Annotated in this window: 46 protein-coding genes and 1 pseudogene (1 of these 47 cut by a window edge); 19 read left to right on the top strand and 28 right to left on the bottom strand. The window is 58.5% G+C overall.

All coding sequences use genetic code 11. From position 1 onward, the window contains the following. Both MOV76_RS07075 and MOV76_RS07080 read right to left on the bottom strand, forming a co-directional pair. Positions 1-846, bottom strand: partial view of a LysR family transcriptional regulator gene (locus MOV76_RS07075; RefSeq protein ID WP_247264180.1) — the 5' portion only. Its footprint begins 6 nt before the window's first position; the window shows 846 of its 852 coding nt (coding positions 1-846); it begins with the start codon at positions 844-846; its stop codon lies off the left edge, out of view. Between the two features lie 626 nt (positions 847-1,472). Further along, positions 1,473-3,059 (bottom strand): hypothetical protein, encoded by a 1,587-nt coding sequence (locus MOV76_RS07080; RefSeq protein WP_247264181.1) that lies wholly within the window; start codon positions 3,057-3,059, stop codon positions 1,473-1,475. Between the two features lie 755 nt (positions 3,060-3,814). Here MOV76_RS07080 and MOV76_RS07085 point away from each other — a divergent pair. Beyond that, positions 3,815-4,711, top strand: a complete 897-nt coding sequence (locus MOV76_RS07085; protein WP_247264182.1) for a universal stress protein — start codon at positions 3,815-3,817, stop codon at positions 4,709-4,711. A gap of 153 nt (positions 4,712-4,864) precedes the next feature. Here the strand turns inward: MOV76_RS07085 and mnhG are convergent, their stop codons facing one another. The 6 genes from mnhG to MOV76_RS07115 are packed head-to-tail and all read right to left on the bottom strand — an operon-like array spanning position 4,865 to position 10,858. Beyond that, entirely contained in the window at positions 4,865-5,227 is a 363-nt protein-coding gene (gene mnhG, locus MOV76_RS07090; RefSeq protein ID WP_247264183.1) for a monovalent cation/H(+) antiporter subunit G, read from the bottom strand. Continuing rightward, positions 5,224-5,505, bottom strand: a complete 282-nt coding sequence (locus MOV76_RS07095) for a K+/H+ antiporter subunit F (RefSeq protein WP_247264184.1) — start codon at positions 5,503-5,505, stop codon at positions 5,224-5,226. Before MOV76_RS07095 ends, mnhG begins: the two co-directional genes overlap by 4 nt. Beyond that, entirely contained in the window at positions 5,502-5,978 is a 477-nt protein-coding gene (locus MOV76_RS07100; protein ID WP_247264185.1) for a Na+/H+ antiporter subunit E, read from the bottom strand. The genes MOV76_RS07095 and MOV76_RS07100 overlap by 4 nt, the downstream gene beginning before the upstream one ends. A gap of 1 nt (position 5,979) precedes the next feature. Further along, positions 5,980-7,599: a monovalent cation/H+ antiporter subunit D gene (locus tag MOV76_RS07105; RefSeq protein WP_247264186.1), complete on the bottom strand. Its 1,620-nt coding sequence runs from the start codon at positions 7,597-7,599 to the stop codon at positions 5,980-5,982. Further along, positions 7,596-7,937, bottom strand: a complete 342-nt coding sequence (locus tag MOV76_RS07110; RefSeq protein ID WP_247264187.1) for a Na+/H+ antiporter subunit C — start codon at positions 7,935-7,937, stop codon at positions 7,596-7,598. The genes MOV76_RS07105 and MOV76_RS07110 overlap by 4 nt, the downstream gene beginning before the upstream one ends. Further along, entirely contained in the window at positions 7,934-10,858 is a 2,925-nt protein-coding gene (locus MOV76_RS07115; RefSeq protein WP_247264207.1) for a monovalent cation/H+ antiporter subunit A, read from the bottom strand. The genes MOV76_RS07110 and MOV76_RS07115 overlap by 4 nt, the downstream gene beginning before the upstream one ends. Before the next feature lie 94 nt (positions 10,859-10,952). On the opposite strand from MOV76_RS07115, the gene MOV76_RS07120 reads away from it, so the two are divergent. Then, positions 10,953-11,219, top strand: a complete 267-nt coding sequence (locus MOV76_RS07120; protein ID WP_247264188.1) for a helix-turn-helix domain-containing protein — start codon at positions 10,953-10,955, stop codon at positions 11,217-11,219. A 206-nt stretch (positions 11,220-11,425) separates the two neighbouring features. Here the strand turns inward: MOV76_RS07120 and rnk are convergent, their stop codons facing one another. Both rnk and MOV76_RS07130 read right to left on the bottom strand, forming a co-directional pair. Beyond that, complete coding sequence (gene rnk / locus MOV76_RS07125) at positions 11,426-11,839, bottom strand: nucleoside diphosphate kinase regulator (RefSeq protein WP_130729746.1); 414 nt, start codon at positions 11,837-11,839, stop codon at positions 11,426-11,428. Positions 11,840-12,163: 324 nt separating this feature from the next. After that, positions 12,164-12,418, bottom strand: a complete 255-nt coding sequence (locus tag MOV76_RS07130; RefSeq protein WP_247264189.1) for a hypothetical protein — start codon at positions 12,416-12,418, stop codon at positions 12,164-12,166. A 54-nt stretch (positions 12,419-12,472) separates the two neighbouring features. On the opposite strand from MOV76_RS07130, the gene MOV76_RS07135 reads away from it, so the two are divergent. The 5 genes from MOV76_RS07135 to MOV76_RS07155 all read left to right on the top strand — a co-directional run bounded on the left by MOV76_RS07135 (position 12,473) and on the right by MOV76_RS07155 (position 18,121). Beyond that, the gene (locus tag MOV76_RS07135) at positions 12,473-12,910 is read left to right on the top strand and encodes a GreA/GreB family elongation factor (protein ID WP_247264190.1); all 438 of its coding nucleotides are present in this window, start codon (positions 12,473-12,475) and stop codon (positions 12,908-12,910) included. Positions 12,911-13,717: 807 nt separating this feature from the next. Continuing rightward, positions 13,718-14,236 (top strand): transcription elongation factor GreAB, encoded by a 519-nt coding sequence (locus MOV76_RS07140; protein WP_247264191.1) that lies wholly within the window; start codon positions 13,718-13,720, stop codon positions 14,234-14,236. 874 nt (positions 14,237-15,110) lie between these two features. Then, entirely contained in the window at positions 15,111-15,401 is a 291-nt protein-coding gene (locus MOV76_RS07145; protein WP_130729750.1) for a hypothetical protein, read from the top strand. A 190-nt stretch (positions 15,402-15,591) separates the two neighbouring features. Further along, on the top strand, positions 15,592-16,080 hold the full coding sequence (locus MOV76_RS07150; RefSeq protein WP_247264192.1) for a hypothetical protein: 489 nt from the start codon (positions 15,592-15,594) through the stop codon (positions 16,078-16,080). A gap of 814 nt (positions 16,081-16,894) precedes the next feature. Further along, the gene (locus MOV76_RS07155; RefSeq protein WP_247264193.1) at positions 16,895-18,121 is read left to right on the top strand and encodes an NAD(P)-binding domain-containing protein; all 1,227 of its coding nucleotides are present in this window, start codon (positions 16,895-16,897) and stop codon (positions 18,119-18,121) included. Between the two features lie 470 nt (positions 18,122-18,591). Here the strand turns inward: MOV76_RS07155 and MOV76_RS07160 are convergent, their stop codons facing one another. Together MOV76_RS07160 and MOV76_RS07165 are read right to left on the bottom strand one after the other, a co-directional pair. Next, complete coding sequence (locus MOV76_RS07160) at positions 18,592-18,969, bottom strand: pentapeptide repeat-containing protein (RefSeq protein ID WP_247264194.1); 378 nt, start codon at positions 18,967-18,969, stop codon at positions 18,592-18,594. Between the two features lie 349 nt (positions 18,970-19,318). Beyond that, positions 19,319-19,807 carry a hypothetical protein gene (locus tag MOV76_RS07165; protein ID WP_247264195.1) on the bottom strand — a complete coding sequence of 163 codons (489 nt, stop codon included), beginning with the start codon at positions 19,805-19,807 and terminating at the stop codon, positions 19,319-19,321. A gap of 74 nt (positions 19,808-19,881) precedes the next feature. On the opposite strand from MOV76_RS07165, the gene MOV76_RS07170 reads away from it, so the two are divergent. Next, positions 19,882-20,400 (top strand): SOS response-associated peptidase family protein, encoded by a 519-nt coding sequence (locus MOV76_RS07170; protein WP_247264196.1) that lies wholly within the window; start codon positions 19,882-19,884, stop codon positions 20,398-20,400. A gap of 86 nt (positions 20,401-20,486) precedes the next feature. Here MOV76_RS07170 and MOV76_RS07175 read toward each other — a convergent pair whose 3' ends face one another. Then, positions 20,487-20,789, bottom strand: a complete 303-nt coding sequence (locus MOV76_RS07175) for a DUF982 domain-containing protein (RefSeq protein WP_247264197.1) — start codon at positions 20,787-20,789, stop codon at positions 20,487-20,489. Positions 20,790-21,030: 241 nt separating this feature from the next. Between MOV76_RS07175 and MOV76_RS07180 the strand changes: the two genes are divergently transcribed. Then, a complete protein-coding gene (locus MOV76_RS07180) occupies positions 21,031-21,765 on the top strand; it encodes a phosphotransferase enzyme family protein (protein ID WP_247264198.1) in 735 nt (244 codons plus the stop codon). 156 nt (positions 21,766-21,921) lie between these two features. On the opposite strand, the gene MOV76_RS07185 is transcribed toward MOV76_RS07180, so the two are convergent. The 3 genes from MOV76_RS07185 to MOV76_RS07195 all read right to left on the bottom strand — a co-directional run bounded on the left by MOV76_RS07185 (position 21,922) and on the right by MOV76_RS07195 (position 24,307). Beyond that, positions 21,922-22,830 carry a hypothetical protein gene (locus tag MOV76_RS07185; protein ID WP_247264199.1) on the bottom strand — a complete coding sequence of 303 codons (909 nt, stop codon included), beginning with the start codon at positions 22,828-22,830 and terminating at the stop codon, positions 21,922-21,924. Positions 22,831-22,971: 141 nt separating this feature from the next. Continuing rightward, the gene (locus tag MOV76_RS07190) at positions 22,972-23,250 is read right to left on the bottom strand and encodes a DUF982 domain-containing protein (RefSeq protein ID WP_165403399.1); all 279 of its coding nucleotides are present in this window, start codon (positions 23,248-23,250) and stop codon (positions 22,972-22,974) included. A 49-nt stretch (positions 23,251-23,299) separates the two neighbouring features. Continuing rightward, complete coding sequence (locus MOV76_RS07195) at positions 23,300-24,307, bottom strand: hypothetical protein (RefSeq protein ID WP_245484589.1); 1,008 nt, start codon at positions 24,305-24,307, stop codon at positions 23,300-23,302. A 459-nt stretch (positions 24,308-24,766) separates the two neighbouring features. On the opposite strand from MOV76_RS07195, the gene MOV76_RS07200 reads away from it, so the two are divergent. After that, the gene (locus MOV76_RS07200) at positions 24,767-25,042 is read left to right on the top strand and encodes a hypothetical protein (RefSeq protein ID WP_130729755.1); all 276 of its coding nucleotides are present in this window, start codon (positions 24,767-24,769) and stop codon (positions 25,040-25,042) included. 58 nt (positions 25,043-25,100) lie between these two features. On the opposite strand, the gene MOV76_RS07205 is transcribed toward MOV76_RS07200, so the two are convergent. From MOV76_RS07205 to MOV76_RS07220, 4 genes and pseudogenes are all read right to left on the bottom strand, one after another. Further along, the gene (locus MOV76_RS07205) at positions 25,101-28,502 is read right to left on the bottom strand and encodes a TM0106 family RecB-like putative nuclease (RefSeq protein ID WP_130729756.1); all 3,402 of its coding nucleotides are present in this window, start codon (positions 28,500-28,502) and stop codon (positions 25,101-25,103) included. Positions 28,503-28,647: 145 nt separating this feature from the next. After that, a pseudogene (locus MOV76_RS07210) lies at positions 28,648-29,589 on the bottom strand (IS3 family transposase); the annotation flags it as partial. Between the two features lie 116 nt (positions 29,590-29,705). Then, positions 29,706-29,933 carry a hypothetical protein gene (locus MOV76_RS07215; protein ID WP_130729757.1) on the bottom strand — a complete coding sequence of 76 codons (228 nt, stop codon included), beginning with the start codon at positions 29,931-29,933 and terminating at the stop codon, positions 29,706-29,708. A 248-nt stretch (positions 29,934-30,181) separates the two neighbouring features. Then, positions 30,182-31,042, bottom strand: coding sequence for a hypothetical protein (locus MOV76_RS07220; protein ID WP_247264200.1), 861 nt, complete (start codon positions 31,040-31,042; stop codon positions 30,182-30,184). 157 nt (positions 31,043-31,199) lie between these two features. On the opposite strand from MOV76_RS07220, the gene MOV76_RS07225 reads away from it, so the two are divergent. The 8 genes from MOV76_RS07225 (at position 31,200) to pepT (ending at position 39,483) form a co-directional block, all read left to right on the top strand. Then, positions 31,200-31,922: a FadR/GntR family transcriptional regulator gene (locus MOV76_RS07225; protein WP_026231008.1), complete on the top strand. Its 723-nt coding sequence runs from the start codon at positions 31,200-31,202 to the stop codon at positions 31,920-31,922. Continuing rightward, positions 31,919-33,091 carry a PLP-dependent transferase gene (locus MOV76_RS07230; protein WP_166472051.1) on the top strand — a complete coding sequence of 391 codons (1,173 nt, stop codon included), beginning with the start codon at positions 31,919-31,921 and terminating at the stop codon, positions 33,089-33,091. Before MOV76_RS07225 ends, MOV76_RS07230 begins: the two co-directional genes overlap by 4 nt. A gap of 35 nt (positions 33,092-33,126) precedes the next feature. After that, positions 33,127-34,386: a sugar ABC transporter substrate-binding protein gene (locus MOV76_RS07235; protein ID WP_018246492.1), complete on the top strand. Its 1,260-nt coding sequence runs from the start codon at positions 33,127-33,129 to the stop codon at positions 34,384-34,386. A gap of 100 nt (positions 34,387-34,486) precedes the next feature. Next, the gene (locus MOV76_RS07240) at positions 34,487-35,422 is read left to right on the top strand and encodes a carbohydrate ABC transporter permease (RefSeq protein ID WP_011655107.1); all 936 of its coding nucleotides are present in this window, start codon (positions 34,487-34,489) and stop codon (positions 35,420-35,422) included. A 4-nt stretch (positions 35,423-35,426) separates the two neighbouring features. Then, positions 35,427-36,257 carry a carbohydrate ABC transporter permease gene (locus tag MOV76_RS07245; RefSeq protein WP_047617846.1) on the top strand — a complete coding sequence of 277 codons (831 nt, stop codon included), beginning with the start codon at positions 35,427-35,429 and terminating at the stop codon, positions 36,255-36,257. Between the two features lie 4 nt (positions 36,258-36,261). After that, the gene (locus MOV76_RS07250) at positions 36,262-37,320 is read left to right on the top strand and encodes an ABC transporter ATP-binding protein (RefSeq protein WP_247264201.1); all 1,059 of its coding nucleotides are present in this window, start codon (positions 36,262-36,264) and stop codon (positions 37,318-37,320) included. Between the two features lie 70 nt (positions 37,321-37,390). After that, positions 37,391-38,143, top strand: a complete 753-nt coding sequence (locus MOV76_RS07255) for a metallophosphoesterase (protein ID WP_018246495.1) — start codon at positions 37,391-37,393, stop codon at positions 38,141-38,143. 107 nt (positions 38,144-38,250) lie between these two features. Continuing rightward, positions 38,251-39,483, top strand: coding sequence for a peptidase T (gene pepT, locus MOV76_RS07260; RefSeq protein ID WP_247264202.1), 1,233 nt, complete (start codon positions 38,251-38,253; stop codon positions 39,481-39,483). A gap of 36 nt (positions 39,484-39,519) precedes the next feature. Here the strand turns inward: pepT and MOV76_RS07265 are convergent, their stop codons facing one another. From MOV76_RS07265 to MOV76_RS07285, 5 genes are all read right to left on the bottom strand, one after another. Further along, a complete protein-coding gene (locus MOV76_RS07265; protein WP_247264203.1) occupies positions 39,520-40,356 on the bottom strand; it encodes a cell wall hydrolase in 837 nt (278 codons plus the stop codon). 264 nt (positions 40,357-40,620) lie between these two features. Further along, positions 40,621-41,661 (bottom strand): sulfate/molybdate ABC transporter ATP-binding protein, encoded by a 1,041-nt coding sequence (locus tag MOV76_RS07270; RefSeq protein ID WP_018246498.1) that lies wholly within the window; start codon positions 41,659-41,661, stop codon positions 40,621-40,623. Between the two features lie 10 nt (positions 41,662-41,671). Further along, positions 41,672-42,544, bottom strand: a complete 873-nt coding sequence (gene cysW / locus MOV76_RS07275; RefSeq protein WP_018246499.1) for a sulfate ABC transporter permease subunit CysW — start codon at positions 42,542-42,544, stop codon at positions 41,672-41,674. After that, positions 42,534-43,391: a sulfate ABC transporter permease subunit CysT gene (gene cysT, locus MOV76_RS07280; RefSeq protein WP_018246500.1), complete on the bottom strand. Its 858-nt coding sequence runs from the start codon at positions 43,389-43,391 to the stop codon at positions 42,534-42,536. Before cysT ends, cysW begins: the two co-directional genes overlap by 11 nt. A gap of 8 nt (positions 43,392-43,399) precedes the next feature. Next, on the bottom strand, positions 43,400-44,425 hold the full coding sequence (locus MOV76_RS07285; RefSeq protein WP_018246501.1) for a sulfate ABC transporter substrate-binding protein: 1,026 nt from the start codon (positions 44,423-44,425) through the stop codon (positions 43,400-43,402). A gap of 364 nt (positions 44,426-44,789) precedes the next feature. Between MOV76_RS07285 and MOV76_RS07290 the strand changes: the two genes are divergently transcribed. Beyond that, a complete protein-coding gene (locus MOV76_RS07290; protein ID WP_026188774.1) occupies positions 44,790-45,806 on the top strand; it encodes a porin in 1,017 nt (338 codons plus the stop codon). Between the two features lie 68 nt (positions 45,807-45,874). Here MOV76_RS07290 and MOV76_RS07295 read toward each other — a convergent pair whose 3' ends face one another. The 3 genes from MOV76_RS07295 to MOV76_RS07305 form a co-directional block, all read right to left on the bottom strand. Continuing rightward, entirely contained in the window at positions 45,875-46,330 is a 456-nt protein-coding gene (locus tag MOV76_RS07295; RefSeq protein WP_247264204.1) for a PTS sugar transporter subunit IIA, read from the bottom strand. Between the two features lie 41 nt (positions 46,331-46,371). Then, the gene (locus tag MOV76_RS07300) at positions 46,372-47,064 is read right to left on the bottom strand and encodes a response regulator transcription factor (RefSeq protein WP_047617855.1); all 693 of its coding nucleotides are present in this window, start codon (positions 47,062-47,064) and stop codon (positions 46,372-46,374) included. Beyond that, positions 47,061-47,963 (bottom strand): sensor histidine kinase KdpD (locus MOV76_RS07305; protein WP_247264205.1); only part of this gene is annotated, 903 nt, incomplete at its 5' end. The genes MOV76_RS07305 and MOV76_RS07300, both read right to left, overlap by 4 nt.

Genomic DNA, 47,963 nt, shown 5'->3' on the forward strand with positions numbered 1-47,963 from the left:
CTGTATGTTGCCTCTAGAGATAGCGTGTAATCCCGTCAATGCAGCGCCTACGACACTCTCGTCGGCATTCGCAGACCTGACCGCGTAAACTGGATACGAATATTGCGGCATTTCGGGTACCAGGTGGAGCTGCCCCGCTGCTATATATGGCTCCGCCGCGCTCATTCTGAAATACCCCGAGCCGCCACTGGCGATTACATAGCTTAGAGCCAGAGTGCCGAGATCGAAGGAGACATCTGGTATGACATCCGGGAAATTCATGTCGTGGTGCAGCACAAAATCCGGCCCCCAGTCCATATAGACATAGTTTGCCTCCTCGAGGCGCTCCGCTTCGGGATCAGTTGTCAAGAGCACGAGTTTTTCTTCCACCAGCAGATCGATTTTCAGGCCTGGCCGATGCTGCGGCGCATACATGATCGCCACGTCCACTATCCCTGAAGCGACCTGATTAATCAGGTCCTGGGGTACGTCGACGTGCACGCGAAGCGCAATATCAGGAAGAGACTGACGAAGCCACCTAACCCAGTTCAGCAGGAGTGGTTGGGCAAGCGTCACTTCGCTGCCGACCGTTAACACCGCCCGGCGGCCTGGGGGGACAGCGACCTGTTGACGAGTGCGCTGCCACAGCTGGACGAATGCCGGCGCGTGGCGCAAGAACTGCTCCCCGGCCGGCGTGAGCGACGCTCCGGCTTTATTTCGAACGAAGAGCGGCCGACCAAGCAATTGTTCTAAATTGCGAATTCTAGCGCTGACCGTCGTTTGGGCGACATTCAAGCGTTCTGCGGCGCGAACAAAGCTACCCGTTGAAACGATTTCCAGAAATGTACGGGCAAGCTCAATATCCATCGACGCATAGCATAAAACTTGCGTTCAAATGTCAATCAATTTCGTTTGTCAACACCGGGACGAGGTGTGAGTTTGGTGAACCTATCCTCGGTGCAACCATGCCGCTCCACTGTTGGTCACACATGGCACTCGACCGCAAGCGGTAGCGGGAGAGGGGGCGGAATAAGCCGGCGTGGCCGGCGCGTCGGCGCTGGTCCTTCGACCGACAACGTCGGGCAGCATCATCCTGGTCACGCAGCATCTCCACCGTCATAGGGATCATCGGGCCTCCGGTCTCGGCCATTCCGGCCAAAGCTGTAGCGACCATAAGGGAGATGCTCGAAGCGTCTGGTGTGCTGCCTGTTGCGCGAGCCGACCTTCCGGCCACTCCGAGTTGACGGGTAGCGAATAGGAGCGGGGATGTCAGGCGGATTGAGCCTCCGGCGGCCTCGTCACCGCAAGAGGTCAAGGAACCGTTAACCGCTGTTGTGCATTACTCGTATTGCTGATAGACGCCGCGTTTCCGCCATGAATATTTGTATTGTGGGTTTGGACAAGGCGATTTAACATCAACATGCTGGATTGTTTAGGATTCGGCAAAGAGGAGTGATCACTATGAAGTTTCCATTTGGTTGGGGCGAGCTCGTCTAAGCACCTATCTCCGCTGTTTCGAGCTCGAAAAGCTTGATTCTGCCGTGGTGCTCATGGAGCTCATGAAGTAATTGAGGAAGCGTCCCAAGACTTGCGGGGCGCTTCTTTTTTTGCAGATCCAGCAGCCTGAGCGCTTCCCTAACCTGCGGTGAGGAGACCGCGGTTTGGATCATTACGAAGATCGCGTTGTCGATCGAATGGTGTAGGCGCTCGGCGTTACCGTCATCCTTGACGCGTTCTATTATTTCTTCAATGGGCTCGTCCGGTTTGCTAATCAGGCCAAGGTCGACAAGACATTTCATGCTCTGGTCGAGGTACTCTCCGGCGCGTTTAGCTGCCTTCCGTTTCCGACCTTCGTCGCTGCCAATAAGTTCTGCGTGGTAGTATGCCAACGAACTGACGAACGAATTCTTTCGCCGTTGATTGGCCTCGACAACTTTGGCGTCTGTCGCTTTCGCGATCAGGTCGTCTGCAACGTGAATTGCTTCCTCTGCTATATCGATAGCGGCCGGCGTATCCGAGACACAATAGTACGCGAGATGTGAGAACAGCATTGCTTTCATTCGCTTATCCAAGTCGTCTGCCGCTGCTTCCCACATGCTGATCCTCTCCAGCGCAATGGATTTCACTACCGCATCCTCTGTTACGGCCGCAAAAGCACTGAGAATAAGGCAGCAACATTCAGGCGACTTGTCGAAAAATTTTATTGCAAGCTCGGTAATGTCTTGCCGCTCGGCATTCCCGATGTTGTTGATTTTCCCGGATTTGTGGATATTTTCGATTCGTTCGGAGAGCTCCAACGCAGTAATGCTGGAGCCGTCTACAGCGCCAATCGGCTTCGCCATTAACTTCGCTGTCGAAAGAATCGTTTCCAACTGTACGGAGCGAAGCTTGGCTTTTCTTGCTATCTGGGCCTTTGATATCGAACTTCTAAGAACATCACTCTGTGTGTCGAGCTTGGCAAGAACATCGCCCAGTATGTTGAACTGCGCCAGCACCAGCTCGTCGATCGAAGACTCATTTTTGTAGGTCAGATCGTGGGTCTTTAGGCCCCATGCATCGTGGAGGACTGTCTTGACCTGGATCTCGACAATTGGTTCGGAATCGGCATTTCGCTTTTTGAGACGATAGTGACAGGCGTGATAACCCTTTTCTTGCATCACAGTTCCGTATGCGGTCCGGATTTCACCAGCGGGCGAAGGCGACGAATTGATCGGGACGTATTTCCCCGACTTGCAGAGTCCATCGATGTAAGAATTGACGACATTGATGTCCGAGGGGTAGAGGACAGCGACGGTGATTCCCACGATGTCAGGCATCTGATAGATGTTGTATTTGGTTATCCCATGTTCGCTGCAATAGTCGTGAATTTTCAGCCGGATTTTGCGCGTGCTTTTGTATTCATGTCCGTGCTGTTTGTCAGAGCGGGAATATATACTGTAGATACAGGAAAGAGCCGGTAACTCTTTGCGCGCTTCGTTTAGATTGCCTTTGATTTCATTGAGCGCCGCTTGGTATCGAGCGCCAAATTTCTCAAGAAATTTGGCGATATCGGCCAGACTTACCGGTACTGTGAATTCCATTTGCTCCCCCAATATTTAAGGTTGTTGGCGTGGAAATAGCATGCCAGTAGTTATTCATTTGAAAACGAAATGCTAGTCCCGCTTGCATCGGGTGAGGCTGAAAAGGCGACTATTGGTGGGAGTCGGCCGCCGCCTTCGACGCCCCGCTGTCTGGAGCTTCCCCAAACATATTCTCTGACGCCTTTCGCAGTGCCTGGCAACTTTGAGGCGTCCTTTTCGGTCGATTGGCCTGAAAGCGATAAGTCGCCGACCAAAACTACGTTACTTGGCGTCGCTTCCGTATGTCGCTGCGGAACTCGGCTGCGGGAGCGGGGCAGAACTCGCGCTTAAATATGCCGCATGCCACCGGCGGTGACCTGCGTAGATCGACTAGGCCGCCCCTGCCTCACGGCCCAGGGCGTCGGCCGGACCATGTGTCGGAAAGCGATCCGGTTGGCATCGACTTGACTCGGTGATGCTCGCGGGCGAAGATGCCGGCATGAAGACCAGCGACATATACTCCTGCTCTTGCATCCGGATCTGCTCTATCGCAGAGCACTAGACCCGGACCGGGTTCTGTCGCCCCCGCGTCTTGGGTTCAATCTACATAGCTCCTGCTTTTGTACGCGACGAGTTTGCGAGACCGCAACTTGTGCTGGAACATCCAGTCGGGTCTGCGGTCGCGAAGAACGTAGCCATGCGGTCGGCAAAGCCTGCCGCTGACGTGCCGGACCCGCATCAAGCGACCGACGCGTCTCAGATCATGGGATAGAAACATGTTCAATCCTTCACTGGATTTGTCGGGCGATGCAGTCGTCAACCAGGTACCAAGTCATATTGTTTTCGCCACCGACTTCACGGCGCGATGTGATCGCGCGCAGGATCGCGCGGTGCAGCTTGCCATCGAATGGAATGCCAGTCTCACAGCTGTTCATGCAATCGACGATGCCGGCATAGCTGCCAACGCCGCGGTCCGCCATGCTCACCAGGTCGCTGCGCGCCGAAACGCCAAGCGCCTGCGCGAAGATCTGGCAGGGATCGAGGGTCTTCGCTCGTCCGTTCACGTCGAAAGCGGAAGACCTGCAACAGTGGTTCAGGCACTGGCGACGAGAGAGCGGGCTGATCTGATCGTCACCGGCCTGGCCGGAAGCATGATACTGGGCGTGCTGCCGATGGGCAGCACTGTTATGGCTCTGGCGCGGTCATCACGTGTTCCGGTGCTCGTGGTGAAGAAGAAGCTCCTGGACACAAGGTCACGTACGTTGGTGGCCACCGACCTGACTGCGTCGTCTAGCGCCGCTCTACAGGTTGCCCTGAATTGGTTCCCCAATGGCCGGCATGGACTTTTTCACGTAATCGATCCGCCTTATCGGATGTGGGCGGAGGACAAGGCGGCTTACACTCGCCAAGTTGAACAGTTCGCCATCGGTGAATGCGCGAGGTTCGCCGTCGAGGCCGCTGGCGCGGCCGCGTGGAACAGGTTCGATATCACTGTGAGAGACGGTGACGTGGTGGACGCCTTGCGCCCCCTAGTAGACGAGGGGGACCTCGACCTTGTCATTGTTGGGACCCATGGCCGCACAGACGTGATGAATTTTCTCCTGGGCAGCGTGGCATCTCGAATTGTGAATGAGATCGAGAGTGATGTGCTGGTGGTTCCTCCCAGTTTTTAGTGAGCTCCGCCATGCCGACATTAGGCTGAGCTGAAACGATGAGTTTGCTGAGCCCGTACTGGAGACGCGCCGGACCGAGACACGCGTGTGGGGCAACGTCTGTTGGCCATGGTCCCCTGCATGCGCCCCACGTGCCACCGCAGAAGTGCCGCGTTAGGGTTCGACCTGGCCGCTCCGCCGCGGCACATCGGGATTCTTTTCAAACCTGTCCCGATATAGCGCCGCCCTCGCAAGTAGCATCAGGGTTACCGGAGTAGTCACAGTGATGAAAACTCCGATCAACACTTCGTGCACTATTAGGCGACCTCCGGCCACGCTGAAGAACAGGATGGAAGCGGTCATAATGCCGCCGGTTCCCCAACTCGTTGAGAGGGTAGGAGCGTGAATGCGCTCATAGAAGGTAGGCAGTCTCGCAAAGCCGATGGCCCCGATCAAGGCCAACACCGCCCCAACGAGAATGAAGAAGGCGATGAAAAGAGCCAACCAAACCGGGATGTCGGCAGCGGAATACGTCATTCGATCACTTCCCCGCGCATCAGGAACTTGGCCATGGAAACGCTCCCAACGAAGCCAAGCAGCGCGATCACCAGGGAGGCTTCGAAGTACACGGTCTTTTCGGTGCCAATACCGAAGACTGACAGCAGCAGCATTGAGTTGACGTAGAGCGCGTCGAGCCCGAGGATGCGATCCTGCGCGCGCGGCCCGTAGAACATTCGCACAGACAATATGGCAATGGCGATCGTCAGCATCAGTTGGGCAAGGCTGACGGCGCTGAGTATGATGATCATGCTCATGAGAAAATCTCCAGCAGCAGCGTTTCGTAGCGGTTTTTGAGAAGATCCCGCCATTCATCCTCGTCAACGAGATCCAGGACATGAAGCAGAACTGAGCTGTTGCGCGAGTCGTATTCGAGCCAGGCGGAGCCCGGAGTGCCTGTAACGATGATGGCAAGGACCGCGAGAGCGGTAGGATCTTTCAGCTCAAGTGGGACATTGATGAACGCAGACCGATGCCCCCTTGTTCGTCCTCGTAGAATGACGACGCTCGCGCTGATGTTCGAGCGGATAATGTCGAGCATCACGAGGCCGAAAAGCTTTGGAAGGAGATACCATTTGCGCAACTTCGGCTTTTCGGGTCGCAACGCGGCCAATGCCCAGGTCGAGCACACTGCGACGATGCTGCCAAGCAGCACCTGCCCGATCGTGACGCCATTGAGCAGGACCCACATCCCCAGTAAGGAAATCGTCAGTAGCGGGTACGGAAACATGTCATTCCCCTGGAGCCGGTGTGCGATCGCGCCAGGATTGTCGAGGAACCACGCGTTTGACAGCCTCGATGTAAACCTGAGGATCGGCGATCGTGCGCACGGTCGCATCCGTATAGGCAAGCGCCGGTCCGGCTTTGACGGCCAAGGTAGCTGTGATCGCCAGGATCAGCATTATCGGGACAATTTCCAGGACGAGCACTCGCGGCACCGTCCCCTCAATCGAGCTCCAGAATGTGCGGATCCCAGCGCGCGTGAACGCAATGAGCGTTGCAAGGCCGCCGAGGATGATAAGGAAGACGAATAGCATGGCGGTCGCGGTAGGGGCTCCTACAGACCCGAGGCCGACCAAGGCAGAGAGCATAATGAATTTGGCGACAAAGCCTGACAGGGGAGGTAGGCCAGACAGAAGAACGGCGCAGGCGGCAAAGCAGATACCCAGTATCGCTAGTGTGGCCGGCATGGTCGCTCCTTGGCCCTCCTCGGGTACCTCGTTGTCGGCATCGCCGTAGAGTTCCATCGTCACTGCCAAAACAGAAGCCCCCGCGTCCTGGCCCCTCTCGACAAGTTCTACCAGCATGAAAAACGCTCCGAGCGTCAGGGTGGAACTGACGAGGTATAGAAGCGCTCCCGAAGATGCCGCCCCATTATTCAACCCAATGACGGCTAAAAGGGTACCGGAAGAGACGAGAACAGAATATGCGCCCATCCGTCCCAGCGCCTGCGATGCCAGAACCCCAATCGTGCCAAACGCCAAGGTAGCCAACCCCCCATAAAGCAGTACATCTGAGCCGAGGCCGGCGGACGGTCCTTCGGAAAACATGAGCATCGTAAGACGCAGAATGATGTAGATACCCACCTTGCTCATCAGAGTGAGAATTGCGGCGACCGGAGCTGCGGCAACACTGTAGGCGCTGGGGAGCCAGAAGCAGAGCGGCCACATGCCGGCCTTGATGAGAAATGCAACACCGAGAATGGCTGCTCCCGCTTCCAGCAGCATGCGGCGATCCGGCTCGATCGTTGGCAGCCGTTCTGCAAGATCGGCCATGTTCAGCGTTCCCGCGGTGCCGTAAACAAGACTGACACCGATCAGGAAGAGGAGGGCAGCAGCAAGGTTTATGGCAATGTAGTGCATTCCGGCCTTGACCCGAAGCGTCCCCGAGCCGTGCAGGATCAGCCCGTAGGATGCTGCCAGCATCACCTCGAAAAACACGAAGAGGTTGAACAGATCCCCTGTCAGGAAAGCGCCGTTCAGGCCCATTAGTAAGAACTGGAACAGGCTGTGGAAGTGCGCTCCGGCGGAGTGCCAACGAGCCAGCGAAAAGGTTAGCACAGGCACGGCGAGGATTGCCGTTAAACCCACCATGAGGGCAGACAGGCGATCGATCACGAGGACGATGCCGAATGGAGCCGCCCAATTGCCTATCAAATAGACGCCCTCAAAAGTGCTTTCCCCCGCATTCGCGATCAAAAGAAGGGCGGCACCGGCCAGTGCCACGGTCCCCGCCAGACTGACGAGCGCCTTGGTTGATCGCTGGCGATCTGGAATGAATAGAAGGCCCGCACCGAAGATGAGAGGGATCAGGATAGGTAGAATTATCAGATGCTGCGACCAAGCGATCATCGCGGATCGCTCCTTCCATCGACGTGGTCGCTGCCTGTCAGCCCACGCGATGCGAGCAGGACTACCAAGAATAGGGCAGTGGTGGCGAAACCTATGACAATTGCTGTGAGGACAAGAGCCTGCGGAACGGGATCGGCCAGCGTTGCAACCGAGACGCTGTCAGCTAGGATCGGTGGCTTGTCCGACTTTACGCCTCCTACTCCGAAGATGAACAAGTTTACGGCATATGACAGCAGCGAGAGGCCGACGATCACCTGATAGGTTCGCGGACGCAGTATGAGCCAGACACCGCAGGCGGTTATGAAACCTATTGCAGCAGCAAGGACAAGCTCCGTCATTCTGCTCGCTCCCGGGGTTCTTCCGACGCTCGGATCCGATTGATCCTGATCGATTGATGCGCGAGCGCGACGAGAATGAGCACAGTTGAGCCCACCACCAAAAGGAAAACGCCGAGGTCGAAGATCATCGCGGTCGCCGCGGGCACCGTCCCGATCAGCGGGAGTTCCAAGTAGCGTGAATGTGAGGTCAAAAAGGGATAGCCGAACAACCAGGCACCAATGCCTGCCCCTCCCGCGATGATCAGTCCGGATCCCATCCAGCGCAGTGGCAAAACACGGAGTCGCTCCTCGGCCCAGCGTGTGCCCCCGGAGAGATATTGCAGCAGGAATGCGATCGACATTGTCAGACCTGCGGAGAATCCGCCACCTGGCAGGTCGTGGCCGCGGATGAAGACATAGAGCGCCAATGTGATGATGACCGGAAATAGCCATTGCATGATGACTGAGGGCACGAGCAGATAATCGCGCACTGTGTCCCCTGAGTGACGGTCCGGCTGCTTTGCGTCAAACAGAGATTGGACTTGCTGCTGTTCGGGCGGAGCGAGGCTATCCGGCGCGGGCCGGAAGCGGCGAAGGAGGGCGTAGACGGTAAGGGCAACAATTCCTAGAACGGTGATTTCCCCGAGCGTGTCGAAGCCCCGAAAGTCAACGAGGATCACATTGACAACATTGCGGCCGCCCCCCTGGATATAGGCATTGTCCAGGAAGAAGGTGGAAATTGCCTCTGGCACCGTCATTGTCATCACGGCGTAGGAGATGAAAGCCATCCCAACACCGCAGACTGCGGCAAGCAGGAAGTCTCGGAACCGTCGGAACCGGGAGCTGAAAGTCATCTCTTCTTTGAGAGCCGCTACCCGCTTCGGCAACCATCGCAATCCGAGAAGAATGAGAACGGTGGTCACGATCTCAACGAGTAACTGGGTAAGGGCAAGATCCGGTGCCGAGAGCCAGAGAAATGTGATGCACACGATCAATCCAACCCCACCCAGCATCACCAGAGCTGCCAGTCGATGGTACTTTGCAAGGTAAGCCGTTCCAAGCGAAAGGCAGCAGCCGATCATCCAGAGCCCGAGGAAAGGTACGTTAAGGTCGGATGTAGATATCGCTCGCGACTGAAAACCGGCGAGGTAGAGCGGGAGAAGAGCGGCCAGGAAGCCGAGAAACGTAATCCATCTGAGCTGTGGTTGCAGCCTCCTTGTCCCAAGCCAGATCTCCAGACTTCTTGCCCAGCGCCATGATACGGTCACGAGGACCCGCTCGAATATTCGTTGACCGGCAAAGTGCCGGAACACTGGGGGGCCGTCGCAGCGCGCGAAGTATTTCCGGAAGCCTACAAAGATCGCGCACCCGGCCGACAGCGCAACGAGGCTCATCAGGAACGGAATGTTCAATCCGTGCCAGACCGAAAGGCTGTATTGCGGCGTGGACTGGCCAAGAACACTAACAGCCGCGGCATGTAGAAAAGGGCCGATCGTCAGGTTTGGAACGATGCCAACAACGAGACAGGCAATGACCAGGAATTCGATGGGGAAGCGCATCCAACGCGGTGGTTCGTGTGGGTGTTGGTTGGGGAGGTCGGTTGAAGGCGGTCCAAAGAAAACCGAATAGATGAGCCTGATTGAATAGGCGACGCTGAAGGCGCTGGCTAAAACGGCCAAGTATGGTGTCGCGGTATCCAGCCACGAGTGGGCATGTGTCTCTACCGCCTCGGCGAAGAACATTTCCTTGGAGAGGAAGCCGTTAAGGAGTGGGACCCCCGCCATGGCTGCGCTGGCGACCATGGCGAGCCGACCGGTTATGGGCAGATGGCGCAACAGACCGCTGAGACGGCGCATGTCGCGTGTGCCGGTTTCGTGGTCGATAATGCCGGCTGCCATGAACAGCGATGCCTTGAAGGTGGCATGATTTACCATATGAAAGATCGCGGCAACCGTGGCAAGCGGGCTTCCCAGGCTGAGGAGAGTGGTGATCAGTCCTAGATGGCTAATCGTCGAATAGGCCAGCAGCCCTTTGAGATCCTGCTGGAACATCGCAAAATAAGCGCCGAGCAGAAGCGTCAAAATGCCTGCGAGACCGACGAGCATGAACCAATCGTAGGTTCCCGAAAGCGCCGGCGAAAGGCGCGCCAGCAGGAAAACGCCCGCCTTAACCATCGTCGCGGAGTGAAGATAGGCCGATACGGGCGTGGGCGCAGCCATGGCGTTCGGCAGCCAGAAATGGAACGGGAATTGTGCGCTCTTTGTGAAAGCGCCAAGGAGGATTAAGACCAGGCACGTCAGGTAAAGCGGATGAGCTTTGATCACGTCCGCCGAGGAGAGGATGACGTCGAGGTCATAACTTCCGGCGATGTTTCCGAGGATCACCAACCCGACCAGCAGGCAGAAGCCACCGGTCGCAGTCACGGTCAACGCCATTCGCGCACCATCGCGTGCCGCAGGGTTCTGGTTCCAGTAGCTGATTAGGAGGAACGAAGTGAGGCTCGTAAGTTCCCAGAACACGGAGAGCAGGATGACGTTGCCGGAAAGGATAATTCCCAGCATCGATCCCATAAACGCCAGGAGAAAGGAGAAAAACCGAGGTACCGGATCCTCTTCAGACATATAGTAACGGGCATAAAGGACGACCAGGACCCCGATGATCGAGACCATCATCGCGAACAACCATGCGAATGCATCCAGCCGCAGAGTGAAGTTAACGCCTATCTGAGGTAGCCACTCGATCTCGAACCTAAACACGCCTCCGTTCGAAACGAGCGGATAGAGAGCGGCCGTCAAAAACACGACAGTTGCGGTCACGACCCCGGCGATGGAAGCGGGCAGGGTTCTCGAACTTGTTCGGAGTAAAAATGCCGTCAGCAAGCTTCCTGCGAAAGGCAGGATGACGATCAGCACGAGAACTGTCGATGCTGCATTTACCCCAATTGGATTCTCTCCTGACGTAGAAGTGGCGGCCGCAAAATTGGCCGCCCTGAAACACTAACTTTAAACTTTACCCTCATTGGGCTATATCTGTCATATGGGTCGCGCCACAGTAGAAGTCAGCCTCACCCCGGCATTAAGTCGCGCCGCACGCGGTTTCCTTGGTTGGACCCAGGAGGAATTGGCCGCCCGCTCAACAGTCTCCCGCAGTACAATCCGCGACTTCGAGGGAGATCGACATGGGCTGCATCGCTCGACGGAAGCGCAGTTGCTCAGCGCTCTCAAAGAGGGAGGCGTCATGTTCGTTGACATTCTCGGCTGCGGTACGGCGATCTGTGGCACGACCAATGGCTCCAAGGAATGAGCAAGCGGGGTATTTCGCCAATAGTAGCGGTCGTTAATTCGGGAAGAAGGTGTCGAGCGATGTAATGCGTGTACCATTTTGCTTCCGAACTTTGCCGAAAATGGGCCTCGGCCAAGCCGCCGAAATTGCGCTTTAGCGCCCTCAGGCAGGCTGCAGCCCAATCCCGACAGACGAAATCCTCTTCGACCATTCCGCCACCCTGCCTCTCAACGAGAGGGTTTGATGTTTTTGACCGATGTTACAGTCAGCCTATGAACGTGCCCGTCTCGACCGCTCCAGTTGATCGACTGTCCGGACGAGAGCCCAAGGAGGGCTACTCCTACAGGGGTCATCACGCTCACCATCGATCGCTCGATGTCGGCCCGGCCCGGATAGCAGAGAGTGACCGTCCGCGCTTGCCCACGTTCTGTCTCGTAAGAGACAGTAGAGCCCAGGCCCACCACTTCGGGTGGAAAACTGTCGTCGATCACCACTGAAGCCCGCTCGAGTTCGGCGAGGAGCTCATCAGCCACGTCGAGGTCCCGACCAGGTGCCGCCAGCGCCAGCGAGGTGAGGCGGGAGTGGTCGGTTTGGCGCACGATGATCGATGGCTTGACGCCAGTAGATAAGTTGGTTTCCATTTTTCATGAATCCTCACGCAGCCGTTCAGGCCGCATTGATAGAGTAGAGTCTTGTGAGTGTAGGTCGCGCGGAACCGGCAAATGACGAAGACGATCCCAGGGTTCAAGCGCGCGACAGCTGCGAAGAACCCTGGGCTAGAGTCCTTCGATAAGACGCACTCCGCGGAGGCGACGGCTACGAAATTGAGAGTTCTTCGTCATGGCCTGAGATGATGCCGTTCCCGAGGGGGAAGTCAAGGCACTCGCTCAATCCAAGGCCGAGCTGTCCCGATGTTGCCAATCTGCGACCGCATCTACAAATTATGTGTGGCGTTTTCCGAAGGCTCAGGAAAGAAGCCCAGCTGAATTGGATGCGGCAGCGCGCCACATGCCGGACGCGAGGCGGGATGGCTTGACTTCTTGGCTCCCAATGACGATCTTAATGGCCATGTTGAACAACCGCGACATATTCCCGATCGAAGCCTTCAGGGTCTGCCCGATCGCAGGATCGTAACCCGGATCCGGCCCATCGTCGACCGCCGGATCATGGGTAAAAGCGGTCAGCACCAAAGTTTGCTGATAGCCCGACAATTCTTCCAAAACAGTATCGCACGCATGGCAACCGTCATGCTTGCACCGGAGGTATCGCGAGCAATGTCAAACAGTATTTCCTCTTCAATGCATCAGGTGTCCATTCTCGGAGCGACAGACTACTTGTCGCTCATACGCCTTGCCGACGCTGCCTCGGCGAAGGACCGCCACGCCTCCGCCGAACTGGTCGATAAACTCGAGAAAAGCGTCGTGGTGCCGGATGGGCAGTCACCAGACGATACAGTCGGGATCGGTTCAACCGTTACTTTCGATGTCAAAGGCGCATCCCGCCGCACCATCACTCTCGTAGATCCGGATGATCTCGATGCCGAGGCTTCAAGGATATCCGTGCTTGCTCCAATCGGGGTGGCACTTCTGGGCCTTCGGCAAGGGCAGAGCAGCCAGTGGCTCTCTCAAGACGGTCAGCTCAACGACCTGACTGTGGTGCACGTTGCCGAAAGACCAATCACCGGATTCCCGCACTATCGCTCCTCTACGTGAGCACACCCCGAGGAACATCAATGCTCTTGCGCGACAGCAAATACCGAAAACACCGGGGAGGTTGCCTCACCGCAGGACCGTAGCCCTGTGCTGCCATCGTGGTCGGCACAGGGCGTTCCTGTTGAACCAGCGTTGGCACATCCATAGGAGACCTACGATGACTACGGTCCATTCGTCCCTTATATTTTCTGATCGGGATACTACTATCCTGCGGCGTCTGCTTGACGACGCCACTCCGCTTGATCGTGCGAAGGCGTTGAAACGAGAGAAACTCGGTCGCATGCGCGGCCTAGTCGGCCGTTCCATTCCCCGTCTCCAGGAACCTGAACTTGCAGAGATGGAGCTCTGTGCACACGCGACCAATGGGCTCACGCGAAGGGTCCACCGGCTCCAGTGCGGTCTAGAGATGATTTCCGGATCGGCAGATTTGACGGCACGGCACCGGGAGCAGGCACAAAGCCGGCTCGGCCCTTCGCAAAGTGAGGCGGCGCGATGACCTATCATTCCGTCACCAATAATCCGTCTGGGGACGCTATCGACGTTCAGCTCCACTACGACCGCCTGAGCGGGACCGCTTACGCCTGCTCGACTGTATTCGATGGGGTGTTGCCGTCGCGCTATCCAAGTCCTGAGGCTGCAGCGGAGGGGGCTCGCGTGGTGATCGGGACGGCCATTTCGCATAGAGAGCCGAAGTTCCCGCCGCGACAGATACGAGTTTGGTTGCGTTGAGATCCTCATCGAGATGCTGCGGTATTCCCGACCATCGACGATGCAGGCAAGCGACAACACTTGCTGGAGAAATGAGCCATGTCCAGAGAAGCATTCTATCAATTGACCGCCGAGGATGCCAATGTCTTGATGTCCATGCTCGAACGGCAGGGGGACCGCCCGGGTCCGTTCGCGGCCGTGCTTCGAGAGAAGTTCAATCGTTCGAGCGTGTTCTCTCGCCAGGACATTCCCGCCAATGTGGTCACGATCGACACCGAACTCGTCTACACCATCAACGGCGTGAGGGTCGGACCGCATGTTCTTGTCCATAAACCGGCAGGCGGACTGCCCAGACTCGCCCTCTCTGTTTGTTCGATGCGGGGCCTGGCGCTCTTGGGGCTGGCGGTTGGGGCGAAGACCGAAATTCCGGGAAACGACGGAGAGTTTGAGGTTCTAACGGTCGAGAGCGTGCTGTTTCAGCCTGAGGCGGAGACCCGCCTGAAAGAGAAGGACCGGGGAGCCGCAGAACTGATTGATCCGAAAGTCGTCGATTTTCGGCCACGGCCCAAGAAAGCAGTGATCTCCGACGACGATGATCCTGGTCCTAGTGCCGCATGATCGGGAACAATTGGAATAGGGTGCCGGGATGCAGTATCTCGGTATTACAGCCGTGGGTACTTACTAGGGATTCTGCATCTTGCGATCAAAATCGATTCCAGTAAGTCAGAATGCGGCCGACGCGAGTTCCGCTATCTTCACGTAAAACTGGAAGGTTGAAACCGAAATCGTCATCATTGGCCGCTTGCCGAAGCTTGAGCCACAAAGTTCGCCGCCCTGATCCTTTTGCGGCGACCATATCCGAGTCAGCGCTTCAAAAAACCTGCGCACTAGAGTTCAGGGCCGTTGCCTTAGCAGGTTCGAATGATGTTCGCCAAAATGTCAAATTCCGCGGTGCTGCACCGCGCTCGTCTGGCTGATGAGAGCTTACGAGACCGTAGATCACGCCCCCGCGGTTACCTGAGGCTATGAATGTGCCGGGGCTACGTGAGTAACGCGGCAGTTGAATTCGCGGTCGACATTTTTCTGCGCCGTCTACGCCAATCGTTAGGCGTCCACAATCATGCGTCCTTGAGCATGTGACCTGCCTCTGCAGATCCAACAAAGAAGTTGCGTTGAACCGACATCCGAATTCGTTTGTCAAACAAGAGGAAAACAATATCCTCGTGGGCATCCGGGTTGGACAATCACCTGGTGCAGACGCCAATTCGTAGCACGGATGAGGGTCGCCTTCCTGACTTCTCTCACAGCTCTGCCTCCATGCGGGCGGTTCGTCAAATCGACATCTTGCCTGTCATCTTGTCGGAGAGCGTGCGGCAAACCGTTTTTCCGCATAGCGGAATTCGACAACTGCACTTGCAGACGAGAGCGAATCGAAAAGAGCGCTCGTTGCGCCCTTTCACAGTCGGAGAGGTTTGGAGGCAAGGAGAACGTTATGCTGTCTACTGAGCGGGATTTTAAGCGTGGCGGTGAGCGTATGGCGATCCCCACCCAAGGTGAAGTTGAAGGAAAATTGCTGGTTTTCGAAGTCGTTGCCGTTGCTTGTTTGGAAGAACTTCTGCGACACGAGCATGCACCCGCAGTTTCAAAAGTTCGACGGCGGATACTGCATAATCTTAAAGAAAGATGTCGGTCGCTCAAATTGTGTGCCGAGGACGAGAAGGCGACTGTCGACTATGCATTGGGCGTGCTCGAGGCAGCGGTTGAGGAGGCGGGGTCTTGGTAACATTTGGGTTACGGGAGGCCGCTCATGATCCTCGGAAAGTGAGCTCCTGCAGAGTCCTGCACCAACGCCAATCCGCCGACTTCCCGTAGTTTCTGCATGAGACGGCACCCAAGGTCCATCCGGCTGCCACGCAACCGGGGGCTGGCGATCCTGCACAATTGCAGAGTTTTGCGCTCCAAGGAGTAATACCATGATAACGCCGCTTGCGTGCTACCTAACGGCTAACGACCACGCGACCCTGCAAGAAATTCTTAATCAGGACCCTCGCGACAACGCCTACACCCGATTGCTTAAAAGCAAGCTGCTAGAGGCCTCAGTCTGCCCCCCCAGAAATATGCCCGATGATGCCGTGACGATAGGCAGTCGCGTGACGTTCTGTGTCAATGAAGGCGCTGCAAGGACGGCCTTGATGGTTCGGAATGAGAGCCGCGACTTTCCTGTTTACACTGTCTCGGTGAAATCCATTCTGGGATTGGGGATACTCGGCTTGAGAGAGGGAGCGACGACAAACATAGATACCGACATCGGTAGCCCACAAAAAATATATGTGATGCGGCTCGATTTCCAAGCTCCTGCACCTCGTCTCCAGCTCGTCAATGCGGCCATTTCAGGGTTTCCGCGAGGGACCCATCCTTCTGCAGCCACGCGATTAAGCTGGCCCAAGCGGCGCATGGAGTAGGTTGGACGAGCCAAATCAACAACTGCGCAAGCTACCGGCTGAAAAATTTGCGGTGAATACACCGATCTTGATTGCAATCAGCCCGGCAGCATTTTTCATATCGGCATCGATAACATGCGGCCTTTCTCTAGCCGCTTCTACGCCATTACCAAACTGCCGCCATCCCACTAAAGCTTCAAAAGATCCGCCTTGCGAGACCTGAACACGAAGATGGCCCTGTGAACCGGTCCTTGTGCAACTCGTTCTTGATAGCTCGTCGCAGCCATCAAGCGGGCCGCGTTCGGCCGCACCCGAGAAGGCCGATCCCGAACAGGTTGATCTCGCACTGGAAGACCTGGAAGGGGCAATCGCGGCCTGCATGCCGAAGACGAAGCGGCTATCCCAGTCCGCGCTTGACCAACTTCATCATCGGGGTTTAGCAGCAATATCTGGCACTTGCCTGATCCAACATGAGGAGCATCTCATCAAGCTCTGCAAGCCATTCAGAGGATAGAAGGCGGGTTGCTTGCTCTCGGGTCCATCCTGTTCCAAACAGCGCTCCGAGGCTGTTGATTTGCACTGAGAGCTGACCCGGGACTGCGGGAAAATATCACTGAGAATTGACCCATGACCGCTTTCGGGCCGGAAGGCGACGTCGAGTGATGTTCACAAAGCGCCAATACCGGTCATTATCACAAAATTGGCACAACGCATTCGGCCGGTCTCCGCCGTACTTGCCGGCATTGCGCTGACCACGACCTGTTAACGTCGGCGTTGTCCTTCCAGGTCGGCTTTGTTAGGCTCCTGCAGCTCTAGCCGGCCTGGAGACGCAGGAGTGCAGAACCTACACGACACTGTAGTTATTGGCGGCGGCCAAAGTGGCATGGCCATGAGCTACCATTTGCGCAAATGCAACCGAGAACATGTTGTTCTTGAACGCAAGCGCGTCGCGGAGCGTTGGTTGGGCGAGCGATGGGACTCCCTCCGCTTCCAATTCCCGAACTGGTCGTTGAGGCTGCCCGGATTCGAATACACTGGCGATAGCCCGGACGCATTCGCGCATCATCGCGACGTTGGCAAGTTTGTCGAGGACTACGCAAAGTTCATAGATGCGCCGGTTCGCTGTGGCACGGAAGTCTCCTTGCTGCGTCGCGATCGCCACTCCGACCGCTTTCTCATTAAGACGAATGACAGTCTGTTCGGCGCATCGCGGGTCGTCGTCGCGACGGGCCCGTTTCAACGACCGTCACTGCCGGCATGGTCGCGGGACCTGCCGCCGCATGTCTATCAAGTGCATGCAAGCGATTACCGAAACCCAGAGCAGCTCCCACCGGGCGCGGTCCTCGTGGTCGGTAGCGGTGCTTCTGGTTGTCAGATTGCTGATGAACTCAATGTCGATGGCCGTGTAGTCTATTTTAGCGTGAGCGCCCATCGCCGTGTGCCGCGCCGATACCGTGGTCGCGACAACTTCTGGTGGTTCATGTCCATGGGCCGTTTTGACGTACCGATCAATAGCTTCCCAGGGCGCAAATATCCGACCACTACGGTGATCACAGGGGTCAACGGTGGGTATGACGTTGACGTGCGTCGCTTCATTCTAAAGGGGGGCGTCGTTCTCGGGCGGCTCGATGGCGTCGCGGGCGGCAAACTCTACTTCAATGATGATGCCGAGTATGTTTTGACGGAGGCAGACCGAGCCTATAGCGACTTCAAGCATGCTGCAGATGAGTGCGCGAAGGCGAAATCACTCGACCTGCCCGTTGAAGATGCGAAGGACACGCCGGGACGGCCTGTTCCAGTTCTGCCCATTCCAAACCTGGATTTGAAGACTGCAAACATCGGTTCCGTCGTCTGGTGCACCGGATACACTTTCGATTTTGGTTGGCTGGACATTCCGGTGTTCGACGAAGGCGGAGCACCTATTCAGGAACGCGGCGTCACCAACTGCCCGAATTTGTATTTCCTTGGGCTGCATTGGATGTACACATTCAAGTCCGGCCTGCTCTTTGGCGTTGGTGAAGACGCTGCGTACATTGCGGATCACATGGCCGAAGCCGGGTAATTCAACGAGGACCGCGCCGGGATGTGCGCAGCAGTGTGAAATAATCCGCGTTTCCAGGAGAGAAAGGGCGACTCGGCTGTTTGTGGACGGGTCCGCTTTGGGCGTTAAGTCGGTTTGGCTCCGACCAGATCATTTACTCTATCCGCCGGTGACCGCTTGGGCCCAAGAGCGGTCTTCCAACTCGACAAAAAATCGCCAATCGCGCTTGCAGTTACCAGAAAACCTGAACGGCGAGGACGGCGAGAAAGGCAACCACCACTGCAGAAGCCATCCGTAAGACGGTTCGATTCGCCTGTGCGAGTACCTGTGGCCTGGGTTCTCGCTTGGGATTGAATTTGTGGCGACGTTTCGGTGACGCTCCCGCTTGCGACGATTTGTTTCCTGCTGCCATGGCCGTTTTGCTCAAGGTGGTGAATTTCAGGACGCCAATCTACGCTGTTTCTCGATGTGCACAAAGTCATCCACGGCCATCAGGTTTTCGCGTTTTCATAGGCCAGGAATAGATCGGTTACGAGAACGCCATTGATGCGCATCCCAGTCAAATCGGCGTCTTTGATGTCTGAATCTGCCAACGTGACGCCGCTTATGGTCAACCGCGATAGGTTTGCATTCGTGATGGCGGCTCCAGACAGATTGACGTTGTTAAAGCGCGCATCCGCAAGGCTGATATCGTCAAAAAACGCTTCGCTTAAATTGGTGTCGGTGAATTTTGCCTTGGTCAACACAGCGTAAAACCGCGCATCTGCAAGGTTTACGCCGTCGAAATTCGCACCTGACATATCAGCCCGCTCGTAATGAACTCCCTGCATCTGAGGGCCATCAAACTGGTTGTGTTCTTGATCGCTCATTGTCTTTTCCTCCGGTCCACGAGATTAAGACAAAAGAATACCAGAATGCACAATCTTTCGTCGCAAAAACTAACGTTTCGCGACTGGATGTCTACAGCGAGCCAGTATTGATCAGCTCACCCCTTTTATTCAAAAACCGTCCTGAGATCAGGCCTGAAAGCATACCTCGAAGGCGCATACCGCAAAACCCGAGCGACTGGCTGGGAAGGATCATGGGACAACGGAACCCTGAATCCGATATTCCGAAGATCGATAAGAGCGGTTGGACCGTCTATGCTGATCGAAAACGGATTGCTCCAATAGCTCCTGTCGTCCTCTATGAAATCTGACCTGCGCCCGCCAGTAAGCATCATCTGGCAGGTGAGTGGCACTCACTCAGGAACGTGTTCGGGTGGAAGAACTGGTTGCGTGAAAGCAGTCCCGCCTGAGACAACGCGACTTGATAACCAAACTGCCTCACGAGCGCGAGGTAGCCTGCGCAATATAACGATACTTGATGTCGCGAATCGATGCGTTTCGTCTGGAAATCCGCATTTAGAAGCTCACGCAGGTAAGGGTCGTAATATTTTCCTTTCCAGCTGTTGCAGCCATTGCCCGGAACGCGTTTGCCTTTGATGATCAGCGGCTTCGCGCACAACAACGTCAAACCGCTACGCTCATTTTGCGGGATGGCTTCGCGAACTTCCGGTGGGTCGCACGCCAGAGCTTGTTTAGGGACGATGTGTTCAACGGAGGAGTCGTCGTAGCCGATTGGACGACAACACGTTGGACAGAGAACAGTTCGTTGTCGGCAAACCACGGGACCAGCGATGTCAAATCGCTTCTCATGCGGTGCCAAAGAAATTCTTTCTGTGCAGGCAAATCAATGAGCTTCATGACAACTAACCGATTCGAACAGGTCTTCGAGACCTAATGCGTTTAGCAGTTGAAGTTCCGTCGATGACCTGGGGGTTCCCGCTCCGGCTCAAGGGGATGAAGCCTGATGCAAAGCCCAAGCCGGTCAACAACATCGCCGATTTGACGAAGCCAATGTGGGTCGGACTCGCCCGCAAGGAAGAGTGGCGATGCCTGATCCCAATGACGGGTTTCGCGGAAGCAGAAGGTATCAAAGGAAGCATGACCAGAACCTGGTTCAGCGTACAAGGAGAACCGGTCTTCGCGTGGGGCGACTTGTGGCGAGTCAGTGACGAATGGGGTCCGGTTTATTCAGGCGCTATGACGGATGCCAACGAGGCAGTTGCCCCCGTTGATAATCGCATGCCCGTTCTGCTGCACCCTAACGAATATGAACTTTGGATGCACGGAAGCCTTGGTGATCTCTTCGCGTTACAGCAGCGTAAATATCCGGCTCAATCGATCCTTATGGAGAGGACCAACGATCTGTGGGTAGCCAAGCGGCAAGCGGTGTCGGAAGAGCCGACCTTGCTGTAGTCCGGCCGACCTTTTGGCCGGCGAGCTGACACGTCTGTCATGTCGCTCGAGCGAGCGGTCACATATGTTTTAGACAGCACCAGCCGCTAACCGCTCAAGCAGCCACCCGGTTTTTCGCTATTGTCTCGGTAGACGATAGTCAACGCTGCGATGCCCGCTTCATCGGCCGCACGCAGGAACGCGTCCCGAAATTGCTCCGGAGCGATCTGACCGCTGATCGCATCGACGCAAGCCTTCACCGCAGTGACATATTCTTCGCCGTCATCTGAAGGCCAGTCCTTGAGCAGCATATATGCCGCGTCGCCGAGGGTGCGGACGATCCTGTGAGCTGGTTGGCCGCGCAGAGCCAGCCCGACGGGTGTGAATGCAGAGGTTGCGTCCCAGTCCATGTTCTCGACCGCTCAAAGCAGGGATCGCAATCCCCAAAGAGCACCATACGCGTATATTCCGAATCCGTAATTGACGATTGGTTACCTGACGTGACCGGTTGTGAAGGTATGCGGTAGGAGAGGAGCGGGCGCTCTACGATTTGATATCGGAGCGCCCTACGCTACATCGGCCTTTTTTGGGATGCTGGCGAACCTTCCGCTATTTCTTTCGTTATGATCGTGGCCGCCAGGGATATCGTCAATGGGATGGGAAGCACTGGGGCAATGGGGTGAAGGTGCGGCTCGCATCGAACCACTTGCCGGTGGAGTCGCCAACGACGTGTGGAGCGTTCGCATCCACGGGCAGATCGCGGTTGGTCGTTTCGGCTCCAGGACCGACGCTGACCTCGCCTGGGAAACCGAGCTGCTCCAACATCTCGACCGTGAAGGGATGAACGTTCCAGTGCCGATCCCCACGACTGACGGCCGGCTGTTCGCGAACGGTCTGGTGGTCATGAAGTACATGGAGGGCGGACCGCCCGAGACGGAGTCCGACTGGCGTCGCGTGGCCGAAACGCTCCGCAAACTGCATCGGTTGACGCAGGGCTGGCCGCAGCGCCCAGGCTGGCGATCGTCGAGCGACCTCCTGCATGCCGAAACCGGAACGAGGATCAACCTTGCCGCGATGCCGCCGGAGGGCGTTTTTCGATGTCGAGCAGCATGGGCGCGGCTAGTCGGACGCCAGACATGCGTTGTCCATGGCAACCCCAGCAACCCCGGCAACGTCCGCATGACCGCGGATCGGGTCGCGTTGATCGATTGGGACGAGGCACATGTCGACGTCCCCGACCTTGACCTGGTGCTGCCCGGCAACGCTGCCGACCTCGACGACGGCACGCATGACATCGCCGCGCAAGCATCAGCTGCATGGGAAGCCGCCGTCTGCTGGCGGGACGAGTATGCAGTCAAGCGGCTTGCCGAAGTTCGCCCGGTCTGAGCAGTACCGACGCAAGCGCCCTTTCCCTGGCACGTTCACCTCCCGCGTTGTGCCGTTTCGACGATCACCGCTGTGACAGGCAAGTGGCCTTTCTCCAGCTTTAGGCGGAGTGTCAATAACTGCTCGACCTGTTTACACGCTCGCCGATGGAGGCTGCTACCGCGCAAGCGCCTGAGCAAGCGTTCCTTCGTGTACCAGATGCGGCCCGCGCCCTTGATCGCGCAGTTCCATCGCACGAATGATCTTGAGGCCCTCGTGGCTGTGCTTCCAATCCCTCGAAGCCTCGGTAGCCACGCAAAGATAATGGGTATCGCGGCACACCGTGCCTTTGAACTGTCCGCCTCGCTCGGCAATCATGCTTTGTACGGCCTTGCGCGGCCCGAGGTGAAACTTCCCCGTCAGCACGAACATGCGCTGGTTGAACACTACGTCGGCGTGGTTCTCGAGCGCGCCCTCGATCACGCCGACGTTGCCGAACGTCGACAGGCCGGTGTCGGTCGCGCTGTCGCCGACGAGGTGGGTGATCCAGGTGCAGATGTCGTCCGATTCCTCGTCTGTGATCTGCCCATCGGCGATCGATCTGACCGCTGCGTTCTTGAGGTTCAGCACGCGACGGTCCTCCTTGACCCGGGGGTGAGCATCTATCCGCGCAAGCAACGTCTCGACCTCCCGCGGTGTGATCCGGTTGTCGCAGGCGATACCGGCGCAGAAACCGTACAGTTCGTTGATCTCGTCGGCGTCGTTTTCGACGATGAAATCCCGCGACCGGAAAGTGACGATGTCCTCGACAATCTGGAACACCTCCTTGGGATCGCTCTCCCAGATGCGAAGGTCGTCAATCAATTCGCTGGCATCAGGGTCATGCAGCAACGCGAGGAAGTTCTGCGCCTCGACCTTCAACGGCGCGTACTCCGTTGTCTCGATCTTGCCGCTCGCCAGAACGCCCTTCAGGAAACCCACCCAGTAGGCCGTCGCCTTACGACTGTTCGATTTCGCGTGGATGCGCCCCAGCGCTTCGCCCCCGACTTCCAGCGAACCATTTCGAGCCTGTGCTACATCGACCATTGTTGCTCCCCTCGTAGCGATCAATGATCGCACCCTAACAATACTTTGGTGCGACGGCGAGTGCAGGCCAAGCATCTCTCTCAGAAATTGTTGTCTAGAGTAACCTCTGCAGCCGAGCATTACGCGGCTATGATCCGGAGGTCACCCTGCACCGTCCTGTGCTGGTTCTCCTCGTTCTATATCGGTCGAGTATGGGATTTCGGCTTCCTTTAACGCCAATAAAAACGACTGCCGAGCGCTTTCGTCTGAAACATGTCCGTCGTCGACGCCTTCACAGGCTTCAAGGGCCGCGATGTAAGCCACATCGCCCAGGGCGGGATTATGCGAGTGAACCGCGCCGCTCGCCTTGCGCCAGCCACCGATCCCGGAAAAGAGTATTGCGCGTGGGCCTGCAACGTCGTTTCCTGCAGTGTCTGCCATCCTACATATCTGCCGCTTCTCAGAGATTTTGCGGAACACACGTTGTGTTTCACAACGGTTGGTACGCGACCTCGATAACCCGTTGTGCTTGCTCAACCAAGGAACTAACGAGACTTTCGCCGTCGGCATTGAGCGGAACATCGAGATGTACCCAGACGTGGCCACCGCACTCAGTTAATTGCTGCGACAAGCCAGACGCGACAAGACGGTCGCGGATAACCGAGAACTTGGGCGTAAGACGGTGGAACCGCAGCCAAATAGGCGTCGTGTACCCCGCAAATGGATCGCGGACCCCCACGCTGAAGCAGGGCTGCTTAGTGCCAAGCGGTAGGCAGACATATCGACGCTGGTAGTCGTCGCGATCCTTGCCCATCGGGAGGACTCGGCTCTGCTGCGCCAAGCGGCGGGTAACTCGATCTACGAGATTGACGAATACCTCTTTCCGCTCGCGCCAAGCGAGCAGTTCGGAGCCACTTCTCAGTGGCTCTATGTCGTGGCCCGAAAGGACCCTGTACATGGCCTCAAATTGGGCGAGGTCACCGCGGAACGGGTCCGAGCGAACGTCTCTCAGAGTTACCAGAACCCCCTCCCAATCGATCACCGCAACGGACAAGTCGGAAGTTGTATCGTGCTGCCGAGGACCATGCCCGGTAAGAGGGGACGCGTTCGGCACCGATGCTTTCATCGCAGCAACGCGGTATTGAGGTACCAGCACCAGCAACATTCCACGATCAGACCTTTCTTGAAGGTCGCCAAGGTACGAACTGCGTTGGCCCTCACCAAACGCCGCGCCCAATTTCGCCTCGATCTTGACCACGAGCTTTCCGTCAGCCGTGCAGCCCTCCAAGTCGGGGCGGGCACCGTCTTTCTGTCGAGCCTCCGCTCGCCAAGTCAAGTCGGCGTCGATAGTTCGGCCCACCGCCTTGGAGATATGGTCCCCAAAGCTCTTGCGTGCATCCGGATTCTGGAGAAGGTAGGCAAGCCCCTGCGTGCACAGCAACTCTCCCTGTTTGGAGAGCGAGCTGAATTGGGCGAGGTGGGTCATGAGCAGTCGCATGATTAGCCTCTTGAAATTCAGGACCAGAGACGAGACCCAATGGATTGCATTGATGACTTCAAGAAGTTCATCGGTACGCGCCACTGGCGTTACGCGAAAACCATGCCGCAGTGGCCGCACGAATACTCGGTACGGCAATTCGATGATCCGCCGCAGGACCAGGCCCTGTTTGAGGAAGCCGTCTCATTTATCCGGACCCAGGGCGAACGAAGGTGGTTTGAGCCTACAAATAGAAGCGCTGTCTACCTTGACATCGACGGCCGACAGTATTGGACTATGGGCGCTCCGGTTAAGGAAACAACTATCATAAACCGCGCGTGGCTGGATTGGAGAGAGCGCCTTATTCGGCGCGAGCCAGGTTTGTGATCCTCCCGATTCGACTTTTACGAGATAGCAGCAGCCTCGAGACCCGACACTCGGCTATTGCAATGATCACATACTAAATCAGGGATATCATTCATGGAACACTCGGAGTTTCAGATCGGTCTGGAGTTCTGGTGCGGGAAGAGGCGGTGGAGGTGTACCGACGTCGGCACGCGCACAGTTGTCGCGATTGGCATCCACCCGGTTGAGATGACGACCGTCGAGGCTGATGGCACGAAAGAGCACGAAACGCTTACTTATGAGCAGGCAGTTGCAATGGGCTGGTTTGATGGCCCCCCGTATCGAGTGGCCGAGATAGTTTTCGACGAAGACGATCTCGAAGTCTGCACGCTTGAGAGGAAGGACCTATGAACCAGGCTCAGTGTCGGATCGATAGATTGCTGATGTGGATTTGTGAGGCCTGCGGTTGTTAAAGCTCCACGACTTCAGCCATCTCGAGATACCTGCAGAACGCATTTGCGAGCTGCATTTGGCGAGGGGTCTTGCATTCCGCCTCGAAGAGCTCCGGCGAAGCGACCATGATGGCCATGCATTTCGCGCGGCTCATAGCGACGTTTAATCGGTTCGAACTGTAGAGAAACTCCATCCCGCGCGGTGCGTCAGCGTAGCTGGATGTGGCCGTCGAGTAGATCGCGATCGGGGCTTCTTGACCTTGAAACTTGTCGACCGTCCCAACGTGTGCCCTCGGGATGCGCTTCTGAATCTCGAACACGTGAGCGTTGTAGGGTGCGATGATGATGATGTCTTCCAGCGCCAGAGGTCTGGTTACGCCCTTGCGATCGGTCCAGTGCATTTGTGAATCCAGCAGTGTTGCGACGATCCGACCAACGGCGTCTGCTTCTTCGATGGAACGCGACTGGTTGCCGGAATGGCGAACTGGGACGTAGCGGAGGCCAGTGCCCTTGAACGGTCCTGCCGAAGCCATCCCCTGGACGCCGCAGGTCTTCTCGGAGTCGAGTTTGCCTTCATAGAACAGTTCGGAGTTGAAGGCGGTGATGTCGGGGTGAAGCCGCCACGTCTTCTCGAGGAAAAGACCCTGCTCAGACGAGATGGTCTTCTGTCCCCGCAGAAGATGGTCAAGCGCCGATACTCCTGTCCCGTCGGGATGAGAGCCTTGCGTCGGTTGCTCCAGCTGTTGCGGATCGCCGAGTAGGACGAGTGTCGGCCCCGCCTGCGAGACCGCCAGCACGTTGGCGAGCGACATTTGTGCGGCTTCGTCCACGAACAGCACGTCAACGCTGCTCGCGGCGTCCTCGCGGGCCCAGAAGAAGGAAGTTCCGCCCATCAACTGCACATCGCCGGACGCGATCGCCATTACCGCCTTCCCATTGTCCATGTAGAACTGGATGTCGTCAGTATCCTCCGCCTTCGAAGCGAGCTTCTGGCCCGCGTGGACATTGGTGCCTTTTTCCTTGGCGACCTCGATCGTTTTGTCGATCAGGTTGCGGATCACCTTGTGGCTGTTGGCGGTGATGCCGACCCGCTTCCCCTGTTTGACCAGCGCGCAGATCATATGCGCCGCCGTGAAGGACTTCCCGGTCCCCGGTGGCCCCTGAATTGGAAGCACGCCACCATTGACCAGCGGCGCAATTCGGACTGCGCAAGCCAGAGTGTCCTCCCCATCCTTTTGCAGCGGTCCTTCGACCCGGGGTGGCCGGCGTAGGAGGAGATCGCGGGCAGCTTGATAGGAGCCGCTCCCCTCTATGCCGTGGTCGGCAACATACTCACCGAGCCTCATCAGGGAGTTTTCTTGTTCGGGGGTGCGGATGAGCGTGTGGGCAAAGACCCCCTCTTGATGGAGACCGGCCGACTTCTTGCTCTTCCTGACATCAATTGTCCGGGCATCCTGCGAGATCGCCACGACTTTGCCAAAGGGTTCTCCGCCCATGGCCCGAAGCTCGTCGTCGTCACGGATGTCCGTATCCTGCAGATCGAACTCATAGCGGTCGGTTGGGATGCCGCCCTTTGTCTGCTCGACCGTGCCGACGAACCGCAGCCCACCCAATGCCGCCTTCTCGTCCAGCAGTTCCTCCGCGGTCAGGTCGCAAAGCCGGAAGTACTCCCACCAGCCTGCCTTCGCTTCCCGCCGGTGCCAGCCGAGGCTGTGAGCGAGAATCCACCTGCCGTGCTCGGCAGGCGTCCTTTCGGCGGCGTCGACCGGCACGTCCCGTGTCAGCCGCTCGATGAGTTCCGCGACGCGGGCCTCGCGCTCCGAGACGCTTTCGCTCGGTTCTTCGTTCTCGGGGGAGGGGCGGTCGATGACGATGCCGGAAGCGACGGCATCGGCGCGGAGCCGTTCGAGCCAGTCGCGCAATGCTTCCGTCGATCGGCAGTCGTCGTCGTTGTAGGCGGCAACCACCGCTTTGGTATCGTCAGATACTGAGCGGCAGTCATCGAGTTCCAACGCCGCCTGAAGTGCTGAGAGCGCGACGTTCGCTTCCCTCAACGGCATCGAGCGCTCGAAACCGTAAAACGGCTCCAGTTTCTTGATCGAGTAGCTCTCGACGCTGGCCCGAATGGCATTGCGAGCAACGCTGTAGAGATCGACGAGCACGTTGCCGCGCAGGAGATTATCCACCTCGCTTTCACGCGTGGCATAGCGCCCCATGAGCCGCTTCAAAGTGCCGGGCTCATATGGAGCATAGTGGTAAATGTGGAGGTCCGGGAATTGTATGCGGCGTTCCGTGACGAAATCCATGAACCGCTCGAAAACGGCCTTTTCGGCGTTCCTGTCAAACGCCCAATCGGCAACACGAACCAAATCGCCTGCTGCGCCACGATAGTGATAACCAAACAGGTACTCGAGCCCGTGCTCGCCGATGAACGGATCGCCTTCGAGATCGAAGAAGATGTCGCCGGGAGATGGTTCGGGCAGCCGACAGAGCCCGGTGCCCGGAACCACTTCGAGCATTTCGAATTGCCGTTCGCCAGCCTCCCGGGCGCTCACCTGGATGTGGGCCTGCGCTCTCGCTTTGTCGAAACTCGCAGGCGAACCGCGGTCAGGTTTCCAGGGCATCGGCGAGGGAAGGTCCGCGAGCGCCTTTGTCGTTGTCACAGAATGCGCCCGCAGTTCCGCGATCTGGGTTTTCGAGATGTTGGCGACAAGACAGAGATGGTCGTCGGCGCGCCTCCGGGTATCGCACTGCTCGGCCCATCTGCAAACGTCGCAATGGTCCGTCGGCTCTGGGTAATGATCGCCCCGTGCGGCAGCCGTAGCCTCTTCGGTGGCCCTCCGCACTTTTCTGAAAAAAGCGGCAAAGTCAGAGACGCGGAAGGTCTGCGGCTCGAAGTTGGACCAGGGCACAACGACGTGCACAAACTCCGGCGCAATACCCTGTATAGTATGGAGAAGTTCGGCGTAGAGGCTTAGCTGAAGTACCGTACCGCCTTTCGTCTCTCGGGAGAGCTTAGTATCGATGATCTCGTACGACCACGGACCCAAGTCACTGGTTCGTTCCACCCTCCGCAGAACGTCCGCCCTCCCGATCCATCGGCCGTCGCGAAGCGCCGCCTGCACCACGATCTGCTGCCCTGAACGCATCGCGTCCATGGTCGCGCCGACGCTGTCATCGTTCACGTCAATGCCGTCTATGACGGTAGCATGGAGGCCTTGCGTTTTCAGATTATCGATGAATCCCTGTTCATGCTTCAGCCCACGCTCCCTCAGGACCTCGAGCAGCGGGTCCCAATGGACTGGCTTGGCCAAAGCTCCTTCCGCAACCTGGAGATCGAGCGCCGTCAAATGGCGACAGCTCAGATGCCCAATCAGATCATGCGCGCTGAGGATGAGTTGAGTGCCGACTCGCTGCATGATTCAACTGTAAGGAGTGCGAAGCAGCTTGTCGAATCTTCAGGCACAGTGCGTCGTCGCACTTGTGCAAGAGGTGGACTGGAAAGCCCAGCACCAATCGGGACGAACACTGCGAGAGGTCGTTATTGAAAATGCGAATTGGTCAGCATTCCGCCCGGAAGCGGCCGTTAAACGCCTCGATGAAGGCGTTGTCAGTCGGCTTGCCAGGGCGTGAGAAGTCCAAGGTCACGCCTTTGGCATAGGCCCAGAGGTCGAGATCGCGTGACACGAATTCCGTGCCCTGATCGACACGGACCGTCTTCGGGTAACCGACCTGCCGGCATACCCGTTCCAAGGTTTGGACGACGTCTTCGCCGCGATAACTGTGACGCGGATCAAGCACCGGCACATAGCGCGAGAACGTGTCGATCACCGTCAGAACCCGCAACTTCTTTCCGGTCGCCAGCTGGTCGCGAAGTCCATCGCCCAGACATCATTCGGTCCAAACGCCATTTGCCGATCCTCCCGCAGTTTGGCTTTGACCCGGCGCTTTGGCGTTTTGTTCCGCAGTTGAAGGCCCAAGTCTCTGTAAATCTTATAAGTTCGCTTGATATTGGTGCCCCAACCCTCACGCTCTGAGAGCACATGCACCCGCCGATAGCCGTAACGGACACGGGTCTCGCAAATCTCACGAATACGACGTTCCAGGCTGGCCTGATCGGCACGGCGAGAGGTGTAGTGGTAGGTCGACCGATCGAAGTTCAGTGCCCTACAAGCTTGCCGGATCGAGATCGCCCAATCGCGGCACATGCCCTTCACCACCTCCCGCTTGCGAGCAAGCCTTAAAGCTTTCGGCGAATGACGTCCTGCAGCATCTCGCGGTCGAGTGTCAGGTCGCGACGATCTTCTTCAGCCGTGCGTTCTCGTCCTCGAGCTGCTTCAACTTCTTCATCTCCGGCGGCAACATTCCAGCGTACTTTTTCTTCCAATTGAAATAGGTCGCCTGGCTGATCCCCGCCTTCCGGCAAATCTCCGCCACCGGCACACCTTCATCACCCTGCTTCAGAACGAACGCCTTCTGCGCGTCCGAAAATTGCGATGCCTTCATCGTCTTCCGTCCTTTCCCAGCCAGGAAAATGCACCGGAAAACTCTAACCAAAACTGGTCCAGTTTGAGGGGTTCAGATCAGTGGCCCCCGCGGAACGGCGAACAGGCACGTTGTAATTACTTCTGAACAGCCACAGCAAGCAGCTTCCATCTGATGGGAGCTGGCGGGTTATGCTGATGATGATTCTGCGGAGGCAATGGATTACCTTTGTTGGCCGCTATCTCATCACCGCAGTGAACACACCGATAGATTGCTGAATCGGGAGAGATAAATCCTGGCTGCCGTTCCGTGTCAAAATTGACGTGGTCAATCTGCTGGAAGTTGCTTGTGTATTTGTAGAGCATGGAGTGTTTCCTTTCTGGTTGCATCAGAAGGAGGACATATTCAGTTGAGTCGCGAAAGCTGCGGTGCAATCGCACGATGTGGAAATGCCGCAAATCCTGAACGCTGTGCACGTTGTTCGACTTATCCACAGTCGGTGGAGGAGCCAAATAGCATGGGCGTCCAGGCTAATTTCAAAGCCGAGTTTGAGGAATTCATGCTTCTCGCCCGGAACCTCAGGCAAGAAGGCCTCTTCTCTCGCTGACGCCGGTCAGTGCCTGAGGACTACACAAGCTAGGGCAGGGGAAACGAGGTTGATCTCGCGTTCGATGTCATAGGGCAAGTCGGCTTTGGCGACGCATCTAAGGGCGATCGCCAGCCGATTAACGACCGCCTCGAATACCGGACGATCAATGTGTTGATCACCCGGCGGTCTTGGGACGGCATCGCTCAGGGTCGACGTCGCAGCGACGAAAAAGGAAGCGACAACAGATTGGTTAAGAAGCAGGTCGCCTATCGAACTTCGACAATCATCAAACGTCCCCACGATCATAAACCGATACCCAGGGCCCTCAGACTGACGCGAGAACTCGACGTACGCGCCGTCCACCCAGGCGTCGGAAAGACCGCGGATCGGCAGGTTCGCGCCCCGGCCGAAATGCAGGTAGAAGTTGTCGTCTACGCGGGCTGACGGCATTTCTGGGATGGCGGGGGCCAAACCTTCCGCCACCGTGGACAGCAGCCGGGAGACATCGTGGAGTTTGCTGCCGCTCTGCTGCCATCTGGCCACAGTCTTGGCAACTTCTTCCGCACGCTCCATTCGCTCAGACAGAAGCGACAGATCGAGTGTTCCATACTCACCATAAACGATCTGATCCGCCTCAGCTTGTGACTTCGCTCGCATTATCTCGTGAGACGCTTTGTGCATCCGCAGCCTCATCTTGATCGAAAGTTCGCGGAATCGTTCTGAGTGATAGTCTGGCCTGCCATGTTTCATCGCGTGGGTTCCTCGTTTCACAGACAATGCTGCACGAGCTTGCAAGAGACGAAACGGCAAAATCCTCACAACGCTCCCGCTGAATTCAAGCGCGTCTAATCGCCCTTCCAAGTTGCCGAAAACCCTCTTGGCCATGCCAGGCCTTCTTTTGGGACACCAACCCCGCGGTCTGGGCCATGCGAGAGTTCCTTATACAGCAGCGAAGGCGACTTGACGTCTTTCGCTCTTTGAGAAATGCTAAGATGTCAGACCAATTCCACGGTCGGCTGCCTGAGAAGAAAAATGGGGAACCATGAAGGCAAATAGCAGCGACAGGCCGGTGATCCGGCCGCTTCCGGTCATGGACCGCGCGCGTCAGGTGACTGATGCGCTGGCGGATTATGTCGAGGAAGCCAGGTTGAAGGCGGGTGACCGGCTGCCGGCCGAGCGCGAGCTGATGGCAGCCCTTGCCGTCGGCCGCTCGACCATTCGCGAAGCGATCCGCCACTTCCAGGCGCTCGGCGTCATCGAGACGCGCAAGGGCAGCGGCACCTATCTGCTGAAACCGGTTTCCAGGGCGACGATTCACATGCCGCTGTCGTTCGACACGGTTCATCTGCGCGACGTGCTGCTGCAGACGCTGGAGGTTCGCCGCGGCATCGAATGCGAGGCGGGCATGGTCGCGGCGCGGCGACGCACGAACACGGATCTCGTCGTCATCGAGGAAAAGCTGAACGAGATGGAGCGGGTGCATATCGAGAAAGGCACCTCCGGCCCGGAGGATCTGGCCTTTCACCTCGCTGTCTACGACGCCACCCACAATCCGCTGTTTCGCCAGCTTCTCGAGCAGATGCGCGAGACCTTCGAGCGCTTTTGGGAACATCCCTTCGACCGGCAGGATTTCGCGCGCCGGTCCTTTCCCTTTCACCGTACGCTTTTCGACGCGATCGCTGCCGGGGATCCCGAGGCGGCGCGCGCGGAAACATTGAAAATTCTCGACATCGTCGAGGAAGACATCAAGGAAATGTCCAAATGAGTAACGGCGCAGAACCGTTCGATCTTGCTTCCCTCATCACGGCTCACGACGAAGGCAACTTCGCAGACGCCGTCGTGCCGCCGATTTTCCAGACCTCGCTTTTCACCTTTTCCGATTACGACGATATGATCGCCTCTTATCGCGGCGAGAAGGTGCGGCCGATCTATACGCGCGGCCTGAACCCGACAGTGCGTGCCTTCGAAGAAATGCTCGCCAAGCTCGAAGGTGCCGAGGATGCGCTGGGTTTTGCGAGCGGCATGGCGGCGATCTCGTCGGCGGTGCTGAGCTTCGTCGAGCCGGGCGATCGCATCGTTGCCGTCAAACATGTCTATCCCGATGCCTTTCGCCTGTTCGGCACCATCCTGAAACGGATGAAGATCGAGGTGACCTATGTCGACGGGCGCGACGAGGAGGCGGTCGCCAAGGCGCTGCCCGGCGCCAAGGTCTTCTACATGGAGAGCCCGACGAGCTGGGTGATGGAAGCGCATGATGTCGGCGCGCTCGCAGCACTCGCCAGACAACACGGCGTCGTCTCGATGATCGACAACAGCTGGGCAAGCCCGTTCTTCCAGCGGCCGCTGACGCTCGGCGTCGACCTCGTCATTCATTCGGCCTCGAAATATCTCGGTGGCCACAGCGATGTGGTGGCGGGCGTCATCGCCGGCTCGAAGGCGATGATTGCACGCGTCAAGGCCGAGGCCTATCCTTATCTCGGCGGCAAGCTTTCGCCGTTCGACGCCTGGCTCCTGATCCGCGGCCTGCGCACGCTGCCGCTGCGCATGCGGGCCCACGAGGCATCCGCTCTCGAAATCGCCAGGCGCCTGCAGAAGCTCGACGTGGTGGAGACGGTCTGCCATCCGGGGCTCGCCAACCGTCTGCCCGCCGGGCTCAACGGCACCTCGGGCCTGTTTTCGTTCATCTTCCGCGAGGGCGTCGATATCCGCGCCTTCGCCGATCACCTCAAGCTCTTCAAACTGGGCGTAAGCTGGGGTGGACATGAAAGCCTGATCGTACCGGGCGAGGTGGTGCTTCAGCAGAAGGCACAGCCAAATTCCGCACATGCCTTCGGCATCCATGCGCGATCCGTACGTCTCCATGTCGGCCTCGAAGGAACCGAGGCTCTGTGGAGAGACATCGAGGAGGCGCTCGCCGCCGCCTCACAATCCTGAAACCCGAGAGAAACCTAATAAGGGGGAACTGAGCCATGAAAAAACTAATAATCTCGACGCTCTTTGCTTCGATGATGGCGGGTACGGCGTTTGCCGATACCACGCTCAAGCTTGTCGAAGTCATCACCAGCCCGGAGCGCACCGAAACGCTGAAATCGATCGTCGGCAAGTTCGAAGCCGCCAATCCCGGCACCAAGGTCGACATCATCTCGCTGCCCTGGAACGAAGCTTTCCAGAAATTCGCGACCATGGTGTCCGCCGGCGACGTGCCCGATGTGATGGAAATGCCCGATACCTGGCTGTCTCTCTATGCCAATAACGGCATGCTCGAGAGCTTAGAGCCCTATCTTGAAAAGTGGGAACACACCAAGGAGCTGACGCCGCGCGCGCTCGAACTCGGCCGCGACGTCAAGAACACCGCCTATATGCTGCCCTACGGCTTCTATCTCAGGGCGATGTTCTACAACAAGAAGCTGCTTTCGGAAGCCGGCGTCGCCGCACCGCCGAAGACGATGGAAGAATTCACCGCCGCTTCGGAAAAGGTTTCCAAACTGTCCGGCAAATACGGCTACTGCATGCGCGGCGGACCGGGCGGCCTCAACGGCTGGATGATCTTTGCCGCCTCGATGGCCGGCTCGAACAAGTACTTCAACGACGACGGCACCTCGACGATGAACAGCCCCGGCTGGGCCAAGGGCATCGAATGGATGGTCGATCTTTACAAGAAGGGCTATGCGCCGAAGGACAGCGTCAACTGGGGCTTCAACGAAGTCGTCGCCGGCTTCTATTCCGGCACCTGCGCTTTCCTCGACCAGGATCCGGATGCGCTGATCGCCATCGCCGAACGCATGAACAAGGACGATTTCGGCGTCATGCCGCTGCCGAAGGGTCCCGACGGCAAGTCCTTCCCGACGATCGGCTATGGTGGCTGGTCGATGTTCACGACCAGCGGCAACAAGGATCTCTCCTGGAAGCTGATCGCCACCCTCGAAGGGCCGGAAGGCAATATCGAGTGGAACAAGCGCATCGGCGCTCTGCCGGCCTATACGGCGGCCGAGAAGGATCCCTTCTATGCCGGTGACCAGTTCAAGGGCTGGTTCGAGGAACTGGCGGACCCGAACACGGTACCAACAGTCATGCCGACCTACCTCGAGGAATTCGCCTTCTTCAAGGATTCGCTGGCGATCAAGACCTCGCAGCAGGCATTGCTCGGCGATATCTCGGCAAAGGATCTGGCCGACCAGTGGGCGGAATACCTCACCAAGGCGCAGCAAAAGTTCCTCGCCAAGAAATAAGCAACGGACTGACGGCGGCGGCCTTTCGAGACGGGGGCCGCCGTCGCTTCCTTGATGACACAGACGGCGCATGAACGCCGCGAATGGGAACTGCTGGCTGATGACCATTTCCGCCGATACGCTCGACATGCGTCGCGACCGCAGGCCATGGCTGCGTCGCGTTGCCGATGCTTCGGAGCCCTATCTCTACAGCGCGCCGTCGCTGATCCTGATCATTGCGGTGATGCTGGTGCCGCTGACGGTCGGCATTTCCTACGCCTTCCGCGATATCCAGCTGCTCAATCCGTTTTCCGGCGGCTTCATCGGGCTCGATCATTTCCGCGAGCTTGCCGGCGATGCCGCCTTCTACGGGGCGCTGCGGAACACGCTCTGGTGGACCGGCGCCTCCGTCGTCCTGCAGTTCGTCTTCGGGCTGATCCTGGCGCTGCTGCTCGACAAGCCGTTCAAGGGCCGGGCAATCGCGCAGGCGCTGGTCTTCCTGCCCTGGGCCGTGCCGTCCTTTCTCGCCGGCCTCAACTGGGCCTGGCTGTTCAACCCGGTCATCGGGCCGATCCCGCACTGGCTCTTCGCCCTCGGGCTGATGCATGAGCCGGGCAATATCCTATCTGATCCCAATTATGCGATGTGGGGACCGATTGTTGCCAATGTCTGGTGGGGCATTCCGTTCTTCGCCATTACGCTGCTTGCCGCCTTGCAGGCGATCCCGCGCGATCTCTATGAGGCGGCATCGATCGACGGCGCCGGCTGGTTCCAGCGCTTCCGCTCGATCACGCTGCCGTTTCTGGCGCCAACAATCGCCATCACCGTGCTGCTGCGTACCGTGTGGATTTCCAATTTCGCCGATCTCATCGTCGTCATGACCAATGGCGGGCCGGCGGACCGGACGCAGATCGTCGCCAGCTACATCTTCACGACAGCCTTCAGGCGGCTCGACTTCGGCTATGCCTCGGCGATCGCGCTGGTGCTGCTCGTGCTGCTGCTTGCCTATTCGATGCTGATCATCCTGCTCCGGCAGACGCTGCTGAACAAGGATTGAGGCCATGAGACGATCCGTCATTCCTACCATCGCACACCGTGTGGCGATTCTCTGCTATATCGCCTTCGCACTGTTTCCGCTGTTCTGGCTGCTCAAGGTCTCGGTGACGCCGAACGACCTGCTCTATAGCGAAGGCGTGCGGATGTGGCCGTCGCGCACGACATGGGATCACTATGCCTTCGTGCTGCGCCACAGCGCCTTTCCGACCTTCTTCAAAAACAGCCTGATCGTCTCGGCGTCGACGGCCGTCACTGTGACGATCTGCGCCTCGCTGTCCGGCTACGCGCTGTCGCGTTTCAATTTCCGGGCAAAATACTGGATCGTCGCCCTGATGCTGCTGACCCAGATGTTCCCGCTGGTCATGCTGGTCGCGCCGATCTTCAAGATCCTGTCGCCTTTGCATCTGACCAACAGCCTGACCGGGCTCGTCATCGTCTACACCGCCTTCAACGTGCCTTTCGCCACCTTCCTGATGCAGTCCTTCTTCGACGGCATCCCGAGGGATCTCGAAGAGGCGGCGAAGATCGACGGGGCGACGCAGTTCACGGCGTTTCGACAGATCATCCTGCCGCTGACGCTGCCGGGGATCGCCGCCACCCTCGGCTTCGTTTTCACTGCCGCCTGGAGCGAGTTGCTCTTCGCGCTGATGCTGATCAACGGCAATGACGCGGCAACCTTCCCCGTCGGCCTTCTCACCTTCGTTTCGAAATTCTCGGTGGATTTCGGGCAGATGATGGCGGCGGGCGTCATGGCGCTCATCCCGGCCGGCCTCTTCTTCCTGCTCATCCAGCGCTATCTCGTCCAGGGCCTGACGGCCGGCGCGGTCAAGGGTTAAACACATGGCATCGATCGATATCCAGAATATCCGCAAAGCCTATGGCCATGTGCAGGTGCTGCACGGCGTCGACCTCGAAATCCAGGACGGCGAATTCGTCGTGCTCGTCGGCCCGTCCGGCTGCGGCAAGTCCACACTGCTGCGCATGATCGCTGGGCTGGAGGAGGTCACATCAGGTGAGATCCGCATCGCCGGGGTCAGGGTGAACGAACTGCATCCCAAGGACCGCGATATCGCCATGGTGTTCCAGTCCTATGCGCTTTACCCGCATATGAACGTCGCCGGCAACATGAGCTACAGCCTCAGGCTCCGGAAGGTGGCGAAGGAGAAGATTGCAAGCGCGGTCGCCGCGGCCGCCGCCAAGCTCGGCCTCGATCCACTGCTCGAACGAAGGCCGAAGGCGCTTTCCGGCGGCCAGCGCCAGCGCGTCGCCATGGGCCGCGCCATCGTCCGCCAGCCGAAGGCCTTCCTGTTCGACGAACCGCTGTCGAACCTCGATGCGCGCCTGCGCGAACAGATGCGCGCCGAAATCAAGAAACTGCATGGCGACCTGAAGGCGACCTCAATCTACGTGACCCACGACCAGATCGAGGCAATGACGCTGGCGGACCGGATCGTTGCCATGCATGGCGGCGTGGTCCAGCAGGTCGGCAGTCCCCTGGAACTCTACGACCGCCCCGCCAATCTCTTCGTTGCCGGCTTCATCGGCTCGCCCGGGATGAATTTCCTCGAGGCCAGCTATGATGCCGGCGGCGTGAGGCTGAAGGACGGCACGATCGTGCCGCTTGCAAAGCCTCTGCCGCTTGTCGACGGCGCAAAGGTGACGCTCGGCATCCGGCCGGAGCATGTGCTGATGAGCGACGGCGGGGCGGGGCTTGCCGCCGACGTGGAACTCGTCGAACCGACAGGCTTCGGCATCATCCTGCACCTTGCCCTGCATGGTCTGCCGTTCAAGATCTTCACGCTGACCCGGGACGCACTGAAGGCAGGTCCGAAGGTCAATGTCGCCTTCCCGGCCCAATATCTGCATGTGTTCGACGGCGAGGGAAAACGCGTCGATTGAACAGCAGAGCCGGTGGCCCGTTGCTGTCGGTTTTGGCATACTCTCTTCGGCGGGGGCGGGGAGGCATAACATGCTCGTTGCGCAGATATCCGATATCCATGCCGGGCCGGACCTTTCGTCGCTCCAGACGCTGGAGCTGGCGATAGGCTGGCTGAAGACGTTCCGCCCGGATGCGCTTGTTCTCACGGGAGATCTGGTGGACGACGGATGGCGGCAAGGCTATCGCCTGGTCGCCGAAAGCCTGCGGTCGCTGGACTGCCCTGTCCACCTGTTGCCGGGCAACGGTGACGATGTGCAATTGATGCGCTCCGAACTTGCCGCCGTCGGCACATGGATCAATGCGACGGGACCGATGCATTTCCGGACAGCCGTCGATGGGCTGACCCTCCTCGGTGTCGATGTGACCGTCGCCGGTCAGAGCTACGGTGACGTCCTGCCGCATCTGCCGTGGCTGATGAGCGCGCTTGCCGACCTGACGACGCCCGCCCTTCTGTTCATGCATCAGCCGCCATTCAGGATCGGCATCGAGGCGCTGGACCAGGTCGGATGCCGGAACGACAGTGCGCTTCTCAGTACCCTGGAGACGATGCATAGGCTGCCGTTGGCGATTCTCTGCGGCCATGTCCACCGACCTGCATTTGGTCGGCTGGGAATGATCCCTGTCCAGACCTGCGGCTCCCTCTGCCCACCCAATCCGCTTCTGTTAGAAGGACGGGCCGATCTTCCGGTGATCGACGCTCCGTCCTTCCTCGTGCACCAAGTTAGCGACGGCGGCCTGGTTTCCCATGTGGTATCGATTCCGGCATCCGATGGCGGCGCATGAAATGGATTGAATGGGAAACCCTCCCGAACTGCGAGCGGAAAAATCTTTTGTCGCATCGCCCATGAGGGCTATATCCTCTGCGTGATCCTGCTGCTGGAATGGATGCTATGACCGACACTGTTCTCGACCGCTTTCTCCGTTATGTCGTTATCGATACGCAATCCGACCCCGCCTCGTCGACGCAACCGACCACCGGCAAGCAGAAGGATCTCGGACGGGTTCTGGTCGATGAACTGCTGAAGATCGGTCTTGCGGACGCACGTCTCGATGAACACGGCTATGTCTACGCGACCATTCCGGCCAATAGCGACAAGACGGTGCCGGTCATCTGTTTCTGCTCGCACATGGATACGGCGCCCGATTTCAGCGGCACGAATGTCAAGCCGCAGATCGTCGGGAATTATGCCGGCGGGGATATCAAGCTTGCCGGCGACACGGGCCGGGTGATCCGCGTCAGCGATCATCCTGAACTGCAGAACCAGATCGGCAACGATATCGTCACGACCGATGGAACGACATTGCTCGGCGCCGACGACAAGGCGGGATTGGCTGAGATCATGACCGCGGCTGGGATCCTCGTCGACAATCCTGATATCAAGCACGGGACGATCAAGATCCTGTTCACGCCCGACGAGGAAGTCGGGCGCGGCGTCAACAAGGTCGACCTGAAGAAACTCGGTGCCGACTTCGCCTATACGATGGACGGAGAGACGGCCGGCCATATCGAGGACGAGACTTTCTCGGCCGACGGCGTCGAGATCAGCATTTCAGGTGTGGCAATCCATCCTGGCTTCGCCAAGGACCGCATGGAAAACGCCATCAAGATCGCAGGCGCCATCATCGACCGGCTGCCGACGGATATTGCCCCCGAGACCACGGAAGGCCAGCAGGGTTTCATCCATCCCACCGGCGTGACCGGCTCGATGGAGAAGGCGTCGCTGAGCTTCATCATCCGTGACTTCACCGAAAAGGGGCTTACGGAAAAGGAAACGATGCTCGAAGCCATCGTCAAGGACGTGATATCTGCCTATCCCGGCTCGACCTATCATTTCCAGGTGAAGGAACAGTATCGCAACATGAAGGTGGTGCTCGATCGTCACCCGGAGATCGTCGAGAACGCTATCGAGGCGGTGCGCCGGGCCGGCATGACGCCGGTGCGCGGCAGCATCCGCGGCGGCACGGATGGCTCGCGCCTTTCCTTCATGGGACTGCCGTGTCCGAACATCTTCGCCGGCGGCCATGCCTTCCACTCGCCGCTCGAATGGGTGAGCCGCCAGGACATGGAAAAGGCCGTCAAAACGATCGTGGAACTGGCAAAGGTCTGGGAAGAGCGCGCCTAGGCGCGCTTCCGCCTAACTCTTAAACCGAAAGGCGGTTTAACCGCCGTTCGCCGGAAGGCTTTCACGCAGCATCACGCTGTCATAGGCGGGGCGGGGAATAGGGATCGCAATGGGCATTCCCGGCTCGGGCTCGACCGATGTTACCGGCAATGTTTCCGGCGCGGTCACCGGCGCAGTTATCCGCATCTGCCCCGTGCTCGCCGTCGCCATGGGGTCCGGCGCCGGCAGAGGAACGGGAACCGCCGAGGGAATCAGTGCCTCGAATTGCGGCGGCAGCATGCTTTCGCCGGGCACATAGTTCATCGCCACCTCGTAGGAGGGCAGCGGCGGCGGCGTTTCAAGCGTGCCGTTGGCGTCGCGCTTCTCGTAGAAGGCGTTACCGCCGGCGACCGTCACATAGTGCATGTTGTCATAAGGGAATTTCAGCCCATCGGTGTGGAAGAACATCGCGTCCTTCACCGCGGGATGGCGTGCGCCCTTAATAAGGATCGCATCGGCCGCGCTAGCAAGCTCAGTTTCCGCCTGCGGTTTGACTTCGCGCGTCATCACGCCGGGCGCGAACTGCCTTTTCTGGGCCACGACGCCGCAGATCGACGGGGGATAGGCGCCGGAGGTGAGCCGGTTCATGACAACGGTCCCGACCGCCATGTAGCCGTCCTCGTCCGAATGCTGCGATTCGAAATACATCGCGCGCTGCAGGCACTCGCGGTCTTTGGCCGTATAATTGAACGTGACTTTCGTCGCTTGGCCCTGCTTCGTCTTGGTGTTCGCCGCCGTTGCCGCCGGTTTCGATGTCGTCGTGCAGCTTGCCGCTGCCAGTCCTACGAACAAAACCCCGATCAGGGATTTTCCAAAGGAAATCTCCGCCCTCAACGCCAGGTGCCTCCTATGGGATTAGTCCAGCCCTTAATGATTAAGCGAAAACGTTTTACTCGTCATATGACTGAAATACAAACAACCTTAGATAACAAAAACCTTAAGGGACTCTCGCCAAATACGATTCCGGCGATAAGCTATTGCGTAATTCCTGAGATGGGAATCGATTCCAGCATAAAATTATGAAGAAATTCAATGTGTTGCAGAGTCGCGCGTTTGAAAAGACGCACGACTCTGTGGGCGGCGGGCCCCCAATCTCCATCAACTGCGGAACAGTTTCCAGCGGGTCGGCTTGAAGGCTACCCGGTTGCGGTCAAGCCTGTCGGCCTCGCTCGGCGGCAATTCGATCTCGATATGCGGGCGATCATTGCCGATATCCAACTCGATATGGCGGGTGCCGGCCACGCGGCGGCTGGAGACCGGATGGCCGGCAATACAGTTTTCGGCTGATTCGCAGAGCCTGACGTCGTGCGGGCGGAAATAGAGCTGCGCCGTGCCATCAGGCTCGCCCTCGGCATTGAGGCCGAGCGAGCGGCCTTCAAAGCGAATGTCGCCGTCAGTAATCTCGACCTGCAGGCAGTTCGACTGGCCGATGAAGCCGAAGACGAAGGGAGAATTCGGATTGTCGTAGACCTGGTCGGGCGTGCCGACCTGTTCGATCGCGCCCTGGCTCATGACCACGACGCGGTCGGCAAGCTCCAGCGCTTCATCCTGGTCGTGGGTGACGAAGACGGTGGTATGTCCTGTGCGATCGTGGATATCGCGCAGCCACTTGCGCAGGTCCTTGCGCACCTGGGCGTCGAGCGCGCCGAAGGGTTCGTCGAGCAGCAGCACGTTCGGCTCGACGGCCATCGCACGGGCGAGCGCCACACGCTGGCGCTGGCCGCCCGAAAGCTGGGCCGGGTAGCGTTTTTCGAGACCGGAAAGCTGGACGAGCTCGAGCAGTTCGAGCGCCCGCCTGCGGATGTCGGCCTTGGGCGGCCGCCGCGCGCTGTTTCTGACCTTGAGGCCGAAGGAGACGTTTTCGAGCACCGTCATGTAGCGGAAGAGAGCATAGTGCTGGAAGACGAAGCCGATATTGCGCTGCTGCACTGATTTCTTCGAGGCATCCTCGTCGCCGAAGAAGATCAGCCCCTCCGTCGGGCTTTCGAGGCCGGCGATCAGGCGCAGCAATGTCGTCTTGCCGGAGCCCGAAGGGCCTAGCAGTGCGATCAGCTCGCCGGAGCGGATGTCGAGCGAGACATCGTGCAGTGCCGGAAAACGATCGAATTCCTTGCGAATGTTTTGAACGCGTACTTCCATTCCAAATCCTTCAGTGCCGCCGGCTGGCGGCGATTTCCGCGCTATAGCGCATTTCCAGCAGCGTCTTCAAAACAAGAGTCACGAGCGCGAGCAAGGCCAAAAGTGTAGCGACGGCAAAAGCGCCGGTGAAATTATACTCGTTATAGAGAATTTCCACCTGCAGCGGCATGGTGTTCGTCTGGCCGCGGATGTGGCCAGAGACCACCGAGACGGCGCCGAATTCACCCATGGCGCGAGCGTTGCAGAGCAGCACACCGTAGAGCAGACCCCATTTGATGTTCGGCAGCGTCACGTACCAGAAGGTCTGCCAGCCGCTGGCGCCGAGCGAAAGGGCTGCCTCCTCGTCGGCGGTTCCCTGTTCCTGCATCAGCGGGATCAGCTCGCGGGCGACGAAGGGGAAGGTGACGAACATGGTGGCGAGGATCAACCCCGGCACGGCGAACAGGATCTTGATGTCGTGAGCGCTGAACCACTGGCCGAGCCAGGTACTGGAGCCGAACAGCAGAACGAAGACCAGGCCCGATATGACGGGTGAGACCGAGAAGGGCAGGTCGATCAGTGTCGTCAGGAAGGCCTTGCCCTTGAACTCGAACTTGGCGATCGCCCAGGCGGCGGCGACCCCGAAGACGAGGTTGAGAGGCACGCTGACGCCGGCGACGATCAGCGTCAGGCGGATTGCCGACAAGGTCTCGGCGTCGGCGAGCGCCACGAAGAAGGGGGCAGGCCCTTTGCGGAAAGCCTCGACGAAAACTGCTGCGAGCGGCAGAAGCAGGATCAGCAGCAGGAAGACGAGCGAAAGAATGATCAGCGTGAAGCGCGCGATCCTGTTTTCGGTGGTCACCGAACGCAGCTTCACCGGTTGAACGGTCGCATCAAGCGCCATAGCCGTACCTCCGCCTGCTCCAGCTCTGGATGAGATTGATAACGAGCAACATGGCGAACGAGATGACCAGCATGATCGCCGCAATACCGGTCGCTGCCGCGTAATTATACTCTTCGAGTTTGATGATGATCAGCAGTGGCGCGATCTCCGATTTGAACGGCAGGTTGCCGGCGATGAAGATGACCGAGCCGTATTCGCCGACGCCGCGGGCAAAGGCGAGCGCAAAGCCGGTGAGCACGGCGGGCGCCAGCCCTGGCAGCAGCACGCGGAAAATCGTCTGGAAGCGATTGGCGCCGAGCGTTGCCGCAGCCTCCTCCACTTCCTTGTCGATTTCCTCCATGACGGGCTGCACGGTGCGCACCACGAAGGGTAGGCCGACGAAGATCAGCGCAACGACGATACCGGCTGGCGTAAAGGCGATCTTGATGCCGAGCGGCGTCAGGAACTGGCCGATCCAGCCGTTCGGCGCGTAGAGCGTCGTCAGCGCGATGCCGGCAACGGCAGTCGGCAGCGCGAAAGGCAGGTCGACCATGGCATCGATGACACGCTTGCCGGGAAAGCGGTAACGCACCAGTACCCAGGCGAGGATGATGCCGAAGACAGCATTGACGATCGCAGCGATGAACGCGCTGCCGAAGCTGATGCGCAGCGCGTTCAGCGTGCGCGGATCGAGTGCGATCGACCAGAATGTTTCCCAGCCAAGCGCGCTCGACCGGACGGCGAGGCCCGAGAGCGGGATGAGGATCAGAAGGGTGAGCCAGGTCAAGGTAAGGCCGAGCGCCATTCCGAAACCCGGAATGACACTCGGCCGCTTGAACCGCCACCGCGTGGGGCTATGTGCTTTCATGAAGTCTATTATTGGGCCGGCTTGTAGATTTGGTCAAATACCCCGCCGTCGCCGAAGAATTTCGGCTGTGCGTCTTTCCAGCCGCCGAAATCGTCGATGGTCGCCAGCGTCAGCTTCGGGAAGCGGGCGATGTCAGCCGGATCGGCGGCTTCCGGCTTGATCGGGCGGTAGAAGTGCTTGGCGGCGATCTTCTGGCCTTCGTCCGAATAGAGGTAGTTGAGATAGGCTTCGGCGACCTTGCGCGTGCCCTTCTTGTCGACATTGCCGTCAACGATGGCGACTGGCGGGTCGGCACGGATGGAGAAGGCCGGCGTCACGATCTCGAACTGATCGGGACCGAGCTCTTCAAGTGAAAGATAGGCTTCGTTTTCCCAGGCAAGCAGCACGTCGCCGAGGCCGCGCTGGACGAAGGTGGTCGTGGCGCCGCGCGCGCCTGTATCGAGAACCGGAACGTGCTGCAGCAGTTTCGTCACGTAATCCTGCGCCTTGGCTTCGTCGCCGCCATTCGCCTGCTTGGCCCATGCCCAGGCGGCCAGGAAGTTCCAGCGGGCGCCGCCCGAGGTCTTCGGATTTGGGGTGATGACCTGCACGTCGTCCTTGACCAGGTCGCCCCAATCCTTGATGCCCTTCGGGTTGCCCTTACGGACCAGGAAGACGATCGTCGACGTATAGGGTGTCGAATTGTTGGGGAACTTGGTCTTCCAGTCGGCCGGGATCTTGCCGGTCTTCTTGGCGATGGCGTCGATATCACCTTCGAGCGCCAGCGTGACGACGTCGGCGTCAAGACCGTCGATGACGGAGCGGGCCTGCGCACCGGAGCCGCCATGCGACGCCTGGATCGTTACGGTTTCACCGGTGTCCTTCTGCCACTTGGCGGCAAAAGCAGCATTGAAATCCTTATACAATTCGCGAGTCGGATCGTAGGAAACGTTAAGAAGCGTCTGATCCGCGAATGCAGGAGCGATGCTCCCGATTGCGAAGCTGCCTGCCATGACCGCGGCTGCGATGAGCCGGGTGAGCCGTTGTGTCTGCATTGGGGAACCCTCCGTGTTTGTGCCTAAACACTATCAAGTCAGTCGTATAATGAAACAAAGGTTCTTCCGGTTCCGGCGCTACCGTTAGAATGTCATTCCATTTAAGGGGTAATTTGGAAATGGACGTGCCGAAGTTGGCCGCGGCCAATTGGTCGCCCGGCGCTGCCCGCCGCAGGGCCGTGTTTTTCTGGCCACAGTTCCTCCACGAAAACGACATGGTGATGCAGATTTTTGCCAAGATTTTGCCGCGATGGCACTTGTGGATTCCTATATGGCCTCCGTTGCGGTCGTATTCGCCGACCGCAACGCGGGGGCAACCCTTGAAGTGCGCCTCGCATTCCAAACCTGTTTAGGGCCATTCAAAATGAATATCAGAACTATCCTTTTTGCCTCCGTTGCCGCCCTTGCCGCGGCCTCCGGAGCCCGCGCAGCCGACGCCATCGTGGCGGCGGAACCCGAGCCTGTGGAATATGTTCGCGTTTGCGACGCCTACGGTACCGGCTATTTTTATATTCCGGGGACGGAAACATGCCTTTCGATCGGCGGTTACATCCGTACCGAAGTGCGTTTCGGTGACCATATTTCCGGCGACTCCGACGTAGACTTCTGGACCCGCGGTCAGGTCACCTTCCAGGCCAAGAACGACACCGAGTACGGCACGCTCACCGGCGTCATCACGCTGCGTTACAATGTTGACAACGCTTCTGACCAGGAAGCATTGCTCGATGAAGGCTACATCGATATTGCCGGTTTCCGCGTCGGTAAGCTGTATAGCTGGTGGGATGACGACATGAGCGGCGAGACCGATACGCTCGCCAGCAACGAGACGACCCACAACTCGATCCGTTATCAGTACGAGAATGGCGCTTTCGCGGCCGGCATTTCGGTCGACGAGCTGGAAGAAGACTACGCCACCAAGCCGGGCGATGGCCCGAACAACTTTGGTGTCGCAGGCCAGGTCTCCTACAAGGCCGGCGCCATCAGCGCTTACCTGCTTGCCGGTTATGACACCGACACCAGCGAAGTCGCGGTCCGCGGCATCGTCTATGCCGACATCGGCCCGGGCACGCTCGGCATTGCCGGCGTATGGGCAAGCGGCGCCAACTACTACTACGAAGAGTCCGAATGGACGATCGCAGCAGAGTATGCCTTGAAGATCAACGACAAGTGGTCGGTCACCCCCGGCTTCCAGTACTTCGAAAACATCGCTCTCGAGGCTGACGGTAACGGCTTCACCGGCGGCAGCGCCTACACGACCGGTGTCACCATCGACTACCGCATCGTCGAGGATCTGCGTACGAAGCTCAGCGTGCAATATCACGATGAGGACGAAGGCGACGACGAAGTGTTCGGCTTCCTGCGCTTCCAGCGCGATTTCTAAGATCGTCTCTTTGCAGACGAGTGGGCGCGACCTTCAGGCCGCGCCTTTTTTAATTTAGAATAATGTCATCACACCCGTGAATCGGCGATGAAATCGGAATAAAATTCGTCGACCGTTCTTGCCTTGCGCATAGCGGCGAGCGCGCCGTCCGTTTGCAGCCGCCTGGCAATGGCCGATAGCACGTTCAGATATTCGCCACGATTATTTTCTCCGAAGAGCAGCACGAAGGCGATGTCAGTCGGGATATCGTCGATCGCCTCGAAATCCAATGGTTGGGCGAAGCGGAGGAGAAGGCCGCGCGGGCTGGTCATGCCGCCGATCGCCGCATGCGGGATGGCGATACCATTGCCGATGCCGGTGGAGCCGAGCTTCTCACGCGCTTCGAGCGCCTTCAGGATGGTCTGGCCATCGACGGAGAAAGCCTTGGCGGCCTTGTCGGCTATGATCTGCAGTGCGCGCCATTTGGTCGGCGCCGACACGCCGATGAAGGTGTGCTCCGGCCGGATGATGTTGGGAAGGTTCATGTCATTCTCGATACTGTTCGGGCAGCGGGAGGGAAGGGAGGTCAATCCGGTTCCCTGAGCCGGTAGCCGACGCCGGTCTCCGTGGTGATATAGTGCGGCTGGTCCGGAATCTGTTCGACCTTTTGCCGCAGTTGCCGGACGTAGACGCGCAGATACTGCACATCCGCCGCCGGCCCCCATACCTGCTTTAGAAGAAACTGGTGTGTCAGCACCTTGCCGGCATGCTGGGCGAGCACGCGCAGGATGTCGTATTCCTTCGGCGACAGTTTTATTTCCTGGCCGTCGACCTTGACGATGCGCTTGACGAGATCGATCGACAGCCCGCCGGTCTGGAAGATCGCCTTTTCGCCCTGTTGCTGCAGGCGGTGGCGCAGCGCCACGCGGATGCGGGCGCCAAGCTCGTTGATGCCGAAGGGTTTGGTGACGTAATCGTCGGCGCCGCTTTCCAGCGCCTTGACGATACCAGCCTCGTCGGTGCGGCTGGACAGAATGACGACCGGCATGGAAAGCCCTTCGTCGCGCCACGCCTGCAGCAGGTCGTGGCCGGGGGTGTCGGGCAGGCCGAGGTCGAGCACGATGAGATCGGGCATGTCATCGGCGACCGACTGCCGGGCGGCGCTGGCGTTTGCCGCCTCGCGCACCTCGTAGCCCTGCGCGGTCAGGCCGACGCGGAGCAGCTTGCGGATCGGAGGCTCGTCGTCGACGACGAGGATTTTAACGGCTGAACCGGTCATCGGAGTTCATCCAGTTTCGGAATGTCGTTGGGTTTCGGCAGGCGGATGGTGAAGACGGCGCCCGGACGGCCCGTCCGGTTGCCGGCGGTGATCGTGCCACCCATCGCCTCGATGAAGCCGCGGCAGATGGAAAGGCCAAGCCCGGTGCCGGCGCGCACCTGATCGCCTTTGCGCACGCGGTAGAAGGTATCGAAGACGCGGTTGAGATCGGCCGGCGGAATGCCTGGGCCTTCGTCCGAAATCTGCACGACGACGTTGTCGGCATCGGCCCAGCCCTCGATATGGATCACCGATCCCCCGGGCGCGTATTTCGCGGCATTGTCGAGCAGGTTGAAGATCACCTGCTCGAACAGGACAGGATCGACGCGCACCATCGGCAGGTCGGCGGGAATGTTCATCTCGGTCTTGTGGCCGTCGAGGATCTTGGCGGCACGGCGCAGCGCGCTGCCGACGATATCGCCGGCATAATGCAGCGCATAGTTCGGCTCCATCGCACCGGATTCGATCTTGGTCATGTCGAGCAGGTTGGCGATGAAGCGGTTGAGGCGTTCGGATTCGTCGACGACGGTCGACAGCAGGTCGCTGCGGTCTTCCTCCGGCATCGAGGCGAAATAGTCGCGCAGCGTGCCGGCGGCGCCGAGGATGGCGGCAAGCGGTGTCTTCAGGTCGTGCGAGATCGAAGTCAGTAGGGCCGAGCGCAGCCGGTCTGCTTCGGCCCCAAGTCTTGCCCGGTCGACATCAGCGACGAGCTGGACGCGTTCGATGGCAAGGGCCGCCTGGTCGGCCAGCGCATCGAGCAGCCGCTGCTGTTCGGGCGTCAGCAGCGGCCCGTCGCGGCGATCACTGTCGAGGCCGATGACACCGACGGCGGTGCGCCCGGTTCTCAGCGGCACATAGAG

This window comes from Rhizobium sp. PRIMUS64, from assembly GCF_023006465.1.
Taxonomy (GTDB): domain Bacteria; phylum Pseudomonadota; class Alphaproteobacteria; order Rhizobiales; family Rhizobiaceae; genus Rhizobium; species Rhizobium leguminosarum.

Coding starts and splice junctions, on each gene's coding strand:
- MOV76_RS07295 (WP_247264204.1), bottom strand. CDS start 46,330: ATGAACCTTCCCAACATCATCCGGCCGGAGCACACCTTCATCGGCGTG.
- MOV76_RS07160 (WP_247264194.1), bottom strand. CDS start 18,969: ATGAGCGATCAAGAACACAACCAGTTTGATGGCCCTCAGATGCAGGGA.
- MOV76_RS07135 (WP_247264190.1), top strand. CDS start 12,473: ATGTCAAACAGTATTTCCTCTTCAATGCATCAGGTGTCCATTCTCGGA.
- MOV76_RS07095 (WP_247264184.1), bottom strand. CDS start 5,505: ATGAGCATGATCATCATACTCAGCGCCGTCAGCCTTGCCCAACTGATG.
- MOV76_RS07250 (WP_247264201.1), top strand. CDS start 36,262: ATGGCATCGATCGATATCCAGAATATCCGCAAAGCCTATGGCCATGTG.
- MOV76_RS07205 (WP_130729756.1), bottom strand. CDS start 28,502: ATGCAGCGAGTCGGCACTCAACTCATCCTCAGCGCGCATGATCTGATT.
- MOV76_RS07180 (WP_247264198.1), top strand. CDS start 21,031: ATGGGATGGGAAGCACTGGGGCAATGGGGTGAAGGTGCGGCTCGCATC.
- MOV76_RS07105 (WP_247264186.1), bottom strand. CDS start 7,599: ATGATCGCTTGGTCGCAGCATCTGATAATTCTACCTATCCTGATCCCT.
- mnhG (WP_247264183.1), bottom strand. CDS start 5,227: ATGACGTATTCCGCTGCCGACATCCCGGTTTGGTTGGCTCTTTTCATC.
- MOV76_RS07245 (WP_047617846.1), top strand. CDS start 35,427: ATGAGACGATCCGTCATTCCTACCATCGCACACCGTGTGGCGATTCTC.
- MOV76_RS07120 (WP_247264188.1), top strand. CDS start 10,953: ATGGGTCGCGCCACAGTAGAAGTCAGCCTCACCCCGGCATTAAGTCGC.
- MOV76_RS07170 (WP_247264196.1), top strand. CDS start 19,882: ATGCGTTTAGCAGTTGAAGTTCCGTCGATGACCTGGGGGTTCCCGCTC.
- MOV76_RS07225 (WP_026231008.1), top strand. CDS start 31,200: ATGAAGGCAAATAGCAGCGACAGGCCGGTGATCCGGCCGCTTCCGGTC.
- MOV76_RS07270 (WP_018246498.1), bottom strand. CDS start 41,661: ATGGAAGTACGCGTTCAAAACATTCGCAAGGAATTCGATCGTTTTCCG.
- MOV76_RS07285 (WP_018246501.1), bottom strand. CDS start 44,425: ATGCAGACACAACGGCTCACCCGGCTCATCGCAGCCGCGGTCATGGCA.
- MOV76_RS07195 (WP_245484589.1), bottom strand. CDS start 24,307: ATGCGACTGCTCATGACCCACCTCGCCCAATTCAGCTCGCTCTCCAAA.
- MOV76_RS07190 (WP_165403399.1), bottom strand. CDS start 23,250: ATGGCAGACACTGCAGGAAACGACGTTGCAGGCCCACGCGCAATACTC.
- MOV76_RS07085 (WP_247264182.1), top strand. CDS start 3,815: ATGTTCAATCCTTCACTGGATTTGTCGGGCGATGCAGTCGTCAACCAG.
- cysW (WP_018246499.1), bottom strand. CDS start 42,544: ATGGCGCTTGATGCGACCGTTCAACCGGTGAAGCTGCGTTCGGTGACC.
- MOV76_RS07100 (WP_247264185.1), bottom strand. CDS start 5,978: ATGTTTCCGTACCCGCTACTGACGATTTCCTTACTGGGGATGTGGGTC.
- MOV76_RS07150 (WP_247264192.1), top strand. CDS start 15,592: ATGATAACGCCGCTTGCGTGCTACCTAACGGCTAACGACCACGCGACC.
- MOV76_RS07140 (WP_247264191.1), top strand. CDS start 13,718: ATGTCCAGAGAAGCATTCTATCAATTGACCGCCGAGGATGCCAATGTC.
- MOV76_RS07110 (WP_247264187.1), bottom strand. CDS start 7,937: ATGACGGAGCTTGTCCTTGCTGCTGCAATAGGTTTCATAACCGCCTGC.
- MOV76_RS07080 (WP_247264181.1), bottom strand. CDS start 3,059: ATGGAATTCACAGTACCGGTAAGTCTGGCCGATATCGCCAAATTTCTT.
- pepT (WP_247264202.1), top strand. CDS start 38,251: ATGACCGACACTGTTCTCGACCGCTTTCTCCGTTATGTCGTTATCGAT.
- rnk (WP_130729746.1), bottom strand. CDS start 11,839: ATGGAAACCAACTTATCTACTGGCGTCAAGCCATCGATCATCGTGCGC.
- MOV76_RS07200 (WP_130729755.1), top strand. CDS start 24,767: ATGGAACACTCGGAGTTTCAGATCGGTCTGGAGTTCTGGTGCGGGAAG.
- MOV76_RS07215 (WP_130729757.1), bottom strand. CDS start 29,933: ATGCTCTACAAATACACAAGCAACTTCCAGCAGATTGACCACGTCAAT.
- MOV76_RS07235 (WP_018246492.1), top strand. CDS start 33,127: ATGAAAAAACTAATAATCTCGACGCTCTTTGCTTCGATGATGGCGGGT.
- MOV76_RS07175 (WP_247264197.1), bottom strand. CDS start 20,789: ATGGACTGGGACGCAACCTCTGCATTCACACCCGTCGGGCTGGCTCTG.
- MOV76_RS07220 (WP_247264200.1), bottom strand. CDS start 31,042: ATGGCCAAGAGGGTTTTCGGCAACTTGGAAGGGCGATTAGACGCGCTT.
- MOV76_RS07290 (WP_026188774.1), top strand. CDS start 44,790: ATGAATATCAGAACTATCCTTTTTGCCTCCGTTGCCGCCCTTGCCGCG.
- MOV76_RS07145 (WP_130729750.1), top strand. CDS start 15,111: ATGCTGTCTACTGAGCGGGATTTTAAGCGTGGCGGTGAGCGTATGGCG.
- MOV76_RS07255 (WP_018246495.1), top strand. CDS start 37,391: ATGCTCGTTGCGCAGATATCCGATATCCATGCCGGGCCGGACCTTTCG.
- MOV76_RS07185 (WP_247264199.1), bottom strand. CDS start 22,830: ATGGTCGATGTAGCACAGGCTCGAAATGGTTCGCTGGAAGTCGGGGGC.
- MOV76_RS07230 (WP_166472051.1), top strand. CDS start 31,919: ATGAGTAACGGCGCAGAACCGTTCGATCTTGCTTCCCTCATCACGGCT.
- MOV76_RS07300 (WP_047617855.1), bottom strand. CDS start 47,064: ATGACCGGTTCAGCCGTTAAAATCCTCGTCGTCGACGACGAGCCTCCG.
- MOV76_RS07240 (WP_011655107.1), top strand. CDS start 34,487: ATGACCATTTCCGCCGATACGCTCGACATGCGTCGCGACCGCAGGCCA.
- cysT (WP_018246500.1), bottom strand. CDS start 43,391: ATGAAAGCACATAGCCCCACGCGGTGGCGGTTCAAGCGGCCGAGTGTC.